This window comes from uncultured Ferrimonas sp. (assembly GCF_947489035.1).
GTDB lineage: Bacteria > Pseudomonadota > Gammaproteobacteria > Enterobacterales > Shewanellaceae > Ferrimonas.
Genome location: NZ_CANLCI010000033.1, coordinates 1 through 43,245 on the forward strand (window position 1 = coordinate 1; position 43,245 = coordinate 43,245).

Below are 43,245 nucleotides of genomic sequence, written 5' to 3' on the forward strand. Positions count from 1 at the left end.
CAAGGAGTTATCCGAGAAGTTAACTGAGTGGCTGACGCCGTATCAACCGTTGCTGCATCAGCGTTTGCTGTGCTGCCTCGTCGATAGGAAGCGCATTATAGGTTGGAACTAGCGAACTACAAGTCAAAAATGGAAAAAGCAGATCGTATGGTGATAGTTTCACCTGATCTGCTTTTTTTGTGGTTTTTATCCGCTGATTTACGGGGTTGCGACTAAGTAGCCATCAACCAACTTGCGTACTGCGGGGTGATCCCAATCGACAAAGCTGCGAACAAAGGCCACCAACTGGCCATTTTGATCGAGTATGTAGGTCGCAGGGATCAGATCCGCCGGCAAGACTTCACCAATGCTGTTTTGATTATCAAAGTAGGTTTGCATGGATGGCAAACCTAACTCCTGCAAAAATGGCATGACAACGGCGGGATCACTGTCGACAGCGACAGGAACGACCACAACGCCTTTATTAGCGTAATCCGCGCGGAAGTGTTGTAACGATGGTAACTCTCGTACGCAAGGCGGACACCAAGTGGCCCACAGGTTGATCATTACGATCTGACCACGAAATTGCTGCAGATCGACTGCCTGACCATTGGGGCCGACAAAAGCCGCGTTTTCCAATGGCTGCGGGCGAGACAACTGAATAAAACGCGCTACTGCTGGATCATTACTCGCAGCACCAGCACCGGGATAGGCACTGACGCTCGCTGTAAACAACGCGATCACACACAGAAACAGGCGCATTATTGTTGTTGATCCTTCAGCAGCTGCTCCAACTTGGCTTTATCGGCTGCGGTAACTTCGATGCTGTCTGAGATCTGCCCACGCTGACGGCGAATAAACAGGAAGCCACCGATCGCACCCATAAATAGGAACACAATTGGGCCTAACCACAAGACGACGGTACGGGAGTCAAACGCTGGACGGTAACGAACAAAATCGCCATAACGCGCAGTGAAGTAACCAATGATCTCTTCATTGCTTTTGCCTTCACCGACCATTTCATACACCTGTAGGCGCATGTCCATCGCAATGGGAGAGTTGGAGTCGTGCAAGTTCTGGTTTTGACACTGTGGGCAGCGTAATTCGGCCGCTAAGCTTTGTCCGCGCTCGCGATGCTCTTCGTTTTTAAACTCGTAGGTATCGATTGGTGCGGCATTGACTGCCGCAGCCATCAACACTGCTGCCATAAAGGTAAGCAAGCGTTTCATTAAGAGTTTCCTTCTGCTTTGGCTTCAGCGCGGATCGTTTCGATCAATGGCATAAAGTCACTCGCCCACACTTGTGGCTCTAACACACCCGCAAAGCGATAGCGCACTACGCCGTTATGGTCGACCACGAACGTTTCTGGCGCGCCATAAACACCCAAATCAAAGGCTAACTTACCTTCGGGATCGAATAGGTTTGTGCTGTAGGGATCACCGCTGCGCGCAAGGTAGTTGATTGCCGGTGCACGTTCATCACGGTAGTTAACCCCGTAAATAGGCAATTCGCCACGACGCTTCAGCTTATTCAAGAACGGGTGTTCGTATTTACACGATGGACACCACGTTGCCCAGACGTTAAGCAGGTACACGTCGCCTTTCAGATCCGCGTTGCTGAGCATCACTGCAGGATCTTCCAGTTGCTGCAATTGAAACTGCGGCACAGGCTTACCGACTAATGCGGAATCCAGCTCTTTGGGGTTGAGATACAACCCCTGAAACAGAAACGCTGCTACCCCAATAAAGATCAACAGGGGCACAAATAATACTAAACGTTTCATTATTGCTCCTCGTGATTAGGCGTTAGCTAACTTAGTGGCGCCGGCTTTCGCTTTGCGACGACCGCGGCTGCGTTTATCTGTTGCTGCAACCACACCACCGAGCATCATGAAGATCCCGCCAATCCAGATCCAGCGCACCATTGGTTTGTAGTTCAAACGCACCGCATAGTGAGTAGCATCGAGTGGATCGCCCATGGTGACGTACAAGTCGCGGGCAAAACCCCAATCAATCCCGGCTTCAGTCATGTTCATGGTGCGAACGTTGTACTTACGGCGATCTGGGTACAGGGTAGTGACGTAATCACCGTCCTTCTCAACCTTAATAACACCCTGTTCTGCGGTGTAGTTAGGGCCTTGTACCATTTGGGTTTTTTCGTAGGTGTACTTGTAACCCGCCAGTTCAGCAGAGATCCCTGGCCCCATCCGCACCGATTGCTCGATGTCGTAGTTGGAAACCACGGTGCCACCCAGAATCGCCATCACGATCCCCGAATGCGCCAACACCATACCGATGTAGCTGCGGGTCATCCGACGACCAGTGAAGCTGCCATCGGTATCACGCAAGTTCCGCAGGATGTCTTGCACTAAGGTGCAGGCAACCCATGTGGCCGTGAATACACCAGCAATAACCCAACCGTTCGTTTTGCCACCAATAACGTACGGCAAGATCAGCGCTACGGCAGCGGCAATGATCGCCGACGGCAGCAGCTTCTTAAGCTCGCCTTCTTTGGATTTCTTCCAACGGATGAATGGACCAATCCCCATAAAGACAAACAGCACCAGCACAATTGGATTAAATACGGTGTTGAAGTATGGAGGCCCTACAGAGATCTGCCCTAAGCCTAAGGCGTCACCCAGCAATGGGTACAGTGTGCCCAGCAGTACAGAGCCTGTCGCCACAACCAGTAAGACGTTACACAACAACATCATGGTTTCTTTTGACAGTAACTCGAAGCGTGCAGGCGATTTCAGCTCCGTTGCACGGAAGGCAAACAGTGTGAGCGAGCCACCAATGGCTAAGCCCAGCAACAGCAAAATAAACAAACCACGGGAAGGATCAGCCGCAAACGAGTGCACTGAGGTCAGAACCCCCGAACGAACCAAGAAGGTACCCAGTAAGCTTAAGCTAAAGGTAAAGATGGCCAGCAGGATGGTCCAGTTGCGGAAGGTGCCGCGTTTTTCCGTAACGATAAGCGAGTGAACTAATGCTGTACCCACCAACCAAGGCATAAAGGAAGCGTTCTCTACTGGATCCCAGAACCACCAGCCGCCCCAGCCCAGTTCGTAATAAGCCCACCAAGAGCCCAGCGCAACACCGGCAGTCAGTAAGGCCCAAGCTGCTAACGCCCATGGTCGTGACCATCGCGCCCAGGCAGAATCAAGGCGACCAGACATGAGCGCCGCAATGGCAAAGGCAAAGGCAACGGAGAAGCCAACGTAACCGAGGTACAACAACGGTGGGTGGAAGATCAAACCAACGTCTTGCAGCATTGGGTTTAAGTCGCGACCTTCCATCGGCACATTTGGCAGTAAGCGCTCAAATGGGCTAGAGGTAAACAACATAAACAGTGAGAAGCCAACGGTGATCATGCCCAATACCGCTAACACGCGAGCGGTAAAGGCGTCTTCTAACCCTTTGCTGAACAGCGCAACTGCGGCAGCCCATACTGAGATAGAGAAGACCCAGAACAGCAACGATCCTTCGTGACCACCCCAAATTGCAGCAATCTTAAAGTAAACAGGCAACTGGCTGTTCGAGTTAGAGGCAACGTACATGACAGAGAAGTCATCCGTTGCAAAAGCGTAGCCTAAACACACCACAGCCAGCGTCATAAACGCGAACATGCCGTAGCTGAGTGGACGGGCGAAACTCACTAAGTAGGCATCCTTGCGTGCCACACCGATCAGTGGGATCACTGATACTAATGCCGCAAAAGCCAAACCGATAATGAGAGAATAATGTCCAAGTTCCGGAATCATTAGTTTACCTCAGAGGAAAAGGATCCAATTCATTGTACTCAACTGAACTGAATTGGGGTCATTGTCGCCATTTTAGGCAGTATTCATCCCAATGTCTGCCACGGGTTTAAGATTTGCTAACCCAGTTCACAGCATCATTTTTTTCGTGCAAAAATCACGCGGAATAATCGCACTGGTAATGGATTGTCGTTATGACGATGAAAGTTCAACAAAGTTTCATAGAATTGAGAGGTTAATGACCGAATTGTGACTGTCCGCTCATAACCCCCGCTTACTGAAAAACAGACAAACGGAAAGCCTGTTCAAGCTTTCGGCTTGCCGTATAATCCAACGCTAATTGGATTTTTGTGCTCAGCATTTGGCTGAGCGTCGCGCATTAGGCTCACACGCCGGGCGTACTACCACCATGAGACTGCTATGACGAACTTTTGGATTGCTATCGCTGCCCTGACAGTACTTGCACTGTGTTTGATTTGGTTACCCTTTGTCCGCCGCCACGCCAATGCGAGCAAAGCCACCGATGCGGAAACGCGCAAGCAAACCAACTTAAGCCTCTACAACGAGCGCTTAGATGAACTCAATGCGGAATTGAGCGAAGGTCGCATTAACGAGCAGGAACATAGTGCCTTACAGCAAGAGCTGCAGATCAACCTATTGCAGAACGTTGAACAAGAAGAAGACAACTTAGCGGCCTCATCCGGCAGCATTGTTTGGCCAATTGCCATGAGTGTGGTGTTGGTTGCTATCAGTGGCTACGTCTATAACGATCTGGGCCGTGGCCAAGATTGGAACGTACAAACCGTTCAAAACGACAACCCACATGCTGGCATGACCCCAGAGCAGATGGCATCGTCTCGCATCGAACAGATGGAAACCGCCTTGATGGCGGATCCAGAGAACAGTCAAGGTTGGTTCAGCCTTGGTCATGCTTACATCAATGCGAGCCAATATGGCAAAGCCATCGCCGCATTTGATAAAACCATGGAGCTGGTCGGTGAGCACGCCGAATTGCTGGGTCCCAAAGCGACGGCCATGTACTACCAAGCCGATCAAAACATGACTCCGGCCATTGAAGCGGTGATTGCCAAATCGCTAGCCAGCGACAACAAAGATCCTTCCACCCGTTTATTGCTGGGTATGGATGCTTTCTTTAGCGCGAACTACGAAGATGCCATTGGCCATTGGGAAATGATCTTAACCAATCCACGCCAAGACGTTGACCGTGAAGGGATCTTGAATGCGATATCGCAAGCGAAGATGTTCCTTGAAGCCGGCAGCGCCAACCAAGCGAAAAGCGACGAAAACATCGCCGCTAACAACAGTGGTGTTACCGTCACTGTTGAGATCGCACCAGAATTGGCCGCCAATGCGAAGCCAACCGATACCGTATTCCTGTTTGCCCGTGCTGTTAATGGTGACATGCCGCTAGCCGTCGCCCGCATCGCCGTGGCGGATCTGCCTAACACCATTGTGCTGGATGACAGCTTTGCCATGACCCCACAAATGGTGATCAGCGGCGCAGAGCAAGTTGATTTAATCGCTGCGATTAACCTGAATAACAGCAAAAAGCCTACCCCTGGCGACATGCAGGGTGAGTTGCAGCAAGTAGAAATCGGCGCCAGCGTTACCGTAACAATCGACACTGTGGTTGAATAACGCCAGCGTAAAGGATCAAAAAAGCCGCTTCCAATGAAGCGGCTTTTTTATTGCAGCAATAAGCTTACTGACCAGACATGTACTGAATGGCAGCCTTGTAATCTTCGTCGTTACAATCGATGCAAGCGCCCTTCGCCGGCATGGCGTTCAAGCCATTATTTACGCTTGCCACTAAAGCATCCATCCCCTTGGCCAAACGTGGCGCCCATTCCGCTTTATTTTGGAATTTGGGTGCTCCCGCTAAGCCAATTGAGTGACAGGTTACGCAAGACTTTTCATACACCGCTTTACCATCTTGAGCCATCACGTTAGTGCTTAGAGCGAAACCGGCCACTGCCGCAAGCATTACAATTTTTTTCATCATTTTATTCCAATCCATTCACACACGCAGGGCACAATTTACTCACAAACCGCGTTGTTGCGCCCGCACCCTACCACTCAACCTCAATTCTGCCACGTTTTTTGACCCCTGTCACAATCGTAGTCACCAACGGAAACCTTGATCGTCTTTTAAGGTCAACCAGTTACGATTTCGGTGTAAGGGTTGTGTTAATCAGCTCACAACTCGAATTTTTTTTCACTTTATCCATGCATTTCACACCACTTTTGCGAGTTGCTTCAGTGACCAAGCCAGCCGCTGTGATAAGATTTGCCCTAGTGTAACGACGCATAATGAGTCAAGAGGATCCGGTGACACAAACCAGCCGACAACCACTGCTGCAAGCCAAGCAATTGACCTGCATTCGCGAAGAGCGGATCTTATTTGATGAGTTGAGCTTCGACATCTTTCCTGGCGACATCATCCAGATCGAAGGCCCTAACGGCGCCGGAAAAACCAGCCTATTACGGATCCTTGCTGGTCTGTCTCGCCCCTACAATGGCGATGTCTATTTCAATGATCAGCCCATCGCCAATAACCGCGACGAGTTTCATCAGCAATTGTTATACCTTGGCCATCTGCCTGGGGTAAAAAGCGAATTAACGGCTGAAGAGAACCTGAGCTTCAACTTGAAAATGGCTGGCTACAACGACGCTCCCTTAACGGACGTGTTGGCCAAGGTAAACTTAACCGGTTTTGAAGATCACCCTGCTGGCCACCTTTCAGCTGGCCAACACCGTCGCATCGCTCTCGCCCGCTTATGGCACAGTGATGCCAAAATCTGGATTGTGGATGAGCCATTAACGGCGATTGATAAGCGTGGCGTAGCTGAACTCGAACAACTGTTCCTGCACCATGCCGATAACGGCGGTTGCGTGATCCTTACTACACACCAAGACTTACAGCTTGTGGGACCAGATCGACTGCAGAAACTGCGGCTGGAATACCAATTTGCGGCGGAGCAGTAAGCATGCGTCAAATCAATTACTACCAAGCGTTCAGCACCGTACTTAAACGGGATCTGCAGATCGCCTTCCGCCATCGCGGCGACATCTTTAATCCATTGATGTTCTTTGTCATGGTGGTGACCTTATTCCCACTGGGGATCGGGCCTGAGCCAAACACACTAACCACCATCGCGCCTGGGATCATATGGGTCGCCGCCCTGCTATCCTCAATGCTGTCTCTAGAGCGGTTATTTAAGTCCGATTACTCTGACGGCTCGCTAGAGCAAATGATGCTAAGCCCACAGCCACTGTCATTAATGGTGTTGGCTAAAGTACTTGCTCATTGGCTTGTAACGGGTGTGCCGCTGATCCTGATCTCGCCGTTGCTGGCCGTCTTACTGCATCTGGATGACAACGCCTACGGAGCACTCATCGCTACTCTAACGGTAGGTACCCCCATCTTATCGTTGCTCGGCGCCATTGGCGTTGCCTTAACCGTTGGCCTGCCTAAAGGCGGGGTTTTACTAAGCTTACTGATTCTACCGCTGTATATCCCTGTATTGATCTTCGCCACCAGCGCCATCGATGCAGCCTCTATGAATTTGCCGTTTTTAGGGCACCTTGCCATTCTTGGTGCACTCTTAGTCGGCTCTTTAGTTTTAGCCCCTGTTGCCATTAGCGCTTCATTACGAGTGAGTACAAACTGATATGTGGAAGTGGTTACACCCTTACGCCAATCCAGAGCGAGCCTATCAACTCGCCGGCACCCTGCTACCGTGGTTTGCGGTATTAGCAACTTTACTGATCACCACTGGTACCGTTTGGGGCTTAGGTTTTGCCCCAGTCGATTACCAACAAGGTGATTCCTACCGCATCATTTTCGTCCACGTACCTGCTGCATCCATGTCGATGTCGGCCTACATGGGCATGGCTGTTGCCGCCTTTGTTGGCTTGGTTTGGCAGATCAAATTAGCTGACATCGCCGCAGCCGCTATCGCACCGGTTGGCGCGGTATTAACGGTTATCGCTCTGGTAACAGGCGCAGCATGGGGTAAACCGATGTGGGGCGCTTGGTGGGTATGGGATGCACGACTCACCTCTGAATTGGTTCTCCTGTTCCTCTACTTAGGCGTTATCGCGCTTTATGCATCATTTGAAGACAAAGTAATGGCCGCAAAAGCTGCAGGTATTTTGGCCATTGTTGGTGTGATAAACTTACCCATCATTAAATACTCGGTTGAATGGTGGAACACGCTCCATCAGCCGAACGCCATCACCGTTGGCAAGAGCAACAACATGCCACCGGAAATGCTCATTCCCTTGCTGTGTAACATCTTTGGCTTTGCCATGTTGATTGCCGCATTAAGTACATTACGCTTTCGAGCCGAGGTATTAGCTCGTAACAGCATGCGCCCTTGGGTGCGCGAATTGGTAGCTAAGGAGTGCAAATAATGGAACTCAGTTTTCAGTTCGCCTCAGTCAGTGAGTTTTTCGCTATGGGTGGCTATGCCAAATACGTATGGCTGTCCTACGGCATTGCTCTGATCGGCCTCGGCAGTGTTACTGTTGCCTCTATCCGTAAGCGTAAAGCTGTACTAAAACAAATTGCCAATAAGCAGGCTCGTGAAGCCCGCTTACGTCAACACAGGAGTCAGAACTCATGAACCCACGCCGTAAGAAACGCCTAGTCTTTGCCACCGCATTAATTGGTGGCGTTGCGGCCATTGCCAGTCTGCTACTGTATGCACTGAACTCAAACTTAGATTTGTTCTACACCCCATCTGAAGTGGTTCAAGGACGCAAAGACAGTGGCTTAATGCCAGAAGTTGGCCAGCGGATCCGTGTTGGTGGGATGGTTGTTGCAGGCTCTGTTGAGCGTGACCCAAGCAGCTTAAAGATTGCCTTCAAAGTGGCTGATACTGGCCCATCGATTACCGTGCTGTACGATGGCATGCTGCCGGATCTATTCCGTGAAGGCCAAGGGATCGTAGCTCAAGGTACCTTGGTTAAACCTGGCGTATTAGAAGCCTCGGAGGTGCTGGCTAAGCACGATGAGAACTACATGCCACCCGAAGTCGCTGAAGCGATGGGTGAAAAGCACAACAAGATGAACTATAGCGACAGCCAGACCAACGGCAGTTACTAATAGCATTCGGTCTTAAAAAAATCCGAGTTCAGAATACTGAACTCGGATTTTTTTTATCTCTTTCACAGCCAGTCACCCCGATTGTTCTTCCTTCCCAATAAAACTGAGCAGTTCTCCTAGGTTTCCCCTAGCACTCGGTTTCACTTTGCTATTAGCCTCCAACGAACAAACCATATATCTCTAGCCGAGCATTAGTGGAACCCCTGCTGGTGCTGGTGCTGGTGCTGGTGCTGGTGCTGGTGCTGGTGCTGGTGCTGGTGCTGGTGCTGGTGCTGGTGCTGGTGCTGGTGCTGGTGCTGGTGCTGGTGCTGGTGCTGGTGCTGGTGCTGGTGCTGGTGCTGGTGCTGCAGAACACAATGCCAGAGCAATCACGATGAGCCAAATTTCAGGTATAAAAAAAGCGAGCCGAAGCTCGCTTTTTTTAGGGTCAAAGAAAGTTATTCAGCGTCTGCTTCTACAACTTCTTCAACTTCTGGGCGACCAACCAGTTCGATAAACGCCATAGGCGCGTTATCACCGGTACGGAAACCACACTTCAGAATGCGGGTGTAACCACCAGCGCGCTCTAAGTAACGTGGACCCAGTTCATTAAACAGTTTGCCTACAACCGCTTTATCGCGGGTACGGGCGAATGCCAGGCGGCGATTAGCAACGCTGTCAGTTTTAGCCAAAGTGATCAGTGGCTCTACTACACGGCGCAGCTCTTTTGCCTTAGGCAGAGTCGTCTTAATAACTTCGTGGCTAACCAGCGAAACTGCCATGTTACGGAACATAGCTTGACGATGGCTGCTATTACGATTCAGTTGACGACCGCTCTTACGATGGCGCATGACCTTATCCTTCTAACCTAAATCTCTTACGATCTGGTTACATGTTGTCGACTAGAGAGGCTGGTGGCCAGTTTTCTAGGCGCATGCCCAGAGACAGACCACGGGAAGCCAGTACGTCTTTGATCTCGGTGAGAGACTTCTTACCCAAGTTAGGGGTCTTCAGTAGCTCAACCTCGGTACGCTGTACCAGATCGCCGATGTAGTGAATGGCTTCCGCTTTCAGACAGTTAGCCGAACGAACAGTCAGTTCCAGATCGTCGACAGGACGCAGCAGAATCGGATCGAATTCCGGCTTCTCTTCTTTCTCTTCAGGCTCACTCACATCACGCAAGTCAACGAAGGCCTCTAACTGCTCAGCCAAAATAGTAGCTGAACGACGGATCGCTTCTTCAGGATCCAGAGTACCATCGGTGTGCATATCGATGATGAGCTTGTCGAGGTCGGTGCGTTGTTCAACACGAGCAGCTTCAACATTATAAGCAATGCGAACTACTGGGCTGAAAGATGCATCAACCAACAAACGACCAATTGGACGTTCGTCTTCTTCTGCCTGGGCACGAGCGGACGCAGGCATGTAGCCGCGACCGATCTCAACCTTGATGCGCATGCTGATTTCAGCATCGGCACCAGTCAGAGTACAGATCAGGTGATCGGGATTAACGATCTCCACATCACCGTCATGGGTGATGTCTGCTGCAGTGACAGGGCCCGCACCGGACTTGCTCAGGGTCAGAGTGGCTTCCTCTTTGCCTTCGAGCTTCACTGCCAAACCTTTCAGGTTCAGCAAGATCTCAAGAACATCCTCTTGGACACCCTCTTTGCTGCTGTACTCGTGCAGAACACCGTCGATTTCAACTTCGGTAACCGCACAACCAGGCATGGAAGAGAGCAGGATGCGACGAAGAGCGTTGCCCAGAGTATGGCCGAAACCACGCTCCAGAGGCTCCAGAGTCACCTTAGCTCGGTTAGAGCTAACCTGATCAATATCGACAAGTCGTGGCTTTAGAAATTCGGTAACAGAACCCTGCATTTTGTCCTCTCTTAACGGTTAAGCTTTACTTGGAGTAAAGCTCTACGATCAGCTGTTCGTTGATGTCAGCAGACAAGTCACTACGTTCTGGGAAGCGCTTGAAAGTGCCTTCCATTTTCGCAGAGTCTACTTCAACCCAAGTCGGCTTCTCGCGCTGCTCAGCAACTTCCAACGCACCTTTGATGCGGGCTTGCTTCTGAGACTTCTCACGAATAGACACTACGTCATTCGGAGATACACGGAAGGACGGGATGTTTACAACACGACCGTTAACCTTGATGGCTTTGTGGCTTACCAACTGACGCGCTTCAGCGCGAGTAGCACCAAAACCCATGCGGTAAACTACGTTGTCCAGACGAGACTCCAGCAGAACCAACAGGTTCTCACCGGTGTTGCCTTTCTGACGAGCCGCGTCCTTGTAGTAGTTCCGGAATTGCTTTTCCAGAATGCCGTAAATACGACGAACTTTTTGTTTTTCGCGCAGCTGAACACCGTAGTCGGACAAACGCGAGCGACGAGCGCCGTGTTGACCTGGAACAGTGTCGATCTTGCACTTAGAATCGATCGCTCGAACGCCGCTTTTCAGGAACAGATCTGTTCCTTCGCGACGGCTTAGTTTGAGCTTAGGACCCAAATATCTTGCCATGTTTCTTCTCCAACTGTCCTAAAGGTTAAACGCGACGCTTTTTAGGCGGGCGACAACCGTTGTGTGGGATCGGAGTCACATCAGTGATGTTGGTGATGCGGAAACCCGCAGCATTCAACGCACGAATGGATGATTCACGACCAGGACCAGGACCTTTCACCTCAACTTCCAGGTTCTTCAGGCCATACTCTTTTGCGATTTCAGCGCAACGTTCAGCAGCAACCTGTGCGGCAAACGGAGTAGACTTACGAGAACCACGGAAACCTGAACCACCTGCGGTGGCCCATGCCAGAGCGTTGCCCTGACGATCAGTGATAGTCACAATGGTGTTGTTGAAGGAAGCATGAACGTGTGCAATACCGTCTGCGACCTGCTTACGTACCTTCTTACGAGTACGAGAAGGAGCTTTAGCCATTGGTTAAATTCCCCTTACTTCTTAATCGGCTTACGTGGACCCTTACGGGTACGCGCGTTAGTCTTGGTACGTTGACCACGAAGCGGCAAGCTGCGACGGTGACGCAGGCCGCGGTAGCAACCTAGGTCCATCAGACGCTTGATGTTCATGGAGATCTCACGACGCAGATCACCTTCAACAGTGAACTGGCCAACGACTTCACGCACTTTATCAATGGTGGACTCGTCCAGATCTTTAAACTTTACATCTTCAGCGATGCCAGCAGCCGCGCAAACTTCGATTGCGCGAGTACGGCCGATGCCGAAAATGGCGGTTAGAGCGATCACCGCGTGTTTATGCTCTGGAATGTTAATGCCAGCGATACGGGCCACTATAGCACTCCTACATTATTATGGTTGACCGTGAAAAGCCCGGTAGGATACTCGACAGCCAACTCGTTTGCAACAACACAGGGGCTGACCTGTTGGTCAGCCCTGTGCACTTTTGTCGGTTTATCGACTAAAGGTCGATTAACCTTGACGCTGTTTGTGCTTCGGCTCAGAGCAGATAACACGAACAACGCCATTACGTTTGATCACCTTACAGTTGCGGCACATTGCCTTAACTGATGCACGAACTTTCATTTTGATACTCCGTGGATGGCGCGCTTAACGGCCGTAGCCTTTAAGGTTGGCCTTTTTCAGGACGGACTCATACTGAGATGACATCAGATGAGTTTGGACCTGGGCCATGAAGTCCATGATTACAACCACCATAATTAACAGTGAGGTCCCACCTAAGTAGAACGGCACGTTAGTGGTGATCATCAAGAACTCCGGAACCAGACAGATAAACGTGATATAGGCTGCGCCGACTAAAGTCAGACGAGTCATCACCTTATCAATATAGCGGGCAGTTTGCTCGCCTGGACGAATTCCAGGGATAAACGCACCACTCTTCTTTAAGTTGTCAGCTGTTTCACGCGGGTTGAAAACCAACGCCGTGTAAAAGAAACAGAAGAACACGATTGCCACGGCATAAATCAACACGTACAGCGGTTGGCCAGGGGACAGTGCCAGAGAAACATCTGACAAAATACCGCCTGAGCTTTGATCAAACCACTGTGCCAGGGTACCTGGAAACAGAATGATACTGGACGCGAAGATTGGTGGAATCACACCGGCCATGTTTACTTTCAATGGCAAATGGGTGCTTTGTGCGGCAAACACTTTACGGCCTTGCTGACGCTTGGCGTAGTTTACCACGATGCGGCGTTGACCGCGCTCCATAAATACCACAAATGCAGTAACCAGACCGACAAGAACCACGATACCGAGCAACAAGAGCAAGTGCAGTTCACCTTGACGTGCTTGTTCAGCCGTTTGACCGATCGCAGAAGGTAAGCCGGCAACAATACCTGTAAAAATCAGGATTGAGATACCGTTACCAATACCGCGTTCGGTAATTTGCTCACCCAGCCACATCAGGAACATAGTACCGGTAACCAAAGATACGATAGCTACAAAGTAGAAACCGAACCCAGGGTTAGCCACCAGACCAGGAACCATAGAAGGCAGGCCCGTCGCTACACCGATAGATTGAAAGAAGGCTAGGCCTAAAGTGCCGTAGCGAGTCCACTGGTTAATCTTACGACGACCAGTCTCCCCTTCCTTCTTCCATTCTGCCAAGGTTGGGTGCACCACCGTCATCAGCTGCATAATAATAGATGCAGAGATGTACGGCATGATACCCAACGCAAACACAGAAGCACGTTCCAAGGCGCCACCGGAGAACATGTTAAACATTTCAACGATGGTGCCTTGTTGCTGATTGAACAGCTCGGCAAGAACAGCAGCGTCAATACCAGGAATTGGTACGAAAGACCCGGCTCGGAACACAATAATGGCTCCAAGGACAAACAACAGGCGCGCTTTCAATTCAGAAAGGCCCCCTTTCGCACTTTTTAACTCAAGTCCTGGCTTTGCCATTGCTTACTCTTTCCCGTTACTCTTCGATCTTGCCGCCCGCGGCCTCAATGGCTTCACGAGCACCCTTGGTCACTTTCAGACCAGAGATGGTTACTGGGCGCTCGATTTTACCTGAAAGGACAACTTTCGCAAACTGAATGTTTGCAGAAAGGATGCCAGCTTCTTTCAGGGATGCCAGAGAAACTACGTCGCCTTCTACTTTCGCTACTTCGTGCAGACGCACTTCAGAGGAAACCAAAGACTTACGGGAAGTAAAACCAAACTTAGGCAGACGCTGTTTCAAAGGCATTTGACCGCCTTCAAAGCCAGGACGGATGCCGCCGCCGGAGCGGGACTTCTGACCTTTGTGGCCGCGACCACCGGTTTTACCCAGGCCAGAACCGATACCGCGACCTACGCGCTTAGCAGCAGTTTTGGCACCTGGAGCTGGAGACAAAGTATTTAAACGCATAGCTTAGTCCTCCACCTTAACCATGTAGTAAACCTTATTAACCATACCGCGTACAGCAGGAGTATCTTCCAGCTCTACAGTGTGGTTAATTTTGCGAAGACCTAAGCCAGTCAGTGTTGCCTTGTGTTTAGGCAAACGACCGATGCTGGATTTGATCTGGGTAACCTTAATAGTTTTAGCCATCTTGATTACCCTCGCAATTCTTGAACGCTCAGGCCACGCTTAGCTGCCACTTGCTCCGGAGAGTTCATGGAAGTCAGTGCGTCAACGGTAGAGCGTACGATGTTGATCGGGTTGGTAGAACCGTAAGCTTTGGCCAGTACGTTATGTACGCCAGCAACTTCCAGTACGGCGCGCATTGCACCACCGGCAATAATACCAGTACCGTCAGAAGCAGGCTGCATGTATACCTTAGAACCAGAGTGACGACCTTTCACCGGGTGGTGCAAAGTGCCTTTGTTCAGGTCTACAGTCAGCATGTTGCGACGTGCTTTTTCCATAGCTTTTTGAATAGCTGCTGGAACTTCACGTGCTTTGCCGTAGCCGAAGCCTACTTTACCGTTACCGTCACCAACAACAGTCAGTGCGGTGAAGCTAAAGATGCGACCACCTTTAACAACTTTAGAAACGCGGTTTACTGCAATCAATTTCTCTTGCAGATCACCGGCTTGATTATCATGATTCGCCATTGTCCACTCCCAACTTAGAACTGGAGGCCAGCTTCACGAGCTGCGTCAGCCAAAGCTTTAACGCGACCGTGATACTTAAAGCCACTGCGATCGAAGGCCAAGGTAGTGATACCTTTTTCCTGAGCGCGCTCAGCTACCGCTTTACCAACTGCCGCTGCGGCGTCGGTGTTGCCGGTGCCTTTCAGTTGCTCAGAAATTGCTTTCTCAACGGTAGAGGCAGCAGCCACTACGTTTGCGTCAGCAGTGATAACCTGAGCGTAGATGTGGCGCGGAGTACGGAATACGACCAGACGAGTCGCACCCATTTCCTGAATTTGCTTGCGCGCGCGAGTAGCGCGACGCGTACGAGCTGCTTTCTTGTCCATCGTATTACCTTACTTCTTCTTGGCCTCTTTACGACGCACGTTTTCATCCGCGTAACGTACACCTTTGCCTTTGTAAGGCTCTGGTTTACGGTATGCGCGAATGTTCGCAGCAGCTTGACCTACAACCTGCTTGTCGGCGCCTGTGAGGACGATTTCAGTTTGGCTTGGGCACTCAGCCTTCACACCTTCTGGCAACTCGTAGTTGACAGGGTGAGAGAAACCAAGAGTCAAGTTAACAACGCTACCTTTAACAGCAGCACGGTAACCTACGCCGTTTAACTGCAGCTTCTTAGTGAAGCCAACAGTAACGCCGGTAACCATGTTATTAACCAAAGCGCGAACGGTACCTGCTTGAGCCCATGCGTTGGCAAAGCCAGCACGTGGAGCGAAAGTCAGTTCGTTATCGCCTTTAACCACTTCAACTGCGTTATTGAAAACGCGAGTCAAAGAACCCTTACCACCTTTAATGGTGATTTCTTGACCGTTAACGGTCACTTCTACGCCTGAAGGGATAGCAACAGGTGCCTTAGCTACACGAGACATTAGTGCTCCTCCCTTACGCTACGTAGCAGATGATCTCGCCGCCCATACCCAAATTTCGGGCTGCGCGGTCGGTCATCACACCTTGTGAGGTGGATACGATAGCAATACCCAGACCACCCATTACTTTAGGCAACGCATCTTTCTTTTTGTAGATACGCAGGCCTGGGCGGCTGGCTCGCTCAATAGATTCAACTACTGGCTTACCTTGGAAGTACTTCAAAGTAACTTCCAAAGTTGGTTTAACGTCACCAGAGACGGCGAAGTCAGCGATAAAACCTTCTGCTTTTAATACAGAAGCGATCGCTTTCTTCAGCTTAGAGGACGGCATGGTCACTGCAACTTTGTTGGCAGCCTGGCCGTTGCGGATGCGCGTCAGCATATCCGCGATCGGATCTTGCATGCTCATATTCGCTTACTCCCGAATGCTTACCAAGAGGCCTTTTTAAGACCAGGAACTTCACCACGCATTGCTGCTTCACGTAATTTGATACGGCTCAGGCCGAATTTACGCAAGTAGCCATGTGGGCGACCAGTGATGTTGCAGCGGTTACGCTGACGAGATGCACTGGAGTCACGCGGGAGTTGCTGCAGTTTGAGCACTGCATTCCAACGATCTTCTTCAGATGCGTTAACATCTTTAATGATAGCTTTAAGCGCCGCACGCTTTTCAGCGAACTGTGCTACCAGCTTGGTGCGCTTTGCATCGCGCGCCTTCATTGATAGTTTAGCCATAACCCTACACCTTACTTACGGAACGGGAAGTTAAAGGCAGCCAGCAGAGCATGACCTTCTTCATCAGAACCCGCAGAAGTGGTAATGGTGATATCCATACCGCGGATTTTATCGATTTTATCGTAATCGATTTCTGGGAAGATGATCTGCTCACGAACGCCCATGGAGTAGTTACCACGACCATCGAACGCTTTCGGGTTCAGGCCACGGAAATCACGGATACGTGGAACCGCGATACATACCAGACGTTCGAAAAACTCCCACATACGCTCGCCGCGTAGGGTTACTTTACAACCAATCGGGTAACCTTCACGGATCTTAAAGCCAGCAACAGACTTGCGAGCTTTTGTGATCAGAGGTTTCTGACCGGAAACAGCAGCCATATCAGCTACAGCATTTTCCAGCACCTTCTTGTCCGCAACGGCTTCACCGACACCCATATTCAGGGTAATCTTTTCGATCCGTGGGACTTGCATGATGCTTTTGTAGCCGAACTGCTGCATCAGTTCTTTTACTACAGCTTCTTTGTAGTAATCATGCAGTTTCGCCATCGTTAACTCCAATTACTTAACAATTTCGTCATTGGATTTGAAGAAGCGAACTTTAACGCCATCTTCAAAACGGAAGCCTACGCGATCAGCCTTGCCAGTGGCAGGGTTAACCAGCGCCACGTTGGAGGCGTGGATAGGGGCTTCTTTCTCAACAATACCACCTTGAACGCCTAACTGAGGGTTAGGTTTCTGGTGCTTCTTTACCAAGTTGACGCCTTCAACAAGCACCTTACCAGTAGCCAGAACTTGGGAAACTTTACCGCGTTTACCCTTGTTTTTACCTGCTAGTACGATTACTTCGTCGTTGCGACGGATTTTTGCTGCCATGGTTCGCTCCTTACAGTACTTCTGGCGCCAGGGACACGATCTTCATGAACTGCTCATTGCGCAGCTCGCGGGTCACCGGGCCAAAGATACGAGTGCCGATAGGCTGGTTGCTTGCGTTCAGCAAAACAGCAGCGTTACGGTCAAAGCGAATAACAGAACCGTCAGGACGGCGTACGCCTTTCTTGGTGCGTACTACCACCGCGTTAAATACATCACCTTTCTTCGCTTTACCGCGAGGAATGGATTCCTTAACGGAAACCTTGATGATATCGCCAATATGGGCGTAACGACGGTGAGAGCCACCCAAGACCTTAATACACTGCACGCTGCGCGCGCCGGAATTATCGGCAACGTCCAGCACAGATTGCATTTGGATCATTTCAATGCTCCGCTTACTTTTTCTTCAAATACCCTTACGGGCTAAGTTGGCTGCCCTTCGAAAAGGCGCGCCATTATAACCACGATAATCTGAAAAGGGTAGATAAAAATTAACCGGCCCAAGTGACCTTGGGCCGGTTTCTTCTTGTTGTAGCCTAAAGCTTAGAAAATTAAGCTTTTTCTACAACGCTTACCAACATCCAAGACTTGGTCTTAGACAGTGGACGGCATTCGCGGATTTCCACGAGATCACCGATACCACATTGGTTGGTTTCATCATGAGCGTGTACCTTAGTGGTACGGTTCATGAACTTACCGTAAATCGGGTGCTTTACTTTGCGCTCGATTGATACGGTGATGGACTTGTCCATCTTGTCGCTGATTACACGACCCTGAAGAGTACGTTTAGTATCAGACATTACGCACCTGCCTTCTGAGTAAGAATGGTCTTAACACGCGCGATATTACGGCGTACATTCTTCATTTCGTGAGTCGCTTTCAGCTGACCAGTCGCGTTCTGCATACGCAGGTTGAACTGTTCACGCAGCAGGTTTAACAGCTCCGCATTCAGCTCTTCAACGCTTTTTTCACGCAGATCTTGTGCTTTCATCACATCACCTTACGAGTTACAAAGGTGGTCTGGATAGGCAATTTGGCAGCAGCCAGAGAGAAAGCTTCACGAGCCAACTCTTCAGATACGCCTTCCATTTCGTACAGGACACGACCCGGTTGGATCTGTGCTACCCAGTACTCAACGTTACCCTTACCTTTACCCTGACGAACTTCAAGCGGTTTAGCAGTAATTGGCTTGTCTGGGAACACACGGATCCAGATTTTGCCCTGACGCTTGATGTGACGGGTCATGGCACGACGAGCCGCTTCGATTTGACGAGCGGTCATACGGCCACGGGTGGTCGCTTTTAAGCCGAAAGAGCCAAAGGAAACCTTGTCACCAGTGGTGGCTACACCACGGTTACGGCCTTTGTGCATCTTACGGAACTTCATACGTTTAGGTTGCAGCATCTCGGTTCCCCTTACTTACCACGACCTTTGCGCTTCGGCTGCGGCTTCGGCTGCTCTTCAACAACTGGCATGCCGCCCAGAACTTCACCTTTGAAGATCCAAACTTTAATACCAATTACACCATAAGTGGTGTGAGCAGAAGAAGTAGCGTAGTCGATATCAGCGCGCAGGGTGTGCAGTGGCACACGACCTTCACGATACCATTCGGTACGTGCGATCTCAGCGCCACCCAGACGACCAGAAACCTCGATCTTGATGCCCTTGGCACCCAGACGCATGGCGTTCTGTACCGCGCGCTTCATAGCGCGACGGAACATTACACGGCGCTCCAGCTGGGAAGCGATAGAATCACCAACCAGTTGAGCATCCAGTTCCGGCTTACGAACTTCGGAGATGTTGATCTGAGCAGGAACGCCAGCCAGCTTGGCTACCTTCTTGCGCAGTTTTTCAACATCTTCGCCTTTCTTACCAATTACAACACCTGGGCGAGCAGTGTGAATAGTCACACGTACGCTCTTCGCAGGACGTTCAATGGTAATGCGAGACAAAGACGCGTTTTTCAGTTCCTTTTTCAGGAACTCACGTACTTCGTGGTCGCTGAACAAGTTGTCAGCGTAATCTTTCTTCTCCGCGTACCAGGTCGAAGACCAAGGCTTGGTAATACCAAGGCGGATACCATTAGGATGTACTTTCTGTCCCATAGCGACTCCCCTTACTTATCGGCCACAACCACAGTGATGTGGCTAGAGCGCTTCAGGATGCGGTCAGCACGGCCTTTGGCACGCGGCATGATGCGCTTCATGGTTGGACCTTCGTCAACGAAGATTTTAGAAACCTTCAAGTTGTCGATATCCAGACCTTCGTTGTGCTCCGCGTTAGCGATAGCTGACTCCAGAACCTTCTTAACCAAAGAACCAGCTTTTTTATTGCTGAAGGTTAAGATATCCAGAGCGCGATCAACTGGCAGACCACGAATTTGGTCAGCAACCAGACGTGCCTTCTGAGGAGAGGTACGGGCGAAACGGTGTTTAGCTAAAACTTCCATCTTCTACCCCTTAGCGTTTCTTCGCTTTCTTATCCGCAGCATGGCCGCGGTAAGTGCGAGTCGGCGCGAATTCGCCCAGTTTGTGGCCAATCATGTCTTCAGTTACGAAAACTGGAACGTGCTGGCGACCATTATGGACAGCGATGGTGAGACCAATCATATCAGGAATGATCATCGAACGACGGGACCAAGTCTTAACAGGCTTTTTGTCTCCGTTTTCCACCGCTTTCTCTACCTTCTTCAGCAAGTGCAGGTCGATAAATGGACCTTTCTTGAGAGAACGTGGCATGGTGAATCCTCTAAATTACTTGGTACGACGGCGTACGATGAACTTATCAGTACGCTTGTTGCTGCGAGTCTTCTTACCCTTAGTTGGTACGCCCCATGGGGATACCGGGTGACGACCACCAGAGGTTTTACCCTCACCACCACCGTGCGGGTGATCCACCGGGTTCATGGCTACACCACGAACTGTAGGGCGGATACCGCGCCAGCGGTTAGCACCAGCTTTACCAAGCTGACGCAGCATGTGTTCGGAGTTACCTACTTCACCCAAAGTAGCACGGCCTTCGGCCTGTACTTTGCGCATCTCGCCGGAGCGAAGACGCAGAGTTACGTAAACACCGTCACGAGCAACGATCTGTGCGTAGGCACCAGCGGAACGAGCCAACTGACCACCTTTACCTGGTTGCAGTTCTACGTTATGAACGGTAGAACCAACCGGGATGTTACGCATTGGAAGGGCGTTACCCGCTTTAATCTCAGCTTCTTGACCAGACATGATGGAATCACCAGCATGCAGGCCTTTAGGAGCCAGGATGTAACGACGCTCACCGTCTGCGTACAGAACCAACGCGATGTTCGCGCTGCGGTTTGGATCGTATTCAATCCGCTCTACCTTGGCAGGAACGCCATCTTTGTTGCGCTTAAAGTCAACAATACGGTAGTGCTGCTTGTGACCACCGCCGATGTGGCGAGTGGTAATACGACCAGCGTTGTTACGACCGCCAGACTTGGACTTTTTGTCCAGCAGAGCGGCGTGAGGCTTACCTTTGTGCAGTTCAGCGTTAACCACTTTGGTTACGTGACGACGACCTGCAGAGGTAGGCTTACACTTAACAATAGCCATTTCTAAACTCCTACTGCTTATTCAGCGCCGCCATCAACGAAGTCGATTTCTGCGCCTTCAGCCAAGGTAACGTAAGCTTTCTTCACATCGGAACGACGTCCGAAACGAGCGCCAGTACGCTTAGTCTTGCCTTTCAGTACAGAGGTGCGAACACCAACTACTTCAACTTCGAACAGCTTTTGAACCGCTGCTTTGATCTCAGCTTTAGTCGCGTCCAGTGCTACTTTGAAAACAACAGTGTTGTTCAGCTCAGCAGCCATGGTGCTTTTTTCAGAGATGTGTGGAGCCAGCAGCACTTTCAGCAAACGTTCTTCACGGATCATGCCAGCTTCTCCTCAATCTGCTTAACTGCATCAGCAGTCATCAGCACCTTGTCAAACGCGATCAGGCTAACCGGATCGATACCGTCTACATCGCGAGCGTCAACCTTGTACAGGTTGCGAGAAGCCAAGAACAAGTTCTCGTCTACTTCAGCGGTCACGATCAGAACGTCGTTTAAGTCCATTTCTTTCAGCTTTGCAGCCAATTCTTTGGTCTTAGGAGCTTCTACAGAGAAGTTCTCAACAACGATCAGACGATCTTGACGTACCAGCTCAGACAGAATGCTGCGCAGAGCGGCGCGGTACATCTTCTTGTTAACTTTTTGGCCGTGATCTTGCGGCTTAGCAGCGAATGTTACGCCACCAGAACGCCAGATTGGGCTCTTAACGGTACCAGCGCGAGCGCGGCCGGTGCCTTTCTGGGCCCATGGCTTTTTGCCAGTGCCAGTTACTTCAGCGCGGGTTTTCTGAGCACGGGTACCTTGACGGGCATTAGCAGCAAACGCTACTACTACCTGATGTACCAGAGCTTCATTAAACTCACGTCCGAAGGTAGTTTCGGAAACTTCAAGAGCGCTCTGGGCGTCCTTCATAACCAATTCCATTACTATCTCCTCAGACGTTACGCTTTAACGGCAGGCTTAACGATAACATCGCCACCATTAGCGCCAGGTACGGCACCTTTGATCAGCAATAAGTTACGTTCAGCATCTACACGTACCAACTCTAGGTTCTGAGTAGTTACCTGCTCAGCGCCCATGTGGCCAGCCATTTTCTTGCCCTTGAATACCTTGCCTGGGGATTGGTTTTGACCAATCGAACCAGGAGCACGGTGGCTCAGGGAGTTACCGTGGGTCATATCTTGGGTGCTAAAGTTCCAACGCTTAATCGCGCCCTGGAAACCTTTACCTTTTGATTGACCGGTAACGTCTACTTTTGCAACGTCAGCAAAGACGCCGACTTTCAGCTCAGCACCTAACTCGATGCCTTCACCTTCACCTTCACCCAGACGGTGTTCCCACAGACCGCGACCAGCTTCTACGCCAGCTTTGGCGTAGTGGCCCGCTGCAGGTTTGTTAACGTGAGATGCTTTTTTAGCACCTACGGTAACTTGGATAGCGCGGTAACCGTCGCTGTCCAAACCTTTAACTTGGGTTACACGGTTCGGTTCTACTTCGATAACGGTCACAGGGATAGAAACGCCTTCTTCAGTGAAGATGCGAGTCATACCAACTTTGCGACCTACAAGACCGATAGCCATTCTAAAAAACCTCTATTCCAAGTCCGGGGACTTAACCCAGACTGATCTGCACGTCTACGCCTGCAGCTAGATCCAGACGCATCAGCGCGTCAACAGTCTTGTCGGTAGGCTCAACAATGTCCACCAAACGCTTGTGAGTACGGATTTCATATTGGTCACGCGCGTCTTTGTTAACGTGCGGAGAAATCAGTACGGTGTAGCGTTCTTTACGGGTGGGCAGCGGGATAGGACCGCGAACTTGAGCACCTGTACGCTTAGCAGTCTCAACGATTTCCGCTGTTGACTGATCGATCAGACGATGATCGAACGCCTTCAAACGGATACGGATTCTTTGGTTCTGCATTGACCAGAGCTCCAACTCTAAGAAACACACAAACCAATCATTCCACCACTCTAACTATTCAGAGGGAGAACGATGATTCACCAGCCATTCGACTCCAAATCGGAGTCGCTGTATATACAACACTAATTGTGTTGCTGTTCACACTGCCGAAGCAGTCACTGCGCTTATCGCGACAGCGAGACGAATTATACGCCTATGCTGAGTAGAAGCAAGCCTGATTGATGATTATTTTATCGCCAAGCTCGGCACTATTTTGCTACTACCGTCTTAAATTCGGCGCGGATTATACCTAGCCGATTCACTTAACGGAAGTTTTTTCTTCTGAGACGCTGCTGTCATTGAATCGCAGTGGCTGCTGCTTTATTTGCTTACGACTTGCCGGTTCCGTAATAGCTCTTATAGCGCTTATAGGTCGCCTGATCTTTTGGTACGGCATTGAGCACAATGCCGTCAATTTTGGCGTGCACAGCAAATAGCCTTGTTAATGAACGCCGGATCAATTCGCGTCGTGCTTTGCCAAATTTCACTACGTAAATAGTGCTTTGCACCAAGCGAGACACCACAAGTGCATCGCTCACAACATCGACTGGAGCGGTATCAATAATGATGCGATCGTACTTCTGCGATAACAGCTCTAACTGACTTTTAAACTGTGGTGATGCCAGTACTTCCAGTGGGTTGGATACCGGTGTACCGGCCACCATCACATCCAGATTGGTGTCTGGCACACTATAAACGCAATCGTTACTGCTGTGCGTGGCCGCAATCAGGTTCGACAGCCCTGGCTGGTAACTTGGCAGTTGCAACGAACCGGCTAATACAGGCTTACGCAGATCCGCCTCAATCAATAGCACTTTTTCCAACTGTGACAACGCCAATGAGAAATTATAGGAAGAGGTACTCTTACCCTCTCCCGGCACCGTTGAGGTAATGCAGATTAACTTAGCCCCATCATCGAGGTGCGCAAGTAAGTAACCCGTCCGCACTGTTCGCCATGCTTCAGCAAAACTATTGGCGTCATTAGAGAAGAAATGACTCGCATCCAATCTTCCCTTGGTTTTCTGCAATGGGATGATCCCAAGCATTTTGGCCGCTAATTTCGTCTCAACCTGCTCTCCCGCAGTGATGGTGTCGGTTAAGGCATTGTGTGCCAGCGCGACCACGCAACCAAAGATCGTTGAGGCCATAACCGCAATGATCAATAACATCTTCTTCTTCGGCTTCGCCGGATAAAGTGCAGGCTCGGCTAGATCAGTAAATCGTGCATGGGCGGCATTAAAGTCAGCCACCGCGCCAGTTTCCTTCATTCGATTCAGGAAGGTTTCATAGATGCGGCGGTTAGATTCCACCTCTCGCTGTAATTCGCGATACTGCACCTCTACCCTGCTTTGCTCTTGGTACTGAGTTTTCGCTCGCTCTAATTGACGCTCTAAAGCCTGAGCGGATGCATTAAGCGTGGTGTACTCTTGCTCGATCCCCTGCACCAATTTACGTACTTGGCTACGCATGTTTGCACGCACTTCCGTTAATTGTGCTTTCGCGGCAATCATTTTATTGTGCTTAGGGCCATAGCGCTTAGACAGTTCAGCCACATTAGATGATGCGGCAACTTCCGACTTTTGCATCTCCTGGATCAGGCGGTGACCGCTGATCTCGGTCAAACCATCAAGGTCTTCAATGCTATCGGCGCCTTTGCGGCGCACTAAATTAAGCAGCGAACGGGCATCATCACGGCGTTGTCTCGCCATGGCTAACTGGGCCGTCAATTCACTCATTTCACGGCTCACCAACCCAACGGTGCCATCAATTTCCAGTAAGCCTTCGGTTTCTCTAAATCGCTGTAAACGCTCTTCCGATTGGCGCAACCCCACCAGCAACTCATCCAGTCTGGCGCTCAGCCATTGTGATGCCTTGCGGGTTACGTTCAACTTTGCATCAAGGTGATTCTCAATGTAGATGTCCCCCATGGTGTTCGCGACCAATGCCGCCAATCGAGGATTTTTAGCGTAAAAGCTGATATCCACCAATTGGGTATTTGGCACTGGAGAGATCGACAGACGACTGGAGAATTCATTAAGCAGCAGTACCCGCCGCTGTTCTAGCTGCTTAACGGGATCCGGCGGCGGTGGATTCCAATCAACAGGTAACCAATAAAGGTATTGCTGCAGTTGTGCTCGCACCACTTCCATTGGATCTTGGTTCGGGGCCGTTTCCACCTTATCAAGCAACCACTGTTGCCATTTAGGGTACTTAGGCAGGACAAACTCTGGGTGGACGATCAGATTGAGTCGCTCGATCACGCGTTCAGCAAGACGACGACTTTTAATGATCTCAAACTGGGTTTGTAAGTACTCTTTACGTGACGAGTCCAGCCCGTAAACATCGTCGATAGAGACTGCTTTCGCTTGCTCCGATTCAATGAGCAGCCGCCCAGATGAACGGTAATATGGATCCGTGTTCATCAAAAAGAAGGTCACGGCACCGGTCACCAAGGTAACAAATAAAATGATGGGCCATTTATAGCGCCACAACACTTTAAAGTACTGACCCAGATCGATGTCTTTTTCCTGAGCAAAAAGATCCTTGTCCACTTTAATGGCCATATTTGACATACCTGAGCCTCAGAAAAAGCTTTCTTTAATAACGATAGAGTCGTCTGGGTAGACGGAGGCTGACAGGCGTACAGTTAAAGTGGTTTTCTTGCCGCTAACCAAGCGATTAACCACAATGCCATTGGTCGAAGCACGCTCAGTCAGTCCGCCAGCCAGCGCGACGGCGCGTTCGATGGTTAAACCGGGTTGGTATGGATAACCACCCGGCTTATTCACTTCCCCATAGATGTAGAAAGGTCGATATTCGGTCACGCTCACATGAACGCTAGGGTTAATCAGGTAATCCCCTCTCAAGCCATCGCTGATGCGCTGCTCTAGCCCCGAAACGGTCATGCCTTTCGCAGTTAAGAGGCCCAAGTAGGGATAATTGATCATCCCTGACTCACCAAGGCGAGTTTGCAGCGTTAAGTCGTCTTCGCCGTACACATGGATAGAGATCATGTCACCGGCACTAAGCTGGTAGTTAACATTGCTCAACGCGGGTGCCGAGCAAAGCAGCACCAGCGTGACCAAGAGACGCTTACAAAGAGATCCGAACTGTGGCCAAAAACAGGTTCTTGTCATACTTTGCCGCCTCTCGAGTCGAGTCTTGATCTGCAATTTGATAGGTGAAGTCACTGGCTAACCAACGTTTCCACGCCAGCGTTATCCCTACAGACGCTTGCAGTAATTCGTCTTCACGATCAAAACCGGTAAAGGTCTCGTCTGTGTAGCTAATCGAGGCGCTGGTGGATAAGCGTTCACGCCACTTGTGATTCCACATCACCCGGTAACTGTCCTCTTCAACAAAGTCCCCGAGTGTGTCGGGATCTTTAGTGCGACTGCCACTTTCAAGGGAAAACACGGAATAGCTGCGAGGCTTCCAATCCATGCCGATCTTCCAAGCAAAGCCATCAAAATCAGTACGACCACTGGAATCGAAATCACGGGTCTCATAACCCAACTTGATGGTGCCAGAGGTCTTACTGGTCGCTTCCCAACGGATCCCGGTAAAAATTTGCTGATCAAAGCTGTCGCGATTCAAGCCATCGGCATCATCTCGCGCAAATTCGGTGTTGTAACCGTTCCATTCACCAATCAGCTTGGTTTTAGCGCCTAAGCGCCAATACATGGTGACCCTAGCCCGAGTAGTGTCGTAATCTCGAAATTGCGAGATAGCTCGTAGGTTGGTGTACTCCTTATCGTAGTAACCCAACTCAAAATCGAGATTGATGCGAGCACTTGGTACGCCAAAGCCATAAATAATGGCCGCATCTTGCACATCTAATTTGGCTACGGTGTCCACCGCTAGGCCACGAGTTTCAGTGATCCCTTCACCTCGCGCCTCATGTTCACGCCGATAGTTATAGAAGGCTTCAATGCGATGACGTCGAGTAAAGTGATGTTCCAACCCCAGTTTCAGGGCATGATCAGTGTAGTCATCTTCATCGCTCGAGAAGTAATGACCATCCACTAAGCGGTAATCAATTTCGTAACGGCTGGTGTCATTACCGGCATGGAACAGCAATTCAGGAGCAATACGCCAAAACCAACTATCAACTTCATTCGCACTAGAGTGTGCGGTGTTATCGTCAAAGCCGACACCCACATCCACTTGCGGCGTCATTTTCCAGCTTTCACTCAGGTTCACTGAAGCTGGCTGATATGCATCTACAAGCACCGCTGCCCCAGCAGGTGCTACCGAAACCACTAACAGAGCAGGTAATAGTTGTTTCATTGTTATGTGTCCCCTATCCCTAGTACGCGTTTGAGTCGTTGAACCCTTTAAATACGGTTTTAAAGACGATTTTGATGTCGAACCACAACGACCAGTTGCGGATGTACGCCAAATCAAACTCCAATCGCTTTTCCATTTTTTCCAAGGTATCGGTTTCACCACGCCAACCGTTGATCTGAGCCCAACCTGTGATCCCCGGTTTCATATGGTGTCGTAACATGTATCCGCCGATAAGCTCTCGGTATTGCTCGTTGTGTGCCACAGCATGAGGCCGAGGCCCTACCACCGACATTTGCCCTTGCAACACATTGAAGAATTGCGGCAGCTCGTCCAAAGATGTACGCCGTAAGAAAGCACCTAATGGCGTTACGCGCGGATCGCCTTTCGTCGCTTGCTTAACGACCGAGCCATTGTCTTGGGTACGCATAGTGCGAAATTTCCACACTTTGATTTTGCGGCCGTCAATGCCATATCGATACTGCTTAAAAATGATCGGCCCCGCCGAGGTTAACTTGATCGCCGCTGCGATCATCAACATCGGCACTGCCACTATCGCTAAGATCCCACTGGCCAAGACGATGTCTTCCACGCGCTTAGACCAACTGGCTAAATCATCCAGCGGACTGTCGTACACGCTAAGTGACTGAACCTCGCCAACTTCATGCCAACGTGCATGCAATAAGTTATAGACGAAGAAGTCAGGAATGATGTGTACCGCGGCAGTACTATCACCACACAACATCAAGATCTCGGTGATCCGTTTTTCGGCGCGCATTGGCATCGCGATATAGAGCACATCAATGGCGTTGTTCTTTGCCAATTGCAGCGCTTGATCCATATTGCCTAGCGGAGCTGGCCCCTTACCTTCCATTTGTTCAATGCGTTCTGGGGAGCGATCATCAAAAAAACCGATGAAGTGGATCCCCAACTGAGGGTTCTCCTCCAGACTACGTGCCATCGCTTTACCGGAATCCGTCACTCCTAATATTGCAGCCCGTTGGGTGTTAAAGCCGCGACGACGCAACGAGAAGATCACCTGTCTGGCGGTGATCCGTAAAAGGCTGAACATCAGTAAGCCCGCTCCGCCCCACCACAACATGGTGAATCGATCGATGGTGATCCGTTCTGGGAATAAGAAGGTGCAGCCTTCGACAAAACAACAGGCCAAGATCCAACTTGCCCAGTTGGTCATCAACATTTCATTTTGGCGGGTTGAGCGCCATGAACGGTAGAGATCCAAGGATTCCGCAAAAAAGGCGTAGCCCAATGACGCCAAAATCGCTGTCAGTAACTGTTCGTCACCCAGCGGCACACCCTTAACCCATAGCGCCAACTGCAGTGACCACTGCACCACGGCGATATCTAACAGTCGAAATAGAATCGCAAAGCCATGAAAGCGCGAGAACGTGAGCCCTCTATGTTCTTTCGGGTTATGCACCATAAATTACCGTCCACACATCGAGAATTCGCTGGTTGATCTTTTTTCTTGTTAAACCCAAGTCAACCGCACGCGTCTTAGAACGCCTTTCCCATGGCCAGTAGTCCATCTTTATCCCGACCAAATTTGTATTCGTTATCGTTGTTCGGTCATTCATCATTTTTGCCCTTCAGCCACCGCCAAACTGCGGCTGTCACTACGTTTAATGCCGTTGAAGTAGCTCAATAATTGTGGCGGTTTGTTGCTGCATGAGTGACGCATCCTGACGCGCCTCCACGTTTAATCGGACCACCGGTTCTGTATTAGAACGACGCAAATTAAAGCGCCATTGGCCGTCGTCATTGCTGAAGCTCATGCTCAGCCCGTCAGTACGATCGATCTCATTCGCTTGCTCAGCAAAACACCGTTCAACAGCGGCAAGCGCAGCACTGGGATCGCCAAGAGTAAAGTTAAGCTCACCAGAGGAGGGGAAGGCGGTAATTCTGTCTGCCACCAACGCCGCTAGGGTTTGCCCTTTGCGACTGAGCAACTCACAGATCAGCAACCACGGGATCATGCCGCTGTCGCAATACCCAAATTCACGAAAATAGTGGTGGGCACTCATCTCGCCCCCGTAGATGGCATCTTCTTGGCGCATCCGCTCTTTAATAAAGGCATGACCTGTTTTGGACATCACCGCTTGGCCGCCACAGGCTGCAACGATCTCTACCGTATTCCAAGTTAAGCGGGGATCGTGGATCACCTTGCTGCCCGGATGCTTGCGTACAAACGCTTCCGCCAGCAGGCCAACGATGTAATAGCCTTCGATAAATTGGCCGCGATGATCAAATAAAAAGCAGCGGTCAAAATCCCCATCCCAAGCAATGCCGATGTCCGCTTGATGCGCCAATACAGCAGCTGCGGTTGCTTGGCGCCGTTCAGGTAATAATGGATTAGGGATCCCGTTTGGGAAGTTGCCATCGGGTTGGTGGTGCACCTTGATAAACTGCAACGGCACCTTCAAATCGGCAAAACGTTGCTCTAGAGCATCAATCACATGGCCTGCCGCACCATTGCCGCTGTTGACCACTAACCGTAATGGTTGCAACTGCGCTGGTTCAATGTAACTGCATAGGTGCTTAATGTAGGCTGCTAGAGTATCTTGCTGCTGGTAACTACCAGCAGTGGTATCAATAAAGTCGTTGCCTTCCGCTAAGGCTTGAATCGCTTTTAAGCCGGTATCGCCAGAGATCGGTTTGCTGTGCTCCCTCACCAACTTCATGCCGTTGTAATCCATTGGGTTATGCGAAGCCGTAACGACAATGCCACCATCCACACCAAGGTGGCGGGTGGCAAAATAGATCTCCTCAGTACCCACCATACCAATGTCGATGACATTACAGCCGCTGGCCATCAGCCCTTCCGCCAGCGCCCGCTTTAATGATTCACTGGATAAGCGAATGTCACCGCCAATCACAACCTGCTTCGCTTGCAGGTATTGTGCGAACGCTCGGCCAATTCGGTAGGCGATCGCTTCGTTTAATTCGTCACCTAATCGGCCTCGAATGTCGTAGGCCTTAAAGCACGTAAGCCGTGTCATCCCTTACACCCCGCCATCGTTACACTCTGCCGTAGTTATCTTCAAAACGGATGATGTCGTCTTCACCCAAGTAAGAACCCGATTGCACTTCGATCAACTCCAGTGGCACTTTGCCGGGATTTTCTAGCGCGTGGACAACCCCAACGGGGATGAAGGTGGATTCGTTCTCGGTCACTAAAAATGTTTCGTCACCGTTGGTGACCTTGGCTGTGCCAGAAACGACCACCCAGTGCTCAGCACGGTGGTGGTGCATCTGCACACTGAGCTTAGCTCCGGGCTTAACGGTGATGTGTTTAACCTGATAACGCTGGCCATTATCGATGGAGTCGTAACAACCCCACGGCCGGAACACTTTGCGATGGCACTCCAGTTCGTGCCGGTTTTGTCCTTTTAATTGCTCAACCAGATGCTTTACCTCTTGGGTGCGGCTTCGATCAGCCACCAGTAATACGTCTGGGGTATCCACCACCACGAGCCCATCCAGCCCAACGGCCGCAACTAAGCGCTCATCGCTGTGGATCAAGCAACCTTGTACGTCGTGCAACAGCGTATCTGCACGGATCGCATTGCCCTGTTCATTCTTAGGGGCCACATCCCATAATGCTGACCACGCCCCAATGTCGTTCCAATGCGCGTCCAGTGGCACCACTACTGCATCGGTGGTGCGCTCCATCACCGCGTAATCAATGGAATCCGATGGGCAGCGGGCAAAGGCTTTGGCATCAAGGCGAATGAAATCCAGATCATGCTCCGTGTTTGCCACCGCCTGCATGCACGCACTGGCAATGTCGGGGCGATGTCGGCGTAATTCCGCTAAATAACGGCTAGCCCGAAACAGAAACATGCCGCTGTTCCATAGGTACTCACCGCTATCAACATATTGCTGGGCGGTGTCTTGATTTGGCTTTTCAACAAATTCGCTGACTTGAAACCCTGGGGCTAGCGCGGCCCCACGGCGTATGTAACCGTAACCGGTGTGTGCGCTATCAGGCACTACACCGAAGGTCACTAACTTGCCCGATTTTGCCAGCGGGATGGCGGCACTCACGGTGTGGGTAAAGGTGTCGGCATCGCCGATAACGTGATCCGCAGCCAGCACCAAAAGCAGTGGATCTTGCTCGCTGTCGCTGAGCAACGACGCCAGAGCCAATGCCGGAGCGGTATTACGGCCACAGGGTTCGAGAATAATCGATCCCATCTCGCCACCTAATGCACGCAACTGCTCGGCCGCAATAAAACGGTGTTCCTCATTGCAGATCACCATAGGAGGGGCCGTAACCAATGCCGACAGCCGCAACAACGTTTGCTGCAACATGGTGTGTTCCCCTACTAATGGCAGGAACTGCTTAGGGAATTGAGTGCGCGATAATGGCCACAGCCTAGTACCACTGCCGCCAGCCAACACTACCGGAACCACCATCGTCATTATTTTTATTCTCCATCTATTACCCCTTTTCAGGGCCGGGCGCGTTATCTAAACCATAGACGGCTCCGCTCCTTTTGGTGGGCCATTTTTTTAGCCTTAATTCTGGGGCTTAGGTCTACACTTGATACTAAGAGCATGTGCCATAGAGCGCAGGGGGAAGTGCAGTTGAAGGGAAGCGTGACGATCTCCATGATCGACCAAGGGCTTATCAGCGCCTTTAACTTCGCCATCAATTTGGCTTTGATCAAATGGTGGAGCCCTGAAGCCTTTGGGGTTTACTCCATTGTCTTCACTCTTAGCTTTGCCTTAATCAGTTTTCAAAACGCGCTGATCAACACCCCTTATGCCGTTTTAGTGCCCGCCAGCAAGCAACCACAAGCACTGCGCCATACCCTAACCATCAGCAACCTGCTTTTTTTAGTGCTGATCGCATTGGCCTGCCAGTTACTGCAACAACTGCCGCTGTTACAGCAAAGCCACAGCGGCGCTACTGCCATTACGGTGTTTTTCGTTACTCGGTTACTGCGGGAGTACCTACGTTGCCGCTGGGCGGCGGAACTCAAACTGGGTCACGTGCTTATTGTTGATGCCCTATTTGTGCTGCTGTTTGGTTTAGCCTGCGCTGGCTGGGCAATCCTTTATGACTGGCAAACCCTGCGCCTCAGCACCCTATTATGGCTAATGAGCCTGTGCCAAATACTGGGGTCCGCGCACTTACTGTGGCTTGAATGGCACTTACTGCGCCAAGCGCAATGGCGCAACCTCTTCAGTCAGTACGCACCGATTTGGCGGCAATCTCGTTGGTCACTGGTGGGCGTAACCACCACCGAACTGCAGAACCGTGGCTACATCTTTGTGGTGGGAGTGTTGTTTGGTGCCACAGTCGTTGGCTTTATCAATGCTGGCCGGGTGTTTTTTGGCCCATTAAACATTGTTACCTCTGCTTGGACTCGGGTGGCGAAACCCACTCTGGCTCGCTTATTCGGCGATAACGACACCAACCGCTTTTATCGGATCCTCAATCAAGGGCTCATGGCCTTTATCTTATTCAACCTGCTATTCAGTGGGCTGTTATGGCTGATGTGGCCTTGGGTTAATCAATACCTGATGGCCGATAACTACGCTGGGGTTGGCTGGGTTACCGCACAATGGGCATTGGCGACGTTGGTGTTCCATCTGCGCGCCACCGCCAGCGCCGCCGTACAAGCACAAAATCGCTTTAAGCCTTTAGCTTTAACCACCCTTTGGGGGGCGGGTTTTGCCACACTCGCTTTGCTGATCATCGGCTGGCTGGGGCAATCTGAATGGGTGGTGTTGTCGGTGATTTTAGGCGAAGCGGTCGCGCTGCTATTGGTGTTTAAGCTGTTGTGGCCAATCCCAACGGCCTTCGCCAAGCCGGAGGCAAAGCATGGCTAACCGTTTTTTCAGCTGGTTTGTCGCAACCAATGCCTGGGGATTTACCCTCAACAACCGCTTGGCGATCATCATCATTGCGTTGGTGAGCGCCAGCTCCTTTGATGCACTAACTCCGCAACTGGAAGCCGCTACCGAACTTGAAGATCTCGATGTCGGCGATCACGCCAGCAATACCTCATCCGGTAACAAGTTTAATCAGATCTTCTGGATCGGCCTGATGGGCCTTTCGGGGATCTCGATACTGCGGGATCCACAACGATTCCGGCAGATTATTCTCACCCAATGGCCACTAATGATTTTGATTCTGTTAGCACTCAGCAGCTTCTTGTGGGCGCTGGCACCGGGGATCACCATTCGCCGCTCGGTATTGCTGACCTTTGTGATGACCTCCATCCTTGTTGGCGCCTGCTACTTGCGCGATCCCTATCAGCTGCCTCTGATTGTCTATCGCGTTGGCACCATCGCCCTTGGGCTCGACTTCATCGCCATTGGTTTAGGCAGCTTTGATATTGAGGGCTATTTCTATGGGATCCACGGCCACAAAAATGTGATGGGTGCCGTGGCCTTGAAGGCGCTGTTTTTTGGGATCGCGGTGCGGCTGTTATTAAAGAGCAAAATAAACCTGCTCTATAACACCCTGTATTTATTGGCGTGGTTTGGGCTGTTGATTATCTCGGTTTCAAAAACGTCGATTGGGCTGTTCTTTATCGTGCCGATCCTGGTGTTTAGTGCCCACTTAGTCGCGAACTACTTCAAAGTAAATCTGGGGTTACTGCTGTTGTCTATCAGCGCCTTACTGGTACTGGCGGTATTCATGGCGTTGCAATGGTCGGATTGGCACATCAAGCAGTTCTTAGCGCAATTTATGTCGGACCCTGGTTTTACTGGCCGCGATTACATCTGGGCCTTTGTGCTCGAGCAGATAGATAAACGCTGGTTGCTGGGCCATGGCTATGGCTCCTTCTGGGGCATTGGCTTGCACTCGCCCAACATTGTTTTTGGCCAAGGCTTTCTAACCCTGCTGAATCAAGGCCACAACGGCTACATGGATCTGATGGCCAAACTGGGGGTGGTTGGCTTAGGGGTGTACTTGCTCGCTCTTGTGCAGTTCGCCCGCCAGTCCGGCGCCATACAACGCTTGCACCCCGGCTTATTTTCTCTCAGCTGGGTTCTATTATTACTGACGCTACTGCACAACATTACGGAAAGCAGCCTCATGCGCGGCAGCCATTCGCTGTGGGTGATCCAACTGCTGATGCTGGCACTTATTGCCCGCCTATATATGGACAAGGAGAAAACACGATGACCACTCGGGTTTGTGTCTGCTTATGCACCTTCAAACGGCCGCAATTGATCGACACTCTCAACAGCATTGACGCACAACAGCTGCCTGAAAACGTAACGCTGACGCTATCCATTGCCGATAACGATGCGGCGGGATCGGGCCGTGCCATTGTGGAGCAGTTCCGACAACAAAGTGACATGGAAGTGCACTACGAGATCCAGCCGGAAAAGAACATCTCTTGCGCGCGCAACACCACCGTTAAAAATGCCCAAGGAGACTGGTTGGTGTTTGTGGATGACGATGAATTTGCCGAACCCGATTGGATAGCCAAGCTGCTTGAGTGTGCCGAACAGCATCAAGCGGACGTGGTGCTAGGCAAAGTGGTGATCCACTACCCTAAGCACACGCCGCAGTGGATCCTCGACGGCGACTACTTTCATAAGCACACCCCAGTAACCGGCACCGTCGTGACAGTCGGCTCAACCTGTAACGCCTTGGTTCGTGCCAGCTGCCTGCCCGATCCACAAGCGCCCTTTGATCTGAATTACGGCATTACTGGCGGTGGCGATACCCATTTTTTCAGTCGCATCCACCGCAGTGGTGGCCGCATCGTCACGTGCCGTGAAGCGGTGGTGTCCGAAACCGTTGAGGATGATCGCCTTAACCGCGATTACCTGATCCGCAAAGCCACCCGCATTGGCGAAACCTACGCCATGATCTTCTTCTGCAAGCTCTCCCCCTTAGCCAAAGCACTGCAGTTCAGCCGGGCTGGAGTTCAAGCTGGGGTTGCTGGGCTGTTCGCTCTACTGCTTACCCCCTTTGGCAGTAAGCGCAGCTTCAAATATGAAATGGTAATGCGATCCAATTGGGGCAAAGTCCGTTTCTTTATGAACACCCCTCCCGTTGAAATCTATAAATAGGAACTGACCATGCGGGTTTTGCACGTTGTCCGCCAATTTTCCCCAGCCATGGGCGGCTTAGAGAATTTCGTCAAATCATTAGTGTTGGAGCAACGCCAACAAGGGTTAGATGCTCAAGTGTTAACCCTTGATCGGATCTTTCACCAAAACGATCCCGCCCTGCCCCATCAAGACACCATTGATGGGATCCCAGTGCATCGCATCCCTTACCGAGGCAGTTACAAATACCCGATTGCCCCAACGGTACTGAAGCACTTAAGCAACGTGGATTTAGTGCATGTGCACGGGGTCGATTTCTTTGCCGATTTTCTGGCCCTTACCGCGATAAAGCATCAACGCAAAATGGTGCTGTCGACCCACGGCGGTTTCTTCCATACCCCTTATGCCAGTAAGTTAAAGCAGCTGTACTTCCACAGCATCACGCGGCTGTCCCTCAAGGCCTATCTGCAGGTATTCGCCTGCAGCAATAATGATTACCAACGCTTCCAGCCCATTTGCGCCAGCCGCTTAAGTTTAATTGAGAATGGGGTCGATACCGCCAAGTTTGCCGATGCCGGCAGCCCCGAACATCAAGCCACTATGGTGTTTATTGGCCGCTTCTCTGACAACAAGCGCGTTGATAAATTAGTGGCCACCATGGCCGCACTGCGACAACACAACCCCAAAGCCAAACTCAAAGTGATTGGCAAGGATTGGGATGGCAATCAGCAGCGGTTAACACAACAAATCGACCAGCTGCAGCTGGCTAACCAAGTCGAGATCCTCACTGGGCTGGCCGATGAGCAAGTGAAGGCGCAAGTCGCCAGCGCCAGCTACATCATTAGCGCCTCAGAATATGAAGGCTTTGGCTTAACCTTAATAGAAGGCATGGCCGGTGGCCTGCTGCCCTTAGCTTCTTCGATCCCCAGCTTTGAACGCATCATCAGCGAAGCCAAACTGGGGCAAGTGGTTAACTTTGATGATCCTGAAACCGCCGCCAAACAGATCAATGGCTATATGCAGCAGGCACAAGAAAGCTACCCGGCATTGCGCCAACAGGCGATGCAACGCGCAGCGGTATACGCTTGGCCAAGCGTGGCACAAAAGTTCAGCCAAGCGTATCAGCAGCTGGAACAGCGCCCCCGCACTTTACAAGGGGTAACCATGGACAGCCGCCATGGCGCCGCCATTGTTGAAGCACTGGATAGCACCATCGCCAACCGACAACCGTTGATCATGGCTTACGCCAATGCTCACACCATCAACCTGGCCCGCCACAACCATGATTTCCGGCAACTGCTTAATCGCTGTTTGGTGGTGAATGACGGCTTGGGCGTGACCTTGGCCAGCAAATGGAAGTACGGCCAAGGTTTCTGTGAAAACTTAAATGGCACCGACTTTACGCCGCGCTACCTTGCCGAAAGCCAACAGCCGCTGCGGATATTTTTACTCGGCGCCAAGCCAGACAGTGTGCAACGCTGTTTTGATGTGTGGCAGCAGCAATTTCCACAACACCAGTTTGTTGGCTACCACCATGGCTACTTCGACAGCAATCAAGCCATCTGCGAGCAGATCAAAGCCAGCGACGCCAACCTGGTGATTGTGGCCATGGGCAACCCCTTGCAAGAACAGTGGCTGGATAGCCACCTTGCCGACACTGGTGCCACTTTAGGGATCGGCGTTGGGGCCCTGTTTGACTTTACCGCCGGTAACGTGCGCCGTGCCCCTAACTGGATCCGCCGTATCAATGCCGAATGGCTGTACCGCTTAGTGCAAGAACCCAAACGGATGTGGCGCCGTTACCTGCTTGGCAACCTCACCTTCCTCTATAACAGCTGGGGGGATAACACATGACCCAGCAGCCACCGCAGCGGCGCTGTGTGCTGCATATTGCCGTTGAGTACCCTTCACTGAATCGCAGCACCAATACCCCGGCGGTACGCAACTTCATCCGCTCTAACCCACTGGTGGACTATCGAGTCTTTGCCCTACGCCGCACCGCCAACCCACTGAGCTGCAATGCTCTCGCTGGCGATGACGAGGGGGATAACCACGTTACCTCTATGAAATACTGGGGCTTACCCTATGGGATCTTGCTGTTTCTGAGCATGACTTTGGTCGCTTGGCGCATTTGGCGCACGGTGAAGAAAGAGCAACGGCAGATCGCCATGGTGCACGCCCATAAGTTCAGTTTTGAAGGGATCGCGGGCTGGTGGCTGGCGCGCTGGCTAAAGGTGCCTTTAGCCCTTTCCGTTCGCGGCGAAGCGGAACAAAAAACCTTGCGCTACAAACCCCATTATCGCCGCTTCTTTCAGCGACAACTGCGCGATTGTCAGCGGCTTTATTATGTCTCTGCGTGGTTTAAGCCGATCATTCAGCAGCACTTCAAGTTGGCCGAACCCAAGCAAAAGTTGCTCCCCAACTTCGTTGCCCAACGAGAGTGGCCACAACAAACCGCCTTTGAATCAAACCGGCTTATCAGCATCATGGATCTGAATGTGCTCGATAAGAAAGGCTTGCCGCAGCTGCTGCAGGCCATTGCTGCACTGCGATCCACGCAGCCCAACCTGCAGTTAGATATTGTTGGTGGCGGCTTTACTACAGCAAACCATCGCGCCCAACAGTTGATCCAGCAACACAAGCTAGGCGATTGCGTGCACCTGCTGGGCGCCATGAATAACGCCGAACTGCTGCACGCGCTGCCAAACTATGCCGCGATGGTCTTACCCAGTCGCAATGAGACCTTTGGCATGGCGTATGTCGAAGCATTACTCAGCGGCGTGCCAGTAATGTATTCCCGCAATACCGGCATCGATGGCTTTTTAGAGGGGATAGAAGCTTGTGTCGGCGCCGAGCCAAACAGCAGCGAATCCATCGCGACGGCCATCACCACGCTACTGCAACATCAACAACAGTGGCGCCACTGGCTGGCGGCCAATCAGTCACTGGTGTTGCAGCGTTTTGAGCGGCAACACTACATTGATGAGTACAACCAAAGTTTCGATTTACTGCCAAAGATCGGCACGCCCCCTTAATCCAGCCAATCCCCTTTCCTTGGCGCACTCGTTCGTTGCGTCGTTGCACTAAGCAAAACCATTGTTTGTGTGCCGGCTCCGCTAAGTGGCAGATATTTACAGTGCTTCCCCCGACTCCAGCCCCTCAACACCTGTGCAAATGGGCAGCAGAACACACCAAAGCGAACAGAAAACGAACACTTGAACCGATCTTGGTCACAAAACACACACTCAGCAATGATTGCAGAAGTGACTGTTTTTGATTAAAAAACAGCCCAGATTCGTTCAAAAACCGGTGAACATTCTAATTTATTCAATTGAGAGCACCTAGCAACTGGGGCAGTCTGAGCTCGCCTTCGAGGCACATTCACTGGATTTTCCCCTAAGCTTCCAGTGCTAGTTTTTAATTTTGACAGCAGATAAAGGCATACCCAATGAAAGTTGGGGACGCAAAGTTACCGGCCTACAGGCATTGTGCCCAAGGCAGCGGAACTACCTCATGTCGACGATGAATTAGCTGCACATTCTTATTCCCCTAAAGAATGTTTGCATCTGCTTCTATCACATCGAGCATGCGGCATGCTGCCTGATGTATAGAGGCAGATAATGAATCTTCAGCGCTATATTGGCCAATCCAAACTTCGACCAATTGCTTTTGCAGTCGCATCTATTTCTTTGGCCGCCATTCAATCCCCAGCCACCGCCGCCGATGCCGTTACTTTTGATGGCAACAACGCCTACGCCAAAATTCAACCTTGGCAACCCCAAGGCGATTTTAAAGTCATTGCTTGGCTTGGCGATCTCAACCCCGACGCAGGTGCTAAGTCGATTTTGCTTAGCAACAGCCAAAACTCAGAATACTTGTCCTTCTATCACACCAGCGTGATGGGCCAGTGGGATAAAGAGTACCCAGGGATCTGGAACAAATTTAACTTTGCTGAAACCAAGTACCTTGAATATGAGATCCGCAACGGTGTTATGACCGCGTCGGACGGTAAGCGCAGCGCTCAAATTAGCAATGGCGCCATTGATCCAAGCGACACCCAGTTTGATTGGTTGTTCCGTCGAAATGGCAGCTACGCTCAAGGCAGCATTGAAGGCTTAGCCTTAATCGACATGAACAATCCAGCCAACTCCCGCGCCTACGCCTTTGATAAAACGCGTGGCATGGTTGAAGTCGGCGGCACTGCGTCAATGGACGCGCTGGTAAACGTTGATGCTAACGATTGGCAGCCGGCCAGTCACACCATCGTCAACCCAGAACCAAGCCACTTTACTGCCGCAGACTGGCAGTCGGCCTTCTACCCACAAGACAACGTGACTCCAGAACCCACACCGGAGCCAACGCCGACCCCAACCAACCAAGCGGCTGCTCGCTTTGATGGTAAGCAAGCCTATGCCGCCTTCTCTACTTGGGTACCCAGCGGCAAGTTCCGCGTGATTGCCCACTTAGCGGAAGTAAGCGAAGACAGCGGCCAACGTACCGTGCTGTTAAGCAGCAGCAACAGTTCTGAGTTCTTGGGCTTCAGCCACAACAACCTACAAGGCCAATGGGGTCGCGATTACCCGGGGATCTGGGGCAAATTCAACTTCGATGAGACCAAGTACATCGACATTACTGTTGATCACGGCAAGATGACGGCCAGCGACGGTAAGGTTGAACACAGCGTCAACTCCGGCAGCATCGATCCAACCTTGGTGGGTTACGACTGGGCATTCCGCCGCAACAACAGCTTCAATGACGGCGCACTGCAATCAATAACGCTGATCGACTACAACAACCCAAGCAACTCGCGTTCATACGCTTTTGATGCCGAACTGGGCATGGTTGAAGTGAATGGCCAGCACGGCCAAGTGCACGGTGTGGAAGGCGACAACTGGATTGATGGCAGCCATCAGATCAGCAACCCTGCGCCAGAGCACTTTTCTCAAAGCAACTGGGACAAGGTCTATGGCGGTGAAAGCCAACCAGAGCCGACGGATCCGGTTGTGCCTGAACCAACAGATCCAATTGACCCCGTTGACCCAGAACCAACGGATCCGGTTTTGCCTGAGCCGACAGAACCGACTCAGCCAGCCACCGATATGGTCTACTTTGATGGCAACAATAACTATGGCGAGATCGCCCCATGGACGCCAAAGGGTCGCTTTAAAGTGATCGCTTGGTTGGGCGACTTAGACACCGATGCCGGTGCCCGAACCATCTTGTTAAGCTCGTCAGAAAGCAGTGAATTCTTGGGCTTTAGCCACAACAACGTACAAGGCCGTTGGGACAACAAGTACCCTGGGATTTGGGGCAAGTTTGATTTTAACGCCAGCCACTACATTGAACTGACCGTCGACAACGGCAGCCTGACAGCCAGCGATGGTAAGGCTACCGCAACCATCAACGACGCCAGTATCGATCCCACTGGCATGAGCTACGATTGGCTGTTCCGTCGTGGCTACGGTGATTACTCGAAAGGCGAGCTGCAAGCATTAACCTTGATCGATTACGCCGATCCGGCCAACTCACGCTCTTATGCCTTTAGCAAAAGCGATGGCATGGTTGAAGTGAACGGCAACAGCGACAGCAACAAGTTGCATAACGTTGAAAGTGGCGACTGGTCTACTGGGACTCATAGCATCACTAACCCTGATGAGTCGATTTTCCCAGAAGATAAGTGGGACACCGTGTACGGCCCTGGTGATGGTACACCGGTAGACCCAAGCCCAGTTGACCCAACACCGGTTGATCCGGAGCCAACACCAGAACCTGTTGAGCCAACGCCTGAGCCGGTTGATCCTGAACCAACGCCGGAACCAACACCTGAACCTGTTGATCCAGAGCCGACTCCGGTCGATCCGCCGGCACAGCCTGATCTGCCTTTACTGGCCGGTGATGACGCTAAAGCGGTACGATTTGATGGTAAAGATGGTTACTTAGAGATCAGTGACTGGAAGCCAAACGGTGATTTCCGTGTGGTTGCTTGGTTGTCTGAAATCAACCCAGATGCCAACGCTAAGACCTACTTATTAGGTGCCAGCAACGGCAACTACTTGGCCTTTAGCCACGGCAGTGTCGAAGGTAAGTGGGGTGGCAGCACCGTACGCATCGACAACGAGTTTGCCTTTGATAACACCCGTTACGTTGAAATTTCGGTAAAAAATGGCGAGCTGTTTGCTTCTGATGGCCAAACCACCAGCAGCACTCGCAACGGCGCAGTCAATGCCACCGGTACCAGCTTTAACAGCGTGTTCCGCTCTGGTAACAATTACAGTAAAGGTGCCCTGCAGTCGCTGGCATTGATTGACTACAGCAACACCGATCAGGTGCGTGGTTACTACTTCAACGACCAGCATAAGGTGATGGAGACTGGCGCTAACCCAAGTGACCGCAACTACTTGCGCGGCACCGAGAGCAGCGACTGGATCAACATCAGCAGCAACGTGGTTGCGCCTAAACCACTGCTGAATAGCCAAGCGGAATGGGACGCTCAGTTCAACAAGATCTACAAGAACGGTCGCCCACTGCTCAATACCACTAACGGTAACGACCAGAAGAAGTTCGCGTGGGAAGGTCACTACTGGTTGCGTTCATACCTGACCATGGCTAAGACTTACAACGACGACAAGTACTTGGATTATGCCGTTGAACTGATCGACCACATGTTTAACTACACCGATGAAAAGCGCGTACAACGTGGCGAGCTTAACCTTGGTAAAGAACAGTACGACTTAGCACCAAAGAAATACCTGAACGAACGTGGTACCCCGGCTCCAGGCTGGCGTCGTCCATACAACGGCTGGCGTATTGAAGTGCTCAGTGATGGCCAGATCTTAAACGCCATTACCCGAGTTGCGGATTACATCAAGTCAGAGAACAAAACCAAGTACACCGCCAAAGCGGATCAGTACTTTGCCAATGCAGTTAAGATCATTCGTAGCCACGATAGCTCTTACAGCACCACCAAAAATGCAGCGATTCAGGGTTCATACTTCTACGTGAACTATAAAAACAGCGAGTTTGGTGATGCCGGTTTGTTCTCTAACCCAATGCCGTTTAACCACGACATGACCATGGGCATCGCCATGATCTACGTGAACAAGTGGGTTGGCGACAACACCATGGCGCAGCGGGTACGTGACATCTACGGTTTCTTCACTGATAACCTGATTTACAACAGTGACGGTACCTGTACTTGGAACTACGCCTTTGATAAAAATGGCAACAACAAGCTGGAAGACAACAACCACGCCCACTTAGACGTTGGCTTTATGGTTACCGCACACGATGAAGGCTACAGCGCCAGCACCCGTGATGTGAAATGTCTGACCAAAACGTTGACCGACAAAGTGTTCATGGCACCGGGCATGATCCACTACGACGTAGCCGGTAACGGGATCAGCGATCGCTGGGACCAGATTGCCACCGGCTATGACTGGGATCAGCTGCAACAGTATGACGGTCGTGTACTTGAGATGAACAAGCACGTACTGCGTCAATACGGCCAGCTAACTTGGTACCGCCCATACCTTGCTTGGGCCAACGTGCTCTACTGGCAGGAACAGGCAAAGAAATAAGCCGACCTAAGCACTGATTGATCCGGCCTCGCATGAGGCCGGATTTTTTATGCCTGCTCGCAAAACTCGCCGCTGTTAAACCCACGGTTCCCTCTCGCCTCACCGCCTTGCTTCCCCCGTTTCTTCACTTTGCATCCAATCCTTGCTGCTTGGGTAGTCCCCCCATTAACGACCCTTGCGCAATAGCCGCCGCGCCATGCTCAGCATCACCATTATTCATCGGGGGGCACTCCCCCATAACAGCAAATCCGTCATTCCTCGGCCCATTTTTATATTGGGCTCTATTTCCCCATGAATCGCTGTGGCTGTGGCTGTGGCTGTGGCTGTGGCTGTGGCTGTGGCTGTGGCTGTGGCTGTGGCTGTGGCTGTGGCTGTGGCTGT

General features: G+C 51.2%; 52 protein-coding genes and 1 riboswitch. Of the genes, 13 read left to right on the forward strand and 39 right to left on the reverse strand.

Annotated features, from left to right (window positions below; all coding sequences use genetic code 11):
* Positions 1-198: 198 nt before the first annotated feature.
* From Q0796_RS16120 to Q0796_RS16135, 4 genes are read right to left on the reverse strand one after another with little or no spacing between them, the layout of a single operon-like run.
* Positions 199-741, reverse strand: a complete 543-nt coding sequence (locus Q0796_RS16120; RefSeq protein WP_298444998.1) for a TlpA disulfide reductase family protein — start codon at positions 739-741, stop codon at positions 199-201.
* Positions 741-1,208, reverse strand: coding sequence for a cytochrome c-type biogenesis protein (locus tag Q0796_RS16125; RefSeq protein ID WP_298444999.1), 468 nt, complete (start codon positions 1,206-1,208; stop codon positions 741-743). The genes Q0796_RS16120 and Q0796_RS16125 overlap by 1 nt, the downstream gene beginning before the upstream one ends.
* Positions 1,208-1,762 carry a DsbE family thiol:disulfide interchange protein gene (locus Q0796_RS16130; RefSeq protein ID WP_298445000.1) on the reverse strand — a complete coding sequence of 185 codons (555 nt, stop codon included), beginning with the start codon at positions 1,760-1,762 and terminating at the stop codon, positions 1,208-1,210. Before Q0796_RS16130 ends, Q0796_RS16125 begins: the two co-directional genes overlap by 1 nt.
* Before the next feature lie 15 nt (positions 1,763-1,777).
* Positions 1,778-3,742, reverse strand: coding sequence for a heme lyase CcmF/NrfE family subunit (locus Q0796_RS16135; protein WP_298445002.1), 1,965 nt, complete (start codon positions 3,740-3,742; stop codon positions 1,778-1,780).
* Between the two features lie 417 nt (positions 3,743-4,159).
* Here Q0796_RS16135 and ccmI point away from each other — a divergent pair, with 417 nt between their 5' ends.
* Positions 4,160-5,398 carry a c-type cytochrome biogenesis protein CcmI gene (ccmI, locus tag Q0796_RS16140; protein ID WP_298445004.1) on the forward strand — a complete coding sequence of 413 codons (1,239 nt, stop codon included), beginning with the start codon at positions 4,160-4,162 and terminating at the stop codon, positions 5,396-5,398.
* Positions 5,399-5,462: 64 nt separating this feature from the next.
* Here the strand turns inward: ccmI and Q0796_RS16145 are convergent, their stop codons facing one another.
* The gene (locus Q0796_RS16145; RefSeq protein ID WP_298445081.1) at positions 5,463-5,759 is read right to left on the reverse strand and encodes a c-type cytochrome; all 297 of its coding nucleotides are present in this window, start codon (positions 5,757-5,759) and stop codon (positions 5,463-5,465) included.
* 311 nt (positions 5,760-6,070) lie between these two features.
* Here Q0796_RS16145 and ccmA point away from each other — a divergent pair, with 311 nt between their 5' ends.
* The 6 genes from ccmA to Q0796_RS16175 all read left to right on the forward strand — a co-directional run bounded on the left by ccmA (position 6,071) and on the right by Q0796_RS16175 (position 9,247).
* Positions 6,071-6,745 (forward strand): cytochrome c biogenesis heme-transporting ATPase CcmA, encoded by a 675-nt coding sequence (gene ccmA / locus Q0796_RS16150; RefSeq protein WP_298445006.1) that lies wholly within the window; start codon positions 6,071-6,073, stop codon positions 6,743-6,745.
* A 2-nt stretch (positions 6,746-6,747) separates the two neighbouring features.
* A complete protein-coding gene (gene ccmB, locus Q0796_RS16155) occupies positions 6,748-7,431 on the forward strand; it encodes a heme exporter protein CcmB (protein ID WP_298445008.1) in 684 nt (227 codons plus the stop codon).
* 1 nt (position 7,432) lies between these two features.
* Positions 7,433-8,176, forward strand: a complete 744-nt coding sequence (locus Q0796_RS16160) for a heme ABC transporter permease (protein ID WP_298445011.1) — start codon at positions 7,433-7,435, stop codon at positions 8,174-8,176.
* On the forward strand, positions 8,176-8,388 hold the full coding sequence (gene ccmD / locus Q0796_RS16165) for a heme exporter protein CcmD (protein WP_298445013.1): 213 nt from the start codon (positions 8,176-8,178) through the stop codon (positions 8,386-8,388). Before Q0796_RS16160 ends, ccmD begins: the two co-directional genes overlap by 1 nt.
* Complete coding sequence (gene ccmE, locus Q0796_RS16170; RefSeq protein WP_298445015.1) at positions 8,385-8,870, forward strand: cytochrome c maturation protein CcmE; 486 nt, start codon at positions 8,385-8,387, stop codon at positions 8,868-8,870. The genes ccmD and ccmE overlap by 4 nt, the downstream gene beginning before the upstream one ends.
* A gap of 194 nt (positions 8,871-9,064) precedes the next feature.
* Positions 9,065-9,247, forward strand: coding sequence for a hypothetical protein (locus tag Q0796_RS16175; protein WP_298445016.1), 183 nt, complete (start codon positions 9,065-9,067; stop codon positions 9,245-9,247).
* Between the two features lie 60 nt (positions 9,248-9,307).
* Here Q0796_RS16175 and rplQ read toward each other — a convergent pair whose 3' ends face one another.
* From rplQ to Q0796_RS16345, 34 genes are all read right to left on the reverse strand, one after another.
* Entirely contained in the window at positions 9,308-9,700 is a 393-nt protein-coding gene (rplQ, locus tag Q0796_RS16180; protein ID WP_298445018.1) for a 50S ribosomal protein L17, read from the reverse strand.
* 37 nt (positions 9,701-9,737) lie between these two features.
* Entirely contained in the window at positions 9,738-10,730 is a 993-nt protein-coding gene (rpoA, locus tag Q0796_RS16185) for a DNA-directed RNA polymerase subunit alpha (protein WP_298445020.1), read from the reverse strand.
* Positions 10,731-10,755: 25 nt separating this feature from the next.
* A complete protein-coding gene (gene rpsD, locus Q0796_RS16190) occupies positions 10,756-11,376 on the reverse strand; it encodes a 30S ribosomal protein S4 (RefSeq protein ID WP_298445022.1) in 621 nt (206 codons plus the stop codon).
* 25 nt (positions 11,377-11,401) lie between these two features.
* Complete coding sequence (rpsK, locus tag Q0796_RS16195; RefSeq protein WP_028117124.1) at positions 11,402-11,791, reverse strand: 30S ribosomal protein S11; 390 nt, start codon at positions 11,789-11,791, stop codon at positions 11,402-11,404.
* A gap of 14 nt (positions 11,792-11,805) precedes the next feature.
* On the reverse strand, positions 11,806-12,162 hold the full coding sequence (gene rpsM, locus Q0796_RS16200; protein ID WP_168662480.1) for a 30S ribosomal protein S13: 357 nt from the start codon (positions 12,160-12,162) through the stop codon (positions 11,806-11,808).
* A 138-nt stretch (positions 12,163-12,300) separates the two neighbouring features.
* Entirely contained in the window at positions 12,301-12,414 is a 114-nt protein-coding gene (gene rpmJ, locus Q0796_RS16205) for a 50S ribosomal protein L36 (protein WP_073326189.1), read from the reverse strand.
* A gap of 24 nt (positions 12,415-12,438) precedes the next feature.
* Positions 12,439-13,758, reverse strand: coding sequence for a preprotein translocase subunit SecY (secY, locus tag Q0796_RS16210; RefSeq protein WP_298445027.1), 1,320 nt, complete (start codon positions 13,756-13,758; stop codon positions 12,439-12,441).
* 16 nt (positions 13,759-13,774) lie between these two features.
* Positions 13,775-14,209 carry a 50S ribosomal protein L15 gene (gene rplO / locus Q0796_RS16215; RefSeq protein WP_298445028.1) on the reverse strand — a complete coding sequence of 145 codons (435 nt, stop codon included), beginning with the start codon at positions 14,207-14,209 and terminating at the stop codon, positions 13,775-13,777.
* Between the two features lie 3 nt (positions 14,210-14,212).
* Positions 14,213-14,392: a 50S ribosomal protein L30 gene (gene rpmD / locus Q0796_RS16220; protein WP_298445029.1), complete on the reverse strand. Its 180-nt coding sequence runs from the start codon at positions 14,390-14,392 to the stop codon at positions 14,213-14,215.
* A 5-nt stretch (positions 14,393-14,397) separates the two neighbouring features.
* Entirely contained in the window at positions 14,398-14,898 is a 501-nt protein-coding gene (gene rpsE / locus Q0796_RS16225; protein ID WP_298445031.1) for a 30S ribosomal protein S5, read from the reverse strand.
* A 14-nt stretch (positions 14,899-14,912) separates the two neighbouring features.
* Positions 14,913-15,263, reverse strand: a complete 351-nt coding sequence (gene rplR, locus Q0796_RS16230; protein ID WP_298445033.1) for a 50S ribosomal protein L18 — start codon at positions 15,261-15,263, stop codon at positions 14,913-14,915.
* A 9-nt stretch (positions 15,264-15,272) separates the two neighbouring features.
* Positions 15,273-15,806 carry a 50S ribosomal protein L6 gene (gene rplF / locus Q0796_RS16235; protein WP_298445035.1) on the reverse strand — a complete coding sequence of 178 codons (534 nt, stop codon included), beginning with the start codon at positions 15,804-15,806 and terminating at the stop codon, positions 15,273-15,275.
* Between the two features lie 13 nt (positions 15,807-15,819).
* Positions 15,820-16,212 (reverse strand): 30S ribosomal protein S8, encoded by a 393-nt coding sequence (rpsH, locus tag Q0796_RS16240; protein ID WP_168662467.1) that lies wholly within the window; start codon positions 16,210-16,212, stop codon positions 15,820-15,822.
* 20 nt (positions 16,213-16,232) lie between these two features.
* Positions 16,233-16,538, reverse strand: coding sequence for a 30S ribosomal protein S14 (gene rpsN, locus Q0796_RS16245; RefSeq protein WP_298445038.1), 306 nt, complete (start codon positions 16,536-16,538; stop codon positions 16,233-16,235).
* A gap of 11 nt (positions 16,539-16,549) precedes the next feature.
* Complete coding sequence (gene rplE, locus Q0796_RS16250; RefSeq protein ID WP_168662463.1) at positions 16,550-17,089, reverse strand: 50S ribosomal protein L5; 540 nt, start codon at positions 17,087-17,089, stop codon at positions 16,550-16,552.
* A gap of 12 nt (positions 17,090-17,101) precedes the next feature.
* Positions 17,102-17,416, reverse strand: coding sequence for a 50S ribosomal protein L24 (gene rplX, locus Q0796_RS16255; protein ID WP_298445040.1), 315 nt, complete (start codon positions 17,414-17,416; stop codon positions 17,102-17,104).
* Positions 17,417-17,426: 10 nt separating this feature from the next.
* A complete protein-coding gene (rplN, locus tag Q0796_RS16260; protein WP_168662459.1) occupies positions 17,427-17,795 on the reverse strand; it encodes a 50S ribosomal protein L14 in 369 nt (122 codons plus the stop codon).
* A gap of 169 nt (positions 17,796-17,964) precedes the next feature.
* Positions 17,965-18,213 (reverse strand): 30S ribosomal protein S17, encoded by a 249-nt coding sequence (gene rpsQ / locus Q0796_RS16265; protein ID WP_298445042.1) that lies wholly within the window; start codon positions 18,211-18,213, stop codon positions 17,965-17,967.
* Entirely contained in the window at positions 18,213-18,404 is a 192-nt protein-coding gene (gene rpmC / locus Q0796_RS16270) for a 50S ribosomal protein L29 (protein WP_298445043.1), read from the reverse strand. Before rpmC ends, rpsQ begins: the two co-directional genes overlap by 1 nt.
* The gene (gene rplP / locus Q0796_RS16275; RefSeq protein WP_298445045.1) at positions 18,404-18,817 is read right to left on the reverse strand and encodes a 50S ribosomal protein L16; all 414 of its coding nucleotides are present in this window, start codon (positions 18,815-18,817) and stop codon (positions 18,404-18,406) included. The genes rpmC and rplP overlap by 1 nt, the downstream gene beginning before the upstream one ends.
* Positions 18,818-18,828: 11 nt before the next feature.
* Positions 18,829-19,518, reverse strand: coding sequence for a 30S ribosomal protein S3 (gene rpsC, locus Q0796_RS16280; protein ID WP_298445047.1), 690 nt, complete (start codon positions 19,516-19,518; stop codon positions 18,829-18,831).
* A gap of 11 nt (positions 19,519-19,529) precedes the next feature.
* Positions 19,530-19,862, reverse strand: coding sequence for a 50S ribosomal protein L22 (gene rplV / locus Q0796_RS16285; protein ID WP_298445049.1), 333 nt, complete (start codon positions 19,860-19,862; stop codon positions 19,530-19,532).
* Between the two features lie 10 nt (positions 19,863-19,872).
* On the reverse strand, positions 19,873-20,151 hold the full coding sequence (rpsS, locus tag Q0796_RS16290; protein ID WP_298445050.1) for a 30S ribosomal protein S19: 279 nt from the start codon (positions 20,149-20,151) through the stop codon (positions 19,873-19,875).
* 15 nt (positions 20,152-20,166) lie between these two features.
* The gene (gene rplB / locus Q0796_RS16295) at positions 20,167-20,991 is read right to left on the reverse strand and encodes a 50S ribosomal protein L2 (RefSeq protein ID WP_298445052.1); all 825 of its coding nucleotides are present in this window, start codon (positions 20,989-20,991) and stop codon (positions 20,167-20,169) included.
* Positions 20,992-21,008: 17 nt separating this feature from the next.
* A complete protein-coding gene (gene rplW, locus Q0796_RS16300; protein WP_298445054.1) occupies positions 21,009-21,314 on the reverse strand; it encodes a 50S ribosomal protein L23 in 306 nt (101 codons plus the stop codon).
* Positions 21,311-21,916: a 50S ribosomal protein L4 gene (gene rplD / locus Q0796_RS16305; RefSeq protein WP_298445055.1), complete on the reverse strand. Its 606-nt coding sequence runs from the start codon at positions 21,914-21,916 to the stop codon at positions 21,311-21,313. Before rplD ends, rplW begins: the two co-directional genes overlap by 4 nt.
* 17 nt (positions 21,917-21,933) lie before the next feature.
* Positions 21,934-22,572, reverse strand: coding sequence for a 50S ribosomal protein L3 (gene rplC / locus Q0796_RS16310; RefSeq protein ID WP_298445057.1), 639 nt, complete (start codon positions 22,570-22,572; stop codon positions 21,934-21,936).
* Between the two features lie 31 nt (positions 22,573-22,603).
* Entirely contained in the window at positions 22,604-22,915 is a 312-nt protein-coding gene (rpsJ, locus tag Q0796_RS16315) for a 30S ribosomal protein S10 (RefSeq protein WP_013343788.1), read from the reverse strand.
* A 368-nt stretch (positions 22,916-23,283) separates the two neighbouring features.
* A complete protein-coding gene (locus Q0796_RS16320; RefSeq protein WP_298445062.1) occupies positions 23,284-25,518 on the reverse strand; it encodes a polysaccharide biosynthesis tyrosine autokinase in 2,235 nt (744 codons plus the stop codon).
* Positions 25,519-25,536: 18 nt separating this feature from the next.
* Complete coding sequence (locus Q0796_RS16325; RefSeq protein WP_298445064.1) at positions 25,537-26,004, reverse strand: polysaccharide biosynthesis/export family protein; 468 nt, start codon at positions 26,002-26,004, stop codon at positions 25,537-25,539.
* Positions 26,005-26,047: 43 nt separating this feature from the next.
* Positions 26,048-27,244, reverse strand: a complete 1,197-nt coding sequence (locus Q0796_RS16330) for an outer membrane beta-barrel protein (RefSeq protein ID WP_298445065.1) — start codon at positions 27,242-27,244, stop codon at positions 26,048-26,050.
* Positions 27,245-27,263: 19 nt separating this feature from the next.
* Positions 27,264-28,685, reverse strand: a complete 1,422-nt coding sequence (locus Q0796_RS16335; protein ID WP_298445067.1) for an undecaprenyl-phosphate glucose phosphotransferase — start codon at positions 28,683-28,685, stop codon at positions 27,264-27,266.
* A gap of 199 nt (positions 28,686-28,884) precedes the next feature.
* Positions 28,885-30,261 (reverse strand): phosphomannomutase CpsG, encoded by a 1,377-nt coding sequence (locus Q0796_RS16340; RefSeq protein WP_298445069.1) that lies wholly within the window; start codon positions 30,259-30,261, stop codon positions 28,885-28,887.
* A gap of 19 nt (positions 30,262-30,280) precedes the next feature.
* Positions 30,281-31,681, reverse strand: a complete 1,401-nt coding sequence (locus Q0796_RS16345; RefSeq protein ID WP_298445083.1) for a mannose-1-phosphate guanylyltransferase/mannose-6-phosphate isomerase — start codon at positions 31,679-31,681, stop codon at positions 30,281-30,283.
* 183 nt (positions 31,682-31,864) lie between these two features.
* On the opposite strand from Q0796_RS16345, the gene Q0796_RS16350 reads away from it, so the two are divergent.
* From Q0796_RS16350 to Q0796_RS16375, 6 genes are all read left to right on the forward strand, one after another.
* Entirely contained in the window at positions 31,865-33,103 is a 1,239-nt protein-coding gene (locus Q0796_RS16350; protein WP_298445071.1) for a hypothetical protein, read from the forward strand.
* Positions 33,096-34,409, forward strand: a complete 1,314-nt coding sequence (locus tag Q0796_RS16355; RefSeq protein WP_298445073.1) for an O-antigen ligase family protein — start codon at positions 33,096-33,098, stop codon at positions 34,407-34,409. The genes Q0796_RS16350 and Q0796_RS16355 overlap by 8 nt, the downstream gene beginning before the upstream one ends.
* Positions 34,406-35,308 (forward strand): glycosyltransferase family 2 protein, encoded by a 903-nt coding sequence (locus Q0796_RS16360; protein ID WP_298445074.1) that lies wholly within the window; start codon positions 34,406-34,408, stop codon positions 35,306-35,308. The genes Q0796_RS16355 and Q0796_RS16360 overlap by 4 nt, the downstream gene beginning before the upstream one ends.
* A gap of 9 nt (positions 35,309-35,317) precedes the next feature.
* Positions 35,318-37,141, forward strand: a complete 1,824-nt coding sequence (locus Q0796_RS16365; protein ID WP_298445076.1) for a WecB/TagA/CpsF family glycosyltransferase — start codon at positions 35,318-35,320, stop codon at positions 37,139-37,141.
* A complete protein-coding gene (locus tag Q0796_RS16370) occupies positions 37,138-38,322 on the forward strand; it encodes a glycosyltransferase family 4 protein (protein WP_298445077.1) in 1,185 nt (394 codons plus the stop codon). Before Q0796_RS16365 ends, Q0796_RS16370 begins: the two co-directional genes overlap by 4 nt.
* 393 nt (positions 38,323-38,715) lie before the next feature.
* A riboswitch (cyclic di-GMP riboswitch) is annotated at positions 38,716-38,801 on the forward strand.
* Between the two features lie 175 nt (positions 38,802-38,976).
* Positions 38,977-42,864, forward strand: a complete 3,888-nt coding sequence (locus tag Q0796_RS16375) for a hypothetical protein (protein ID WP_298445079.1) — start codon at positions 38,977-38,979, stop codon at positions 42,862-42,864.
* Positions 42,865-43,245: the final 381 nt, after the last annotated feature.

Coding starts and splice junctions, on each gene's coding strand:
- Q0796_RS16120 (WP_298444998.1), bottom strand. CDS start 741: ATGCGCCTGTTTCTGTGTGTGATCGCGTTGTTTACAGCGAGCGTCAGT.
- Q0796_RS16125 (WP_298444999.1), bottom strand. CDS start 1,208: ATGAAACGCTTGCTTACCTTTATGGCAGCAGTGTTGATGGCTGCGGCA.
- Q0796_RS16130 (WP_298445000.1), bottom strand. CDS start 1,762: ATGAAACGTTTAGTATTATTTGTGCCCCTGTTGATCTTTATTGGGGTA.
- Q0796_RS16135 (WP_298445002.1), bottom strand. CDS start 3,742: ATGATTCCGGAACTTGGACATTATTCTCTCATTATCGGTTTGGCTTTT.
- ccmI (WP_298445004.1), top strand. CDS start 4,160: ATGACGAACTTTTGGATTGCTATCGCTGCCCTGACAGTACTTGCACTG.
- Q0796_RS16145 (WP_298445081.1), bottom strand. CDS start 5,759: ATGAAAAAAATTGTAATGCTTGCGGCAGTGGCCGGTTTCGCTCTAAGC.
- ccmA (WP_298445006.1), top strand. CDS start 6,071: ATGAGTCAAGAGGATCCGGTGACACAAACCAGCCGACAACCACTGCTG.
- ccmB (WP_298445008.1), top strand. CDS start 6,748: ATGCGTCAAATCAATTACTACCAAGCGTTCAGCACCGTACTTAAACGG.
- Q0796_RS16160 (WP_298445011.1), top strand. CDS start 7,433: ATGTGGAAGTGGTTACACCCTTACGCCAATCCAGAGCGAGCCTATCAA.
- ccmD (WP_298445013.1), top strand. CDS start 8,176: ATGGAACTCAGTTTTCAGTTCGCCTCAGTCAGTGAGTTTTTCGCTATG.
- ccmE (WP_298445015.1), top strand. CDS start 8,385: ATGAACCCACGCCGTAAGAAACGCCTAGTCTTTGCCACCGCATTAATT.
- rplQ (WP_298445018.1), bottom strand. CDS start 9,700: ATGCGCCATCGTAAGAGCGGTCGTCAACTGAATCGTAATAGCAGCCAT.
- rpoA (WP_298445020.1), bottom strand. CDS start 10,730: ATGCAGGGTTCTGTTACCGAATTTCTAAAGCCACGACTTGTCGATATT.
- rpsD (WP_298445022.1), bottom strand. CDS start 11,376: ATGGCAAGATATTTGGGTCCTAAGCTCAAACTAAGCCGTCGCGAAGGA.
- rpsK (WP_028117124.1), bottom strand. CDS start 11,791: ATGGCTAAAGCTCCTTCTCGTACTCGTAAGAAGGTACGTAAGCAGGTC.
- rpmJ (WP_073326189.1), bottom strand. CDS start 12,414: ATGAAAGTTCGTGCATCAGTTAAGGCAATGTGCCGCAACTGTAAGGTG.
- secY (WP_298445027.1), bottom strand. CDS start 13,758: ATGGCAAAGCCAGGACTTGAGTTAAAAAGTGCGAAAGGGGGCCTTTCT.
- rplO (WP_298445028.1), bottom strand. CDS start 14,209: ATGCGTTTAAATACTTTGTCTCCAGCTCCAGGTGCCAAAACTGCTGCT.
- rpmD (WP_298445029.1), bottom strand. CDS start 14,392: ATGGCTAAAACTATTAAGGTTACCCAGATCAAATCCAGCATCGGTCGT.
- rpsE (WP_298445031.1), bottom strand. CDS start 14,898: ATGGCGAATCATGATAATCAAGCCGGTGATCTGCAAGAGAAATTGATT.
- rplR (WP_298445033.1), bottom strand. CDS start 15,263: ATGGACAAGAAAGCAGCTCGTACGCGTCGCGCTACTCGCGCGCGCAAG.
- rplF (WP_298445035.1), bottom strand. CDS start 15,806: ATGTCTCGTGTAGCTAAGGCACCTGTTGCTATCCCTTCAGGCGTAGAA.
- rpsH (WP_168662467.1), bottom strand. CDS start 16,212: ATGAGCATGCAAGATCCGATCGCGGATATGCTGACGCGCATCCGCAAC.
- rpsN (WP_298445038.1), bottom strand. CDS start 16,538: ATGGCTAAACTATCAATGAAGGCGCGCGATGCAAAGCGCACCAAGCTG.
- rplE (WP_168662463.1), bottom strand. CDS start 17,089: ATGGCGAAACTGCATGATTACTACAAAGAAGCTGTAGTAAAAGAACTG.
- rplX (WP_298445040.1), bottom strand. CDS start 17,416: ATGGCAGCAAAAATCCGTCGCAACGACGAAGTAATCGTACTAGCAGGT.
- rplN (WP_168662459.1), bottom strand. CDS start 17,795: ATGATCCAAATGCAATCTGTGCTGGACGTTGCCGATAATTCCGGCGCG.
- rpsQ (WP_298445042.1), bottom strand. CDS start 18,213: ATGTCTGATACTAAACGTACTCTTCAGGGTCGTGTAATCAGCGACAAG.
- rpmC (WP_298445043.1), bottom strand. CDS start 18,404: ATGAAAGCACAAGATCTGCGTGAAAAAAGCGTTGAAGAGCTGAATGCG.
- rplP (WP_298445045.1), bottom strand. CDS start 18,817: ATGCTGCAACCTAAACGTATGAAGTTCCGTAAGATGCACAAAGGCCGT.
- rpsC (WP_298445047.1), bottom strand. CDS start 19,518: ATGGGACAGAAAGTACATCCTAATGGTATCCGCCTTGGTATTACCAAG.
- rplV (WP_298445049.1), bottom strand. CDS start 19,862: ATGGAAGTTTTAGCTAAACACCGTTTCGCCCGTACCTCTCCTCAGAAG.
- rpsS (WP_298445050.1), bottom strand. CDS start 20,151: ATGCCACGTTCTCTCAAGAAAGGTCCATTTATCGACCTGCACTTGCTG.
- rplB (WP_298445052.1), bottom strand. CDS start 20,991: ATGGCTATTGTTAAGTGTAAGCCTACCTCTGCAGGTCGTCGTCACGTA.
- rplW (WP_298445054.1), bottom strand. CDS start 21,314: ATGATCCGTGAAGAACGTTTGCTGAAAGTGCTGCTGGCTCCACACATC.
- rplD (WP_298445055.1), bottom strand. CDS start 21,916: ATGGAATTGGTTATGAAGGACGCCCAGAGCGCTCTTGAAGTTTCCGAA.
- rplC (WP_298445057.1), bottom strand. CDS start 22,572: ATGGCTATCGGTCTTGTAGGTCGCAAAGTTGGTATGACTCGCATCTTC.
- rpsJ (WP_013343788.1), bottom strand. CDS start 22,915: ATGCAGAACCAAAGAATCCGTATCCGTTTGAAGGCGTTCGATCATCGT.
- Q0796_RS16320 (WP_298445062.1), bottom strand. CDS start 25,518: ATGGCCATTAAAGTGGACAAGGATCTTTTTGCTCAGGAAAAAGACATC.
- Q0796_RS16330 (WP_298445065.1), bottom strand. CDS start 27,244: ATGAAACAACTATTACCTGCTCTGTTAGTGGTTTCGGTAGCACCTGCT.
- Q0796_RS16335 (WP_298445067.1), bottom strand. CDS start 28,685: ATGGTGCATAACCCGAAAGAACATAGAGGGCTCACGTTCTCGCGCTTT.
- Q0796_RS16340 (WP_298445069.1), bottom strand. CDS start 30,261: ATGACACGGCTTACGTGCTTTAAGGCCTACGACATTCGAGGCCGATTA.
- Q0796_RS16345 (WP_298445083.1), bottom strand. CDS start 31,681: ATGGTGGTTCCGGTAGTGTTGGCTGGCGGCAGTGGTACTAGGCTGTGG.
- Q0796_RS16355 (WP_298445073.1), top strand. CDS start 33,096: ATGGCTAACCGTTTTTTCAGCTGGTTTGTCGCAACCAATGCCTGGGGA.
- Q0796_RS16360 (WP_298445074.1), top strand. CDS start 34,406: ATGACCACTCGGGTTTGTGTCTGCTTATGCACCTTCAAACGGCCGCAA.
- Q0796_RS16365 (WP_298445076.1), top strand. CDS start 35,318: ATGCGGGTTTTGCACGTTGTCCGCCAATTTTCCCCAGCCATGGGCGGC.
- Q0796_RS16370 (WP_298445077.1), top strand. CDS start 37,138: ATGACCCAGCAGCCACCGCAGCGGCGCTGTGTGCTGCATATTGCCGTT.